The sequence below is a fragment of the Phreatobacter aquaticus genome (assembly GCF_005160265.1).
GTDB lineage: Bacteria > Pseudomonadota > Alphaproteobacteria > Rhizobiales > Phreatobacteraceae > Phreatobacter > Phreatobacter aquaticus.
Map to the genome: position 1 here is coordinate 3775565 of NZ_CP039865.1, position 54744 is coordinate 3830308.

Genomic DNA, 54744 nt, shown 5'->3' on the forward strand with positions numbered 1-54744 from the left:
GCGGATCATGGCCCCGAAGCGCCCGATCCCCACGCGCACATGCGGGAAGCCTTCCAGTTCCGGGCCCGCAATGCCCTTCAAGAGAATCGCGAAAACAGGCCGGCCCTGTGCCTTCGCCGTCTCCGCGATCGCAAGCGGGAACCGTCCGGCGCCTGCGATGATGCCGAGCGGCGACCGGTCAGTCATCGGCTCCAGCCACGCGGGTCTTCTTCGGCGCAGCCATCATGACGGGCCGCTTCTCACCGGCATCGATGAAGCTGATCAAACGGCCGGCAGCCGGATGGTCACGATAAGCAGTGCCCGCCTGTTCCAGCCTGTCGGCAAAGATGCCGGGCCCATAGAACAACATGTCGTAACAGGCGCGAACCGTGCGCAGATCGTCGCGGGTGAAGCCTCTGCGCTTCATGCCGATGACATTGAGGCCGATCAGCTCGCCGGAGACCCCGTTGGCGCCAAAGGCCATGCCGAACGGGATGACATCGTCTTTCACGCCGGTCAGTCCACCGACCATGGCGAACTCGCCGATCCGGGTGAACTGGTGGACGGCGCATAGCCCGCCGAGAAACACGAAGTCCCCGACCTTCACATGCCCACCAAGCGTAGCGGCATTGGCGAAGATCACATTGTTGCCGACCCGGCAATCATGGGCGACATGGGAATAGGCCATCATGAAGCAACGGTCACCGATGCTGGTCAGGCCAGTCTTCGGCGTGCCGCGATTGACCGTCACGCCCTCCCGGATCACGCAGTGCTCACCGATCCGCGTCTCGGTGTCCTCGCCCTTGTAGGACAGATCCTGCGGCGGCGAGCCAAGCGAGGCGAAGGCATGAACCTCCGTGCCGGCGCCAATGCTGGTCTTACCCGACACATTGACGTTGGAATGGAGCGTCGCCCCGTCGCCAAGCGTCACGTCAGCACCCACCATGCAGAATGGCCCGACTGACACGCCCTGTCCGAGTTGGGCGCCGGACACGACATGGGCCAGCGGGTGAATGAAGGTCGGGCGCTCTGTCATCATGCTCGCTTCAGGCATCGGCCAGGACGGCGGACAACTCGGCTTCGACCACCAGCTTGCCATCGACGAAGGCCTCGCCGCGGTAGAACCACATGTTCCGCTTCTTGGCGATCTTGGTCATATGATACTCGATCCGGTCGCCGGGGATGACGGGCTTGCGGAACTTCGCCTTGTCGATCGTCATGAAGTACACGACCTTGCCGGCGCTGCCGCCCGCGTTGAGGATGGCCATCACACCACCGGTCTGCGCCATGCCCTCGATCATCAGCACGCCGGGCATGATCGGATTTCCCGGGAAATGACCCATGAACTGCGGCTCGTTGGCCGTCACGTTCTTGATGCCGATGCCGAACTCGTCGGCCCGGATATCGACAACCTTGTCGATCAGCAGGAACGGATAACGGTGCGGCAGAGTGCTCAGGAGCTTCTGTATCCCGACAATGCCGATACTGGTGACCGGCGCCTCGGCGCCTTCAATGTCCGTCATGATGTCTACCCGCGCTTCCGAGGGACTGTTTCAAACTGACTTCTGCCGCGCCAGGCGCTCGAGCGCGGCAATCTCGCGGAACCAGTCACGGACCGGCTTGGCAGGCCTGCCGCCCCAGCGCGCGCCGGCTGGCACATCGTCCTTGACCACCGACGTCGCGGCAATCTGCGCGCCAGAACCAAGGGTGACGTGGTTGTTTACCCCCACCTGCCCGCCCAGCATGACGAAATCGCCGAGCGTTGCCGAACCCGAAATGCCGCACTGGCTGACAATGATGCAATGCCGCCCGATGACCACGTTGTGCGCGATCTGAACGAGATTGTCGATCTTGGTGCCCTCGCCAATGACAGTATCGCGCACGTGACCGCGATCAATCGTCGAATTGGCGCCGATTTCGACATCGTCCTGGATAATGACGCGGCCGATCTGGGGAACCTTGGAATGGCCGCGCGGGCTTGGCTCGAAGCCGAAACCGTCCTGGCCGATCCGAACACCGGGATGCACGATCGCCCGGTTGCCGACGAGGGCATGGGTCACCGACGCGCCTGCGCCAATCGCCGCATCGCGGCCGATCCTCACCTGCGGACCGATGACAGCCCCAGCGGCAATGACTGTGCCCGCACCGATCTCTGCAGCTGGGCCGATGATCGCACCGGGATCGACCACCACCCCGGGCTCGAGTCGAGCGCTCGGGTGAACCATGGCGCCAGGCGATATGCCGGTAGCACCGAACAGCGATTGCGGCCGGAGCGCCTGCGGAAACAGGCGCCGCGACATGGACACGAAGGCTGCGTGCGGGTGGGCGACGACGAGAGCAACCGTGCCTGCGGGAACGCTGTCACGCAGCCGCTCCTGCACGAGGCAGGCCCCCGCCCGCGTGGACGCGAGCTGATCCAGGTATTTGGGACTGTCGCAGAACGACAGGTCGGTCGGCCCGGCATCGATCAGGGCCGCGACGCCCAGAACGGCACGATCGCCGAAGGCCTCGCCCCCGACGGCCCCCAGAAAGGAAGCGACCGAGGCGACATGCATCGCCTCGGCCGGTGTGAAGAAGACGGGATCTGACATGGTCATCCGGCCGGAAAGGCGCGCCCCGCTGAAAGCGAGGCGCCGCCGATCAGAAGCGCGTGCCGCCCGAGAAGCGGAAGAACTGCGTACGATCCCAGGGCGCCTTCGACAGGACGAAGGAATAGTCGAAGCGGATAGGACCGAAGGGCGAGTTCCAGAGCAGGCCGACACCCACGGACGAGCGGATGTAATGGCCCGTCGTGTCCTTGCCGGACGAAGGGTCAACCGTGCTGACGGGCAGAATGCCGCCGGCCGTGGTCAACTGACGCACGCTGTCATAACCCCAGACCGCGCCGGCATCCGCATAGAGCGCACCGCGCATGCCGAAGTCCTTCGGCAGGAAGGTCATCGGGAAGGTGACCTCGGCTGACGCACCCCAGTAGTTCGTGCCGCCAAGAGCATCCGCCAGGCGCCCCGACCCGGGAAGAACCGTCGCATAGTCGCGAGGACCGATACCAGCTGTCTGGAAGCCGCGCACCAGCTCCGGACCCATGAAGAACTGATCGATCGCGTCAAGCTTGCCGCCATCGGTCTTGGTTGCACCCCAGCCGGTGATGTTACCGGCCTGGACACGCAGCATGCCGATCCATTCGTTGCTCAGGTCGTGATAGTAGCGGGCCTCACCGGTGGTGCGGATGAAACGAGCATTGCCACCCACGCCGGCGAAGTCCTGGCGGAGCTCGGCATAGAGGCCCTGGCTCGGGTTCAGCGCGCGGTCAAGGTTCGAGTAGATCAGCGAATAGCCGAGCATCGAGATGAAGCGGGTCCGGCCATCCACTGCACGGAGAGCGGCGGAAGCTTCGCCATCGTCCAAGCAGGTGAAGTTGCCGGTCGAACCAGCAGCAGTGGTCGTCGCCAGACCGTTCGCACCGATATACAGCAGGCCATTGTTGGTGCCGCCACCGGCGAGGACATCATTCGCCGCAGCCGAGCCGGCCACCAGATTGACAACCGATCCGTCCGCCTTCGTGAACTGGCTCAGCTGGTTGGTATAGCCCGTATTACAATTCGTCAGATCCGACCGGATCGAGATCCGCTGCGAGATCGCGCTGTAGCGCGTCTGCAAGGCAAACTGCTCGGTGATCGGAATGCCCAGGCGCAGCGTCGCGCCATAGGCCGTCGACGAATAGGCCTGGTAGGTCGAGGCATTCGTCTGGCGCCAGTAGAGATCGAAACCACCCGACAGGCGATAATCGAGCAGGAAGGGCTCGGTGAAGGAGAAGTTGATGCCCTTCGAGCGCTGGCCAAGCGTGCCGCCGAGGCGGACGAACTGGCCACGGCCGAGGAAGTTGCGCTCTTCGACGGATGCTTCGGCGATGAAGCCGTCAGCAGTCGAATAGCCACCCGAGATCGAGAACTGGCCGGTCGGCTGGTCTTCGACATCGACATTGACGATCACGCGGTCAGCGGCCGAGCCGGGCTCGGTGGTGATCTTGACGTTCTTGAAGAAGCCGAGGTTCTTCAGGCGGCGCTCGGCACGATCGACGAGCACGCGGTTGTAGGCGTCGCCCTCGGCCACGTCGAACTCACGACGGACCACGCGATCCTGGGTGCGGGTGTTGCCGCGAATGTTGATGCGCTCGATATAGGCGCGCGGACCCTCCTCGACGACATAGACGAGGTTGACGCGCAGCGTCGAGGGATCGCGCTCGCCGCGCGGACGAACCGACGCGAAGGCATAGCCGCGGCGCGCGACCTCAAGGGTCACGTCCTCAAGCGACTTGTCGACCAGTTCGACATTGTAGACGTTGCCTTCGCGCGTCTTGACCGCGCCACGCAGCGTCGCGCCATCGACATCGCGGATGTTCGACTGAACATCGACCGAACCGATCCGGTACTGCGGACCCTCTTCGATCTCGATCGTCACCGTGAAGGCATTGGCGGCCTGGTCGAAATCGGCACGCGCCGACAGAACGCGCATGTCGACATAGCCATTGCGCAGGTAGAGGCGGCGGATGGCTTCCTGGTCGGCATTCAGCCGGTCGGCGTCATAGACGTCGTTCGACTTGAGCCAAGAAAAAATTCCGGTTTCACCGGTCGACATCACATCCAGCAGGCGCTGGCGGCCGAAAGCGCTATTCCCGACGAAGGTGATGGCGCGCACGCCCGACTTGCGGCCCTCGGTGACCTCGAAGATCAGGTCGAGGCGGCCGTTCGGCTGGGTGATGGTCTTCGGAACGATCTGGACCTCGTAGCGGCCCGACCGGCGATAGACGTCGTAGAGGCGCTGCACGTCGGACTGAACGGTGGCGCGCGAGAACGTGCCGCGCGGACGCGATTCGATTTCGTTGAGCAGCTGGTCGCTCTTCAGGCGGCGATTGCCTTCGAACACGACCCGGTTGATCACGTCGTTCTCGGAGACATTGACCACCAGACGCCCACCCTGGCGGCTGACGCGCACGTCACGGAACAGGCCCGTGGCATACATGGCCTTGATGCCCTCATCGACCTTGGCGGCCGAGAGCGGCTCGCCCGGGGCGGTCGAGAAATAGGACCGAACCGTATCGCTCTCGATACGACGGTTGCCCTGGACAATGATCGAGCTCGCAGCCTGCGCTGATGCCTCCGTCGCAAGGAAGAGGCTGCCGGGCATCACCGCGAATGCGGAAGCCGCTGCCATCGTTCCCGCGATCACGACCGTTCGGACCGTCCGAGCGAAAAGAGTCATGAATCAAGCGCCTGTCTGTTCAATTTGTCGTTTCCGCGCGAACGCGGATCACCCATGGAATCCTCCAGGGCGAGTTGCTTGTATCCGGTTTCCCGAACCGTGCAAACCGCACCCGGCGAACCCCGCCCATTTTTTGCCAGCCGTTGCCGCAGGGCCACGCCCCGCAACTCAGCCGACCAATCCCCGCAAGTCGTTCCAGGTCGCGAAGATCATCATCATCAACACCAGCGCAAGACCGACGCGAAACGCCATTTCCTGTGCCTGTTCGCTCATCGGACGGCCACGAATGGCCTCGATCGCGTAGAAAACCAGATGCCCGCCGTCGAGCATGGGAATCGGAAAAAGGTTGAGTAGGCCGATCGAAACCGAGATCAGCGCCACCAGACTCAGCAACGCACCGAAACCAATTGATGCCGCCTCACCCGACACCTGGGCGATCCGGATCGGACCGCCGAGCTGGTCGGCGCTCTGGGTTCCCATGATCACACCGCCGAGATAGCCGAAGGTGCGCTCGACGACGAACCACGTCTCCTTGACGCCAAGCCAGGTGGCGGTCGCCGGATCATAGCGGCGGATCACCATGGCGGCCTGATCGCGCGAGGGCGAGATGCCAAGGCGGCCGACCCGGTGCGTCCCACCGAAACGGTCCTTGAACTGCGTGATCGACGGCGTCGCTGTGATCTCGACATTGCGGCCGTCGCGGTTGACCACGACCTGAAGCGGCTCGCCAGCGCGCACTTCGACGAAGCGCTGCATGTCGGTGAAGCTCTCGATCGCCCGGCCATTGATCGACAGCACGAGGTCGCCCGGGCGGAATCCCGCCTGTTCGGCAACCGAGCCCTGGAACCAGGCGGCCTGCGGCACGGCCGAGACAGTCACCTGCTGGCTGCCGCGGCTGACCACGACATCAAGCTGTTGGCCGGCCTTGGCTGCAAGCGTGGCCTTGATCGCGTCCAAGCTGATCGCACGCTCGCCGCCAACGGAATAGATCACGTCACCCGGACGGAAGCCGCCCTGGTCGGTGATGCTGACCGGCACCAACCCGCCGACCCGCGGTTCGATGAACGGCTTGCCATAGAGCGAGAAGATGCCGGCGAACACGACGATCGCGAGGATGAAATTGGCGATCGGCCCGGCGGCGACGATCGCGGCGCGCTGGGCCAGCGATTTGTAGAGGAAGCTGACCGAGCGCTCCTCCGCCGACATCGCTTCGGCACCAGCGAAATCGGGCTTGCTGGCGGCGTCCGCGTCGCCAAAGAATTTCACATAGCCGCCCAGCGGGATGGCCGAAAGCTTCCAGCGCGTGCCGTGACGGTCGTTGAAACCGAACAACTCGCGGCCGAATCCGATCGAGAACACCTCGACACGCACGCCACAGCGCCGCGCGACCCAGAAATGGCCGAGCTCGTGGAAAAACACCACGATCGTCAGGACGAACAGGAACGGGATCACGACCGAGACCACAGTCCAGCCGGTCCCGCCCATTGCGGAGATGAAATTCATGTCAACGTCCCATGGACATGCGCCAACCTAGCAAGGCCAACCCACATCCTCCCATGGTTAAGATGCCGCAGAGACGGCCCTGTGCATAGTGCTGGTGGCTCGCTCTCTGGCGACATGGTCAATGAAGTTTAAGTCTTCCAGTGTGGCCGCAGAAGGGCCGGTGCCGAGCGCGTCAAGCGTCTCGGCGACGGTGCGGGCGATGTCGCCGAAGCCGATGCGCCGTGCCAGAAAGGCCTCCACCGCCACTTCATTGGCGGCATTCAGCACGCAGGGCGCCCTGCCCCCGGCGCGCATGGCGTCGATGGCCAGGCGCAGCGCTGGAAAGCGCACCAGATCCGGCTCCTCGAAGGTCAGACTGCCCAGGGCTGCGAGATCGAGCCGCCGCGACGGCCCGTCGATCCGTTCGGGAAATCCGAGGCAATGGGCGATCGGCACGCGCATGTCGGCAGCGCCGAGCTGGGCGACCACCGAGCCGTCGCGGTAGCCGACCATGCCGTGGACGGCCTGCTGCGGATGGACAAGCACCTTGAGCCGGTCGGCCGGCATGGCGAACAGATGGTGGGCCTCGATCAGTTCAAGGCCCTTGTTCATCAGGCTGGCGGAATCGATCGTCACCTTGGCACCCATGGCGTAATTGGGGTGCTTCAGCGCGTCCTGCGGCGTCGCCGCGGCAATGGCTTCGGCGTTCCAGGTGCGGAACGGCCCGCCCGAGGCCGTCAGCCAGACGGTCTCGACATCCTCGATGCGCGATCCCGCCAGCGCCTGGAAGACAGCGTTGTGCTCGGAATCGACCGGCAGGATGCGCACACCGTGGCGAGCCGCCTCCGACATCACCAGATCGCCCGCCGCGACCAGGCTTTCCTTGTTGGCAAGCGCGACCGTGATGCCGCGGCGGATCGCCGCGAGCACCGGGGCAACCCCGGCCGAGCCGGAAATCGCCGCCAGGACCATATCGGCGGATCGTTCCGCGGCAGCAACGACGGCATCCGGGCCAGCCGCGGCCTCGATCCCGCTACCGGCCAGTGCCGCCTTGAGCGCGTGATAGGCTTGCGGATTGGCGATGGCGGCGAACCGCGCGCCGTGCTCCCGGGCGACGCGGGCGAGGCCGGCCGCGTCGGAATGGGCGGTGACAGCCTCCACGGTGAAGCGGTCGCGATGCCGGCTGACAAGATCCAGCGTGCTGGTGCCAACCGATCCGGTGGCGCCGAGAATCGTCAGGGATCGCATGATTGTCACCAGACCAGGATGCCGGTGGCAGCAGAGCCCGTTCCGCCCCGGACGATGCCGATGATGGCGGCGGCGACGGCGGCAACAAGAAAGCCGTCGAGCCGGTCCATCACGCCGCCATGACCGGGAATGAGTTTGCCGGCATCCTTGGCGGCGAATTGCCGCTTGACGAAGGATTCAAACAGATCGCCGCCCTGGCTGAGCGCCGCGATGACGAAGGTGACGAACCCGAGGGTCACGCCAACGTGGACATCGGCCAGATGGACGACCAGAAGCCCCAGAACCGTGCCGACAAGCGTGCCGCCGATGAAACCGGCCCACGTCTTCTTGGGCGAGAGTCTTGGCCAGAGCTTCGGACCGCCGATCGCCCGCCCGGCAAAATAGGCGGCGACATCGGTGCCCCAGACGACGGCGAACAGCCAGAGAATGGCGGTTGCTCCATGAACGGGATCCAGGCGCAGCAGGATGGGCCCCAGCACGACCGCGGCCGCATACCCGAATCCAGCCATCGCCCAGTTGCGCCGATCCTGCGTCGCCATCCCGGCCACCAGGGCGGCCCCTATCGCCAGGAGTGCCGCCTCGACCAGCAGGTCGCCGAACTGGATGAGGGCCCAGACGGCAAGGACGATCACAAGGCCTTCGACCACCAGCATGGCGCGGTGGCCCGGCCCCAGCACCAGGCCATTCCACTCCCACAGGACAACGAGGGCGGCGGCAAGCCACAACAGGGCGAAAAGCCAGCCGCCCATCCAGTCCGCCACCAGGGCGACGGGGACCATCACCAGTGCGGATGCAATGCGCCGCAAGAGATCGGGATCGGAGAAGGCACCGGCCGGCCGGCTGTCCGTCGTCGTCGATTGGTCGCCCATCATGTCAACCGCCCGATGCCGCGGCGACGCCGCCGAAACGGCGATCGCGGCGCTGATATTCGGCCAATGCCTCCATCAGCGGCTCCTTGCCATAGTCGGGCCAGAGGATCGGCTGGAACACCAGTTCGGAATAGGCCGCCTGCCAGAGCATGAAATTGGACAGCCGGACTTCGCCGGATGTCCGGATGATCAGGTCGGGATCGGGAATGCCGGCAGTGCCGAGCTTTGCTTCCAGCACGTCCGGCGTGATCGAGGCCGCATCGCGCAAGCCCGCCGCCACTTCCTCGGCCAGAAGCCGCGCCGCCTGGGCGATTTCCTGACGCGCGCCATAATTGAAGGCGACAACCAGCGTCTGCCGGCTGTTGGCGGCGGTCAGGGCTTCCGCCTCTTCGAGAAGCCGCCGGATATCCGGCTCAAGCCCCGCGCGCTCGCCCGAAACCCGCACGCGAACGCCCGCCTCGTGCAGCTCGGCAAGATCGTTGCGGATGAAACGCTTCAAAAGCCCCATCAGGGCCGAGACCTCGGCGAACGGCCTCGACCAGTTCTCCGAGGAAAACGAATAGACCGTGACGACCTCGATGCCGATCTCGCGGGCGGCCCTGAGCGTCCTGCGAAGCGCATCGACGCCGCGCCGGTGCCCCTCGACACGCGGCAGACCGCGGGCCTGCGCCCAGCGGCCATTGCCATCCATGATGATCGCGACATGGCGCGGCAAACCGGGGGCACGCCCAGCCTCATCGGCCGGCGGTCCATCCTGGGTCTGGTCAAACTCGCGGCCAGGTCGGCTCGTCAGGGTCATCGCTCCGGTCGCCTCCTCAGACGGTCATGATCTCTTTTTCTTTGTGCATCACCAGCTGGTCGATCTCGGCGATGTGCTTGTCGGTTTCCTTCTGCACCAGATCGGCGGCGCGGACATGCTCATCCTCGCTCATCGAATGGTCCTTTTCCTTGACCTTCAGCACGTCGAGCCCGTCGCGGCGCACATGGCGTACGGCCACCTTGGCACCCTCGGCATATTTGTGCGCGACCTTCACCATGTCTTTGCGGCGATCCTGCGTCAGTTCCGGGATGCGCAGCCGGATCACCTGACCCTCGGTCTGCGGATTGAGCCCGAGGCTGGATTCGCGGATCGCCTTCTCAACCGGCTGCACCATGGCGCGGTCCCAGACCTGAACCGACAGCAGCCGCGGCTCCGGCACGCTGACGGTTGCCACCTGGTTGACCGACATGGTCTGCCCATAGGCTTCCACCACGATCGGGTCGAGCAGGTTCGGCGAGGCGCGGCCCGTCCGCAATGTGCCGAGCTCGTGCTTGAAACTGGCAATCGCGCCGGCCATGCGGCGCTTGACGTCCTGAATGTCGAAAACGGGTGACGCGGCCATGGGGTTACGCCTCTGATCGTTGCGCTGTCATCACGCGGAATGTTGCCACGGGTCAGACCGTGACAAGGGTGGAGCGCCCCTGCCCGGCCAGCACGCTGGATACGGCCATGGGAGCATCAAGGGAGAAGACGATTATCGGAAGTCGGTTCTCTCGGGCAAGCGCGAAGGCGGCGGTATCCATCACCTTGAGGTCCTTGGCGATCGCATCGGCCGCGGTGATCTCGTCGAAACGCTGCGCCTTGGGGTCCCGCTTGGGGTCGGCGGAATAGACTCCGTCGACATTGGTACCCTTGAGAACGACGGCGCATTCCAACTCCACCGCCCGCATGGTCGCTGTCGTGTCGGTGGTCAGAAGCGGCACACCGATGCCACCGCCCAGCACCACGATGCGGCCTGCCGCGATATGGGCGAGCGCTGCGCGGACGGTATAGACGTCAAGCGCCTCGGGCACCGGCTCTGCCGAAAGCGCGACGGCCGGGTGACCGAGCGCGGTGATCTGGCCTGCGAGCGCAATGGCATTCATGACGGTTGCGAGCCGGCCGATGGCATCGGCATCGACCCGGGTCAGCCCAATGCCGGCGATCTGCTTGCCACGGAAGATGTTGCCGCCGCCGACTACGACCGCGAGCTCTGTGCCGGCCTTGGCGGCGGCAATCAGATCCTCGGCGATGGCGCGCACGGTCTTCGGGTCGAACCCGAAGTCCTGATCGCCGGCCAGCGCCTCGCCGGACACTTTCACCAGCGCGCGCTTGTAGCGTGGCTGCGCCATCCCGATCTCTCCGACTCGAACTGCCCGGTTCCGTGACGGACGGGTTTAGCGCAACCCGCCAAGCACGCAAGCCGAACGGGGACAAGTGGTCATCGTACCCACGAAAAAGGGGCGGTCGCCCGCCCCTTTTTGCCGGAGGTTTCGTGGAACAGGCCGGAGCCTCAGCTCTGGATACCAGCCTGTGCCGCGACCTCTGCGGCGAAGTCGTTTTCCGCCTTCTCGATGCCCTCGCCGAGGCCGAAGCGCACGAAGGCCGTCAGCTTGATCGGCGCGCCGACCTTGGCTTCAGCTTCCTTCAGCGCCTGCGCCACCGACTTGCCGGTGTCGTGGATGTAGACCTGATCGAGGAGGCAGACCTCCTTGGCATAGGTCTTCATGCCGCTCTCGACGATCTTGGCGATGACGTTCTCGGGCTTGCCGGCATTCTTCTCGGCAAGGATCGCCTTCTCGCGGGCGACGACGACGGGGTCGAGACCCGACGCATCGAGCGCCTGCGGATTGGCAGCGGCCACATGCATGGCGACCAGGCGGCCAAGGGCAGCCAGCTCATCCTTCGAGCCCGTCGATTCCAGGCCGACCAGCACGCCGATCTTGCCGAGGCCCGGCTCGATCTGGTTGTGCATGTAGGAGCCGACGACGCCATCGGAGACCGCAATCACCGCCGCGCGGCGCAGCGACATGTGCTCGCCAATGGTGGCAACAGCCGAGGCGATCGCATCGGCAACCGAGCTCTGCGGGCTGGCGGGTCCGGCCAGGATCGCGGCGACATCGTCGCCGGTCTTGAATGCGACATGGGCGACGAGCTTCACCAGGCCCTGGAACTGGTCGTTGCGGGCGACGAAGTCGGTCTCGGAATTGACCTCGACGACTGCGGCCTTCGGGCCGTCGCTCCACACGCCGATCAGGCCCTCGGCGGCCACGCGGCCGGCCTTCTTGGCGGCCTTCGACAGGCCCTTCTTGCGCAGGAGGTCGACGGCGGCCTCCATGTCGCCGTTGGTTTCGGTCAGGGCGGACTTGCAGTCCATCATGCCTGCGCCGGTCATCTCGCGCAGTTCCTTGACCATCTGGGCGGTGATGTTCGCCATGGGTCTTTATCCTTGACTATTGAGTGAATTCGACGGGAAACGGCCGGCCCGAGGGGTCGGACCGGCCGGAATGGAACCAAACCGTGTCACCGCCACATCATGCGAACATGGCAGGCGGATGACTGTCGGCGAGAGGGCCTCAGGCCGCTTCGGCGTCGACCAGCGCCTTTGACTGCGCGATCCAGCCTTCGACACGGCCAGGCAGACCGACGCTGTCGCCGATCTCGGACACATCAGCCGGGGTGAAGGCGGCAACCTGCCAGAAGTGGAAGATGCCGAGATCGTTCAGCTGCTTCTCGATGGCGGCCGAGACGCCGGTGAGCTTGGTGAGCTCGTCGGCCGGGCCACGCGGGCCAGCCAGACGCTCGGTGCCGGCGGGAGCTGCCGGGGTGAGGTCCTCGACGACCGGCTTTTCCATGGCGCCGAGATCGACACCCGACGAACCCTGCGAACGGGCGAGACCGTCGATGGCGGCGCGGGCGATCAGATCGCAATAGAGCGTCAGAGCGCGGCCGGCGTCGTCATTGCCCGGGATCGGATAGGTGATGCCGTCCGGATCGCAATTGGTGTCGACGATGGCGGCCACCGGGATGCCGAGGCGACGGGCCTCGAGGATGGCGATCGCCTCCTTGTTGGTGTCGATCACGAAGATCAGGTCCGGGACGCCGCCCATGTCCTTGATGCCGCCGAGGTTCTTCTCGAGCTTGTCGCGCTCGCGCGTCAGCTGGAGGGTTTCCTTCTTGGTGTAGCCGGCGCCGCCGTTCGACAGCGCGTCATCGAGCTTGCGCAGGCGCGAGATCGAGCCCGACACCGTCTTCCAGTTGGTCAGCGTGCCGCCGAGCCAACGCGAGTTGACGTAATACTGGGCGGCCTTCTTGGCGCCCTCGGCAATCGATTCCTGAGCCTGACGCTTGGTGCCGACGAACAGCACGCGGCCACCCTTGGCCACCGTGTCGGACACGGCGACGAGCGCGCGATGGAGCATCGGCACGGTCTGGGCGAGGTCGAGGATGTGGATGTTGTTGCGGACGCCGAAGATGTACTGGTTCATCTTCGGGTTCCAGCGATGGGCCTGATGGCCAAAGTGGCAGCCAGCTTCCAAAAGCTGACGCATGCTGAAATCGGGCAGCGACATAGGTCTTCTCCGGTTAAGCCTCCGCAGACATGGGCCGGAACCGGGATGGAACCTGCAACCCACCGGAGCGGCTCAGGACATCGCCCTGCACCGCAAGCCTGCGTGTGGAATGGCGCGGCGATACACGAAGCGCCTGGAACATGCAAGCGTGGGCGAGCTTTTCCGCCGGATCAGCCCATCAGGCCCGCCACCAGGGCAGGCAGATCGCCGGTCTTCTCGCACAGCCTGTCGGCCCCGGCTGCTGTCAGTTCCTCCGCGCCGCCATAGCCCCAGACGACGCCGATCGACGCGATACCGTGCCGTTTGGCGGCATGGATATCGTGCAGCCGGTCGCCGATCATCACGGTGCGCTTAGGGTCGATGCCCTGCTCGGCGATGATCTTGGCGATGATGTCGGCCTTGTCGTCGAGGCTGCCGTCCAGCGCCGCGCCATAGACCCGCTCGAAATGCGGCGCGTAGCCGAAGCGCTCGACGATGGGGATCGCATAGGGCTCGGGCTTGGCCGTGCAGACGAACATGCGGGACGCCTGCCCGCGCACGGTCGCGACCGCCTCGGGCATGCCGTCATAGAGCGAGAGATCATACATGCCGCCGCCGCGATAATGGTGCCGGTAGCGCTCGACCGCTGCTTCCGCGTCGGCGCCCTCGCCCATCACCTTGGGAAACGACAGTCTGAGCGCCGGACCGATAATCCAGCCAAGGCTCTCGAAGGGCGGCGGCGCGTGGCCGAGATCGACCAGCGCCTTCTGGAAGGAGCCGATGATGCCGGAGGCCGGATCGGTGAGGGTTCCGTCGAGATCGAAGAGGACCGTATAGCTCATCCGGCCCGTTTATCGCCTGAAGCCGCAGAGGTCCACGGCCGAGGCGGAACGTCACCCCTGCATGCCGGTGGCGATGACAAGACGGGCCGGATGGACCAGAACGCCGGAACCCGTTGTGAGGAGCTCGTTTGCCATGGCCCTGGTCGCATCCGTCAGCCTCAGTGCCCAGCACGGTTTTTCAAAGCCGCTGGCTGATCGCCTGACACTGCTCGAGGGGCTGGGTATCGAGGGCGACGCCCATTGCGGGCAGACCGTGAAGCACCGCTCGCGGGTGGCCGTCGACCCGACGCAGCCCAACCTCCGCCAGATCCATCTGATCCACGAAGAACTGTTCGTGGAACTCGCGGCCAAGGGCTATGCGATCCGCGCAGGCGACCTTGGCGAGAACATCACGACATCAGGCATCGACCTGCTGGCGCTTCCGACCGGCGCAATGCTGACGATCGGATCCGCCGTGATCGAGATCACCGGACTGCGCAATCCATGCCGGCAACTCGACGACTTCCGGCCAGGACTGATGAAGGCAGTCCTCGACCGGGCTGCCGACGGCAGCCTGATCCGCAAGGCCGGGATCATGGGTGTGGTTCGCTCAGGAGGCCTGGTGGCGCCGGGCGACCGGATCGTCATCACCTTGCCGCCCGAGCCTCACAGGCCGCTGGAACGGGTCTGATCCCAGATCTTGTAGGGCAGCGGCAGGCCCAGGACCTGGTGCATCACCCGGTCGACATCCTCCGGACCGAACGGCCGCGCGAGCGGCTTGATCTCGCCCTGATAGGTCAGGGGGCGAAGGTTGGCCGCCTCATCCGCCATCAGCACCACACGGACACCGGGATTGTGCGCCCGGATGATCCTGAGAATCTGGAAGCCATCCGCCTCCGCAAGCCCCCGGTCCACCACCACCACATCGGCGGGCGAGCGCATATAGGCCTCGATGCCCGAGACAGCATCTTCGGCTTCTTCGACGGCGACTTCGAAAAGCGATTGCGCGAAGCAATCCGACACGGCCGCGCGGGTCTCGTCGGAAGGATCGACGAGCAGAATGCGCGTCTGCAACGTCATACACGCATAGGTTTCAAGGATGCGGGTGATAGCGTCCTGATCCAGGGGTTTGACGAGATGATCATAGACGCCGCTCTTGCGCATTGTCGCGACATCGGCCGCCTCAGATCCCTCGCCAAGCGTCACGACGAACGGTTTTCCTGTCAGGTCTTTTCTGTTGGAGAAGAACTGACAACACGTCATGTCAATAAAGGCAATATTGATGCGGTTTGCTGTAAGAATATCAACAGCTTCCGCGCAACTGCAGGCTTCCAGAACCGTGAGCCACGGCGAGAACGCAGTGATGCCCATGCGAATGAAGTCGCGCCAGTCCGCCGACGGATCGGCCACAAGAATAGCCCATGGCGCCGCCTCCACGAGCGAAATATCGCTCGTGCCGTCTGATAGATTGCTCATGTAACGTCCAGAATCGCGGGCAGCCGACCTCGGCCCGACACACGATCCCGCGCCGCATCTTGGGATCGTGCGCAGAGTGTTAAGAGACTTGGTTGCTCAAATCAAGACAGTATTATGTAAAAATGGCGTCAGTTGCCGGCAAACCTATTCGGCTATACGCCGCAGGACACTAATCCGGCTGGGATTACCTTCCGCTAGGTAAATATCACCAGTCGAAGTCCCGAACAAACCGTGGGCGCCATTGAGCATCGGCCTGCACCGCCCAAGACGGGCCCCATCCGGGCCGATCAGGGTCAAACTTGGCACCATATCCGTGACATAGGCCCTGCCCTCCGCATCGCCCCAGATGCCGACCGGCTGGTAGAAGTCGCCCCAGGTCTGCAGATGCTTGCCTTCGCCGTCGAAAACCTGGACGCGATTCCATGTGCGATCTACAACCGCAACGCGTCCATCCGCGAAAGTCCAGATCGCATGTGGCCAGACGAATTGACCGTCCTCGGCCCCATGGCTGCCCCAGGTCTGCAGATGCGCGCCATCGGCCGAGAACCGGTGGACATGCGGCGCGCCATAGCCATCCGACACATAGATGTCGCCCCAGGCGGAGACCGAGACATCGGTCGGATGGTTGAACGGCGTGCGCGGCTGGCCGCGGGTGCCGAGCTGCCCCAGCCGATCGCCATTGGGCGAGAACCAGATCACCTCATGCATGTCACGGTCGACGACGATGATGTTGCCCTGGGGATCGACAGTCATCATGTGGGAATCGGCGATATCCGCCCCACCCCAGCCGTTGAGATAGCTGCCATCGGGCGCAAGCTCGATCACCCGGGGATCGTCGGGTTGGGTCTGGCTGTCGTGGCGCAGCATGACGAAGACGTGGTCGCGCGCGTCGACGGTCACATCGGTCACGAAGCCCGCATTCTTCGGCCAGGTGCCGAACGGGCGTTCGATGCGATAGCGGGTGTCGCCGAGTGCGACGATCAGATCATGCGAAGCCACGATGCTCTTCCCTTCAGGCGGCGAAGGGATGAGTCTTGACCCAATGCTGGGCAATGTCGAGACGGCGCGTCACCCAGACACCCTCTTGGCTCTTCACATAATCCAGGAACCGGGCAAGGCCGGCGGCCCGCGCGGGATGGCCGATGAGCCGCATGTGCAGGCCGACCGACATCATCTTCGGTTGGGTCTTGCCCTCGGCATAGAGCATGTCGAAGGCATCCTTGTGCCATTCGAAATAGTCGGCCGAGGTGCCGAAGAAGCCCGAGCCGAACTTGCCGTCATTGTTGACCAGCGAATAGGGCACGACGAGGTGCGGCTTGCCGTCGACCGTCTTCCAATAGGGCAGTTCGTCGTCATAGGCGTCGGAATCGTAGAGGAAGCCCCCCTCCTCCACCACCAGCTGGCGGGTGTTGACGCTCGGGCCATAGCGGCAGTACCAGCCGAGCGGCCGCTCGCCGACGGTCTCCTTCAGCGAGACGATCGCCTTGCGGATGTGCTCACGCTCCTCTTCCTCGCTCAGGAGGTAATGCTTGATCCAGCGCCAGCCGTGGCAGCAGACATCGAAGCCGGAGGCCTTGATGGCGGCAGCAGCCTCGGGGTTGCGCTCGATGGCAAGCGCGCAGCCGAACACGGTCATCGGCAGATCGCGCTCCTGGAAGAGCCGCATCAGCCGCCAGAAGCCGACGCGGCTGCCATAGGCGAACATGCCCTCGCCCGCGAGGTCGCGTCCCTCGACGCCGGTCGGCAGTCCGGTCGCCTCGGTGAGGCCGATCTCGGTAAAGCCCTCGCCGTCCTGCACCGAGGGCTCGGAGCCCTCCTCGTAGTTCATGACGAAATTGATCGCGATGCGCGCGCCACCCGGCCATTTCGGATCCGGGGGATTGGCGCCGTAGCCGATCAGGTCGCGGTCATAGATCGAGGCCATGGCCGATTGCTCCTCAAGAATTGCGTCAAGCGCTCATGCGCTTGGTCAGTCCGGTCAGCCGGTCCATGACCACCATCAGGATCAGCGTCGCCAGGATCAGCACGCCGGCAATGGCCGCGATCCGGACGTCGAGCGTCGATTCCATCATGCCCCACATCCGGATCGGCAGCATGGAGGTCCGCGCGTTCGACAGGAACAGCGACACCGGCACATTGTCCATCGACGAGATGAAGGCGAGGAAGGCGCCCGCCGCGATGCCAGGCGCGATCAGCGGCAGCGTGATCCGCCGGAACGCATAGAACCGGCTGGCACCGAGATTGGCGGAAGCCTCCAGGAGCGCCGGGTCGAGCTGCGTCAGGCTTGCGAGCGTCGTACGGAAGATGAACGGCGCGATCACCACCAGATGGCCGGCGATGAGCAGATTGAGCGAGGGCCTGACGCCCAGCACGGAAAAGAACATCAGCGCTGCCAGTCCGTAGGACAGTGTCGGCAGAACCAGCGGCGACAGGAAGCTTGCCTCCAGCGCCTTGGCCGAGGGCCGGCTCACGCGCGTGATGGCAAGAGCCGCCAGAACCGAAAGGACCGAGCCGATCGCGGTCGCAATGCCAGCCACCCACACCGAATTCAGCGCTGCCGTGTGGATCGGGCCGGAACGGGCGGGATCGAACAGCTCCCGGTACCAGCGGATCGACACGTCCGGCGGCGGGAAGCGGAGCGTCTGCGATGTCGTGAACGAAGTCGCAATCACGATCAGCACAGGTCCGATCAGGATGGCGATCGCCAGCGTCGCGATCAGGCCGATCACCCAGGTGTAGGAGATGTCGGCGGGCGTCGAGCGTTGCATCGCGATGTCCTCAGGTCGTCTTCGCGAAGCGGCCGAGCCAGCCGAGCGCCATGATGCCGGAGAGCACCGTGAACAGGAGCGTCAGCGAGGCGACCGCCGCGAACGGCCAGTTATAGACCACCATGGACTGCTGCCAGATCAGCGCCGGCAGATAGACGAGCCTGGCGCCGCCGATCACCGATTGCGAGATGAAGGCGGTGGTGGCCGAGGCAAAGACCAGCGTCGCGCCGGCGATCCAGCCTGGGAGCGTCAGCGGCAGGATCACCCGGAAGAAGGTCCGCCATTTCGAGCTGCCGAGCGCACGTGACGCGTCCACCAAGTTCTGGTCCATTTGGTTCATGATGGTGAGCAGCGGCAAGAGCATCAGCGGCATCTCGATCTGCGTCAGCGCGATGACGAGGCCGAGTTCGGTCTGCAGGAGATTGAGCGGGGTCGCCGTGATGCCGAGCGTCATCAGCGTCTGGTTGATCACCCCCTCGCGGGCGAGGATCACGATCCAGGCGAAGGTGCGGATCACCACCGATGTCAGAAGCGGCATCAGGATGACGAAGATCAGCACGCGCTGGATGCGCGGGCTGGAGGCGCGGAACACCAGGGCCAGCGGATAGGCGAGGAAGGTTGTCGCCACCACCGCGAAGACGCCAAGCTTCAGCGTGTCGTAGATCACCTTGAGATAGAAGGCGTCGGTGTAGAATTTGGTCCAGCTGCCGAAGCCGAGGACCGTCTGCTCGGAATCCGAATAGAGGCTGACCCCGAGCAGGATCGCGAAGGGCGCGGCGAAGAAGATGAGATAGGTCAGGCCGAGCGGCGCCGCGAGACGCCAGTCGACCTTCTCCATGAGGGCGCCGGCACCGCCGCCGCCCGTCGCCACTGCCCCTGCCATGCGACTTAGCCTTACTTCGTGATCTCTTTGTTGAACCGCTCGATCCAGGCCGCACGCAGCGGATTGATCTTCGACCAGTCGTGCGTGGCCATTTTCGCCAGCTCGTCCAGCGACTTGATGTCCAGCGTGTCGACCAGGGTCACGTCCTTGTTGATCGGGATCATGTTGTAGGGCTGGCGCTGCAACAGGGTCTGAACCTCGGCCGAGATCGCCGTGTCCATATACTTGTAGGCATTGGCGACATTGTCGGCGCCCTTGACGATGTGCAGCGTCGTCTGGAACGTGATCGCGCCCGTCTCCGGCTTGACGAACTCGATGTCGACACCCCGGCCCTTCAGGATCGCGACCGTGTTGGTGTTGGTGTACATGATGTCGATCTGGCCCTGCTGGAACAGGCCCGGCATGGCGGCGGGAGCCGCGACCGCGGCAGCCTTGGCGACAGCCTTCTTCAGTTCGGCGAAGACCGGCTCGACATTGGTCTCCGAACCGCCGAACACCTTGGCCATCTCGATGATCGACACGGTGCCGAAGGTCGTCTGGAAGCCGGTGAGGCCGAGACGCTCGACATAGGGCGACTTGAAGAGATCGGCCCAGCCCTTCGGCGCGGCGGCGAACTTCTTCGGATTGTAGGCGATGCCGACGACCTGCGCATTGCAGGTCACGCCGTGCGAGGTGATCAGTCCAGTGGGAACCTTCGGGGCATTGCTCAGCTTGGAAGCATCGATCGGCTCGAACAGTCCGGCGGCCTGGGCAGCGGCGGCCGGACCCGGATCCAGCACGAAGCAATCGAACGGCGGCACGCCGCGGGCGGCACGCACCTTGGCGACCTGATCGACCGCGAACAGCGAGTCGAAGGCGACATCGATATCGGCGGCCTTCTTCAGCGCCGGCGCGACGACCCCGCGATAGGCCTCTTCCCAGGTGCCGGGATAGATCGCGGCGGTCAGGGTGCCTGCGGCATGGCCAGTTCGCGGCAGGATGGCGGCTGCGCCAAGCGCACCGGCGCCAATCATCAGGTCTCGGCGGTTGAGGATGGTCATTCGTGTCTCCTGGGCTTTGGGCTTATGCGGGATGAAACAGGGCCGGGCGGGCGTGGGGGCCCAACCCGCAGAAATGGGAGCCGGCGACGCCGAAGCCCTCGCCGGGGCGGCGGGGCGCGGCGACCTTGATCGCTTCGCCGCGCGGTCCGGTTGCGTCGTGGATCAGGTCGCCACCGATCGGCAGGCTGAGCTTGAGGTCGACCGGGAACCGGTCGGCGCCCGGTTGGTCCACCAGCAGCAATTGTTCGGGCCGGACCGAGACGACGACGGCATCGCCCACCGTGAAGGCATGGCGCGAGGCAATCGACCAGACGGCCCCGTTGTCGAGCGTCACCACATAGGTCCCGCTCTCGACGCCGGTCACGCGGCCCGGCAGCAGATTGCTCGATCCGATGAAATTGTTGACGAACAGCGTCTCCGGCTCGTCATAGATCTCGACTGGTGTGCCCAGCTGCTCGATCCGTCCCTGGCTCATCACCGCGATCCGGTCGGCGATCGACATCGCCTCGTCCTGATCGTGGGTGACCATGATGGCGGTCAGCGCGAACTGACGCTGCAGCCGCTTGATCTCGATCTGCATGTCGAGGCGCAGGTTCTTGTCGAGGGCGGCGAAGGGCTCGTCGAGCAGCAGGATGCGCGGCCGGATGGCGAGCGCACGGGCAAGCGCCACGCGCTGCTGCTGACCGCCCGACAATTGCTTCGGCTTGCGGTCGCCGAACGTCTGCATCTGGACGATGCCGAGCATTTCCTTGACCCGCTCGGCCTGCTCATCGCGGCTCATGCCGCGTGCCGCGAGCCCATAGGCGATGTTGTCCGCCACCGTCATGTGCGGGAACAGCGCGTAGTTTTGGAAGACGATGCCGATCTCGCGGCGGTTCGGCGGCAGCTCGTCGATCGGCCGGTCGCCGATGATCACCCGGCCATTGGTCTGTTGGATGAAGCCCGCAACGATCCGGAGCAGCGTGGTCTTGCCGCAGCCGGACGGCCCGAGCAGCGCGACCAGTTCGCCCCCCTTGACCTTGAGCGTCACATTATCGACCGCGAAGCCCGAGCCATAGCTGTGGGTGACGCCATCCAGCGTCAGCGGCTGGGCGGATCGGGTCTCGGGCGGAGCCGTCTGGATCATCGGGGGCGGTTCACATCGCAGCCGCCGGAATGGCGTCTGGTCCCGACAGGTAGCAACCGCCGTGCCACTTGCCGCAGGGGCAGGTGCCGGACGGGCCGGGTGCCAAGCGGCCTCCGCCTTGCTAAGCACGGGGTCCAAGCGAACCCGCGGAATGGAGACTGCAATGACTGAAACCGACAGCTCCTGGCCGTCGATCGACGCCATCGCCGCCGCGGTGAACGCCGGCCAGTCCTCCGCTCGTCAGCAGGTCGAAAAGGCACTCAGCCTGATCGATCGCCTCAATCCGGCGCTCAATGCCTTCATTCTGGTCGATCGGCAGGAGGCGCTGAAACAGGCGGACGCGGTCGATCGGCGCATCGCGGCGGGCGAGCGCCCTGCCCTTGCCGGCGTGCCGGTGACGATCAAGGACAATATCTGGGTCGGCGGCTGGCGGGTCACGCAAGGATCCAATCTTTTCAAGGGCTTCGTAGCGCCTGAGGATGCCGTGGCGGTCGAGCGCCTGCGCCTGGCCGGCGCCATCATTGTCGGCATCACCAACACGTCGGAATTCGCCGCCAAGGGTCAGACGCGCAATCTGCTTCACGGCGCAACGCGCCATCCCCTGAACCCGGACCTCACGCCCGGCGGCTCGTCGGGCGGGCCGGTTGCGGCGGTCGCCAGCGGCATGGTGCCCTTCGCGCTCGGCACCGATGCCGGCGGCTCCAGCAGGCGGCCTCCCGCCCATACCGGTCTTGTCGGATTCAAGCCGTCCTTCGGGGCAATCCCCTATGGTCCGGGCTTCGAGGAGCCGTTCTTCGGCATTTCCTGCAACTGCCCGATCACTCGCACGGTGGGCGAGGCAGCCCTTGCCTTTGAGGCGATGGCCGGCCCCGACGGGCGCGATCCGCACTCGGCTCTTGTGGAGCCTGCGGTCGATCGCGACCCCGGCACGCTGCGGATTGCATACAGTCCGAAATGGGGTCTCGACGTGCCTGTCGACCCCATCGTTGCCCGGCGCGTCTCCGATGCCGTCGACAAGCTGCGCTTCGCCGGGCTCGACATCATCGACATCGATCCCGTCTGGCCGGCAGGCGCCGCCGAAACCGGTCTCAATGCCATCCAGCATGCGGGCCTGGCCGCGCTCTATCGCGACGCCTGGCGGGCCGATCCGTCGCGCATCGATCCCGACCTCGGGGCCCAGATCGACACCGGCGCGACCTATTCGGGCGTGGATGTCGCAAACGCACTGCTTCTCTCGGAAAGTGTTGCAATATCAGCAGCTAAATGGTTCCGCGACAATGCGCTGGACCTGGCCATCGGGCCGACCACGCCGTGTACATCCTGGTCGATCGACAAGCTGGGACCGGACACGATCGACGGGGTGAATGTCGGCCCGCGCGGTCACGCGGTCTTCACGCCGCTGTTCAACCATGCCCGCCAGCCGGCGATCTCCATCCCCTGCGGAACCGATGAGGCCGGTCTGCCCATCGGCCTGCAGATCGTCGCGCCGCGCCTGAAGGACCGCCGACTGCTGGAAGCGGCCAGCCTCCTGGAGGCGGTTTTCACCCGCTGACCCCGCCCCCCAAGGCACGCCTGCCTAATTGATGTGCTGCCGGATGCACCAGTCGGATGCACATTTTTTGTGCAGAATCCTGATGCCTTCTGACGAACCCCTTCTGCGCTCTGGCGGCACGCCTCTTGCTGAATGGGATGCCATCTCAGGCCGGCGACCTTTCCCGGCCAAGGCAGAGGTGGAGGACCATAGGCATGACGAGCAACACCCGTTCGGACGGTATCAATCGCCGCACCATTCTCGCAGGGTTCGGCGCGGGCACTGTTGCCTCGCTGGGCGCCCCTCAGATCCTGCGGGCCCAGACGCGTGAACTGGTCGTCGGTGGCGCCGCCAGCCACAAGGCCTGGGTCGAGACCCATGTCCAGCCGCTGTTCGAGAAGAAGTACAACGCCAAGCTGACCTTCGAGGGCACCCGCTCGCTGGTGAACCTCGAGAAGATGCAGAAGAACAAGGACCGGCCCTATCTCTCGGTCGTCCAGATGGACGATCCGGTGATGATCCTGGCGGTCAAGGAAGGCCTGCTCGATCCGCTGACCGCGGCCAAGGCGCCGAACCTCGCCAAGCTGAAGCCGGGCACGGTCCACATGGACGGCCAGTGGGCCAACTATCTCCAGCCCTGGCAGGGCATCGCCTACAATACCAATGTCATCAAGGAGCCGCCGACCTCCTGGGCCGATGCCTGGGACCCGAAGTACAAGGGTCGCATCATCATCCCGTCGCTGCAGAACACCGAAGGCCTGGCCAATCTGTTCGTGGCCTCGAGCATCGCGACCGGCAAGCCGATGGCGGAAGCCATGCGCGACACCGAATCCGGCTTCAAGAAGCTGGTCTCGCTCAAGCCCAACCTGCTCACCGTCTATAACCAGATGCCCCAGGCCTTCAGCCTGCTGGAGCAGGGCGAGGCGCACATGATCGTTGGCGCCCTCTCCTCCTTCGCGCTTCAGCGCCGGCTCGACGGCGCGCCGCTCGGCCTTGCCGCGCCGAAGGAAGGCATCTTCCCGGTCCCTTCGGGCATCGCCGTGGTCAAGGGCGGCCCGAACGCCGATCTCGCCTTCGCCTATGTCAACGAGCTGCTCGGCGCCGAGGTCCAGAACAAGATCGCTCCGCCGACCTTCGCACTGCCGACGAATGTCGACGTGCCGATCCCGGCCGGCATGCCGACCAATGCCACCATGCACACGATCGACTGGGCCTTCGTCGCCGAGAATCGCAATTCATGGGTCCAGCGCTGGGACCGCGAGATGTCGATGTGATCATCGCCACTGGCGATTGACGTGCAGGACGGGTCCGGCTTGGTGCCGGACCCGCGAAAGGCGGCGGGTGGCATGACCGACAGCATGACGTTTCTCGACATCCAGGGCGCCGCCAAGACCTTTGGCGGAACCACGGTTCTGGACGGTGTCGATCTCACCGTGGCGCGCGGCGAGTTCATCTCCCTGCTCGGCCCATCCGGTTGCGGCAAGACCACGCTCTTGCGCATTGTCGCGGGATTGCTGACCGGCGACCGCGGCACGGTGACCCTCGACGGCGAGGAAATCTCCCGCAAGCCGCCCCATCACCGCGATGTCGGCGTGGTGTTCCAGAGCTACGCGCTGTTCCCCCATCTCACCGTGGCAGAGAACGTCGCTTTCGGCCTCGAGGCCCGCGGCGCGCCCAAGGCCGAGATCGAGGCGACCGTGCGCCGCTTCCTCGACCTTGCCCATATGGCGAGCTTCGCCGATCGCTCGGTGAAGATGCTGTCGGGTGGCCAGCAGCAGCGTGTGGCCGTCGCCCGCGCGCTCGCCGTCCAGCCGAAACTGCTGCTGCTCGACGAGCCGTTCTCGGCGCTCGACCGGAAGCTGCGCGAAACCATGCAGATCGAGCTGAAGCGCCTGCTGCGCGAGCTCAACATCACCGCCATCTTCGTCACCCATGACCAGGACGAGGCCCTCGTCATGTCCGACCGGATCGCGGTGATGAACCGCGGCCAGATCGAGCAACTGGCCGATCCTGAGACCATCTATCGGCGGCCGGCCACACCGTTCGCGCTGGAATTCGTCGGTCTGTCGACGCGCATCGCCGGCAAGGTCGCCGAGGCGACGCCGGATGGCGTGGTGGCGATCGACACGGCCTATGGGCGCATCCGGGCCAACGGGCGCTACACGCCCGGCAGCCCGGTCCTCATCGGCATTCGCCCCGAGCGCATGGCCTTCGGTCCGAACGCGGCCGAGAACACCATCAAGGTGACGCTCACCGACATCGTCTTCCAGGGCTCGCGCATCCAGGCCCATTTCGCCTCCAGCGAGGACAGGCCGATCCAGATCGAGAGTTCGGAGACCGTTCCGGCAGGGCTAAGCCCCGGCGGCGAGACGGAGGTGTCCTGGAACATCGCGGACACCCTGCTCTATCCGGATGTCGCGGCATGAGCGCTGCAGCCGCACGAGACCGCACCGGCTGGCTCGCGGTCCCCGCCGTCGCCTATCTCGGCCTGGCCTATGCGATCCCGCTTGCCTTTCTGCTGGCCCGCAGCGTCACCGGGCCGGATGGCTTCACGCTGGCGCTGTTCGCCAAGTTCTTCGCCGACCCCTTCTCCTGGCGGGTGATCGGCAACACGCTGCGCATCGGCCTGCTGACCACCCTGCTCTGCCTTGCCATCGGCTATCCGGTGGCATTGGCCATGGCCAGGTCGAAGGGCATCGTGCAGGTGATCCTGCTCACCGCGATCATCCTGCCCTTGTCGATCGGCGTCGTGGTCAAGGCCTTCGCCTGGCAGATCGTGCTCCGCCGTGACGGCGTGGTCTCGCAGGCGCTGGTTGCCTCCGGCATCTGGAGCGAGCCGCAACGGCTCCTGTTCACCGAAGGCGGCCTGGTGGTCGGCGCGGCAAACGTCTTCCTGCCTTTCATGATCCTGCCGATCTACTCGGTGGTGAAACTGATCGACCCGCGCCTGACGGAAGCCGGCGCGACGCTTGGCGCAAGCCCGTTCTACCGCTTCCGCAAGATCCTGCTCCCGCTGACTCTTCCCGGCATCATTTCGGGCGTCGCCTTCGTCTTCTCCATGTCGGTCTCGATGTTCGTCATCCCGAGCCTGTTGATCGGCGACCGGTTCCAGATGCTGGCGACGCTGACCGGCCGTGCCTTCCTCCTGATGCGGGATGAGGCGCTCGGCTCCACCACAGCCGTCGTGCTGCTGATCCTGGCGCTCTCCATCGTCGTCGGCTCGACCTGGATCGCCAAACGGCTGGGGAAATCGGCATGACCGCGCTCGAACGCATCACATCCGCCCTTGTCTGGATCGTCGCGGGATGCGCGGTGATCTTCCTGCTGACGCCGCTGGTCGTCACGATCGCCGTCTCCTTCGGCTCCTCGGCGGTGTTCTCGCTGCCGCCGCCGCAATGGTCGATGCGCTGGTACAACCAGCTGCCCGCGACCCGCGGCCTCTGGCCCTCGCTCGTCACATCGCTGCAGGTGGCGACCTTCTCGACGCTGGTGTCTCTCGTGCTCGGCACGCTCTGCGCCATCGCCCTGGTGCGCGGGCGTTTCGGCGGGCGCGACGCCATTGCGACCTTCCTGGTCTCACCGCTCATGCTGCCGGGCCTGGTGGTCGGCATCGCCATGCTGCAGGGCTTCAAGGCCGTAGGGCTCCGCGACGCCTATCCGAGCCTGCTGGTGGCGCATGTCGTGATCACCATGCCCTATGTCGTGCGCACCGTACTCGCCGCCCTCAGCCTGTTCGATTTCACGCTCATCGACGCGGCCCGGACCCTCGGCTGCTCCTATGTCAGGGCACTCTGGAAGGTTCTGGTGCCAGCGCTCGCGCCTGCCTTCCTCACATCGGCCATGTTCGCTTTCCTGGCGTCCATGGATAATTATCCGATCTCGATCTTCTTCACCGATGCCTGGACCAAGACCTTGCCCATCCAGATGCTGCAATTCGTCGAGGAACGGCCCGACCCGACCATTGCCGCAATTTCGGCGGGTCTGATCCTGCTGGCGGTTCTGGCGATGATCATTGGCGACAGACTGGTGGGGCTCCGGCGCCTGGCCGATTTCTGACATGACCTTGTCCTTGCCCTTTGCCCTGCCCCCGACCGACCGTGACTTTCGCGGCTACGGCGCCAATGAGCCGGCTATTCGCTGGCCGAACGGCGCGCGGCTCGCGGTGTCCGTCGTCGTCAATGTCGAGGAAGGCGCGGAACTGTCGGTCGCCGCCGGCGACGAGGCCAACGAGTTCATCTATGAGGCCGTCGAGCGCGTCGAGGGCAGCCGCGACCTCTGCATGGAGAGCCATTACGAATATGGCACCAGGCGCGGCTGGCCGCGCATCCGCAAGGCGCTCGCCGATCATGGCGTGAAGGCGACCCTCAATTCCTGCGGACGGGCGCTCGCCTATTCGCCCTGGCTGGCCCGCGAGGCGGTTGCCGACGGCCACGAGGTCTCGGCCCATGGCTGGCGCTGGGAGCGGCAGGTCGGCATGGAGGAGGCCCGCGAGCGCCAGGTGATCGGCCGCGCGGTCGCGGCGATCGCGGCGAGTGCCGGCACGCCGCCGGTCGGCTGGCACACGCGCTCGGCCACCTCGGTCAACACCCGCCGCCTGCTCGTCGAACAGGGCGGGTTTCTCTACGATTCCAATGCCTACAACGACGACGTTCCCTATCTGCATCACGAGGCCGGACGGGATCTCGTGATCCTTCCCTATGCTTTCGACACCAATGACATGCGCTTCCAGCCGGGCGGCGGCTTCATCCAGGCCGAGGATTTCGCGCGCTATTGCATCGCGACCTTCGACCGCCTCTATGCCGAGGGCGGTGACGCGCCGCGCATGATGTCGATCGGCCTGCACCTGCGCATCATCGGGCGCCCTGCCCGTATCGGCGGACTGGAGGCTTTTCTCGCCCATGCGGCATCGAAGGCGGGCGTCTGGTTCGCCAGGCGCGACGAGATCGCCAAGGCCTGGCGCGCAGGCCTCGGTCTTGAAGCATGGTCGCCCCGGCCCGCTCTCTCCGCCTTCGAGGTGGGCTGATGCGCATTCTGGTCGCCAATCCGAACACCACCGAGGCCGTGACGGCCAAGCTGATGGCGGCGGGCGCGGCGGTTGCCGATCCGCGCACCGTTCTGGTGCCGATGACCGCACACCGCGGCGTGCCCTATATCGCGACGAGGGCCGACGCGGTGATCGGCGGCGCCGTCGCGCTGGAAATGCTGGCCGAAGCCCATACGACCGTCGATGCCGCCATCATCGCGGCCTTCGGCGATCCCGGCCTCGGCGGCGCCCGCGAACTGTTCGACATCCCTGTTGTCGGCATGGCGGAAGCCGCCATGCTCTCGGCCTGCATGCTCGGCCGCTCCTTCGCCATCGTGACCTTCTCCGGCGGTCTCGTCCCCTGGTACAACGAGTGCCTCGACTGGAACGGGTTGCGCGGCCGCTGCGCCGGGATTTTCGCGCTGCAGGGAGCCTTCCGCGACATCGCCGATGTCCAGTCGGAGAAGGAAGGCGCTCTCGTCGAACTCGCCGCCAAGGTCGTGATCGATCACGCCGCAGACGTCGTGATCCTGGCCGGCGCACCGCTCTCGGGGCTTGCCCAGACCATCCGCGACCGCGTGCCGGTGCCGCTGGTCGATGGCATACAGGCCGCCGTCAAACAGGCGGAAGCGCTGGTCGCCCTCAAACCCGCCAAGGCGACGACCGGCACCTTCCGGCGGCCAGCCGCCAAGATCTGCACCGGCATTCCCGATGCGCTCAAGGCCCGTTTCGAGCGCACCGATGGCTGATCTCCCAGGGCACCGCGACCTCGTCGGCTATCAGGGGCAATGGCCCCGCTTCACCTGGCCCAATGGTGCCCGGCTCGCCGTCTCGATCGCCGTCAATTTCGAGGAAGGCGCGGAATGGCAGGTCGGCGACGGTGATCCCGTCTCCGAGCGCATGGGTGAGGTCCTGAGCGTCGTCGAGCCGGGACGACGCGACATGGGCCAGGAGCAGATCTTCGCCTATGGAATGCGCGCCGGGCTCTGGCGCATGCTGGGCGCGCTGGAACGCCAGAAACTGCCCGCAACCTTCCTGTTCTGCGGCCAGGCTGTCGAACGCGCGCCGGCTCTCGCGAGGGCTGCGACCGATGGCGGCCACGAGGCCGCCGTCCATGGCTGGCGCTGGCGTCCCCATGCCGATTACGAGACCGAGGCCGCAGAGGCCGCCGATCTAGACCGGTCCATTGCGGTGATCGAGGAGGCCTGCGGCACCCGTCCGATCGGCTTCTTCTGCCGTGGCTCGGAAAGTCCGACAACCCGCAAGCTGCTGATCGAACGTGATTTTCTCTATACGTCGAATGCCTTCGACGACGACCTGCCCTATTGGGACCGGTCAGGAAAGCGCCCCCTGATCGTCGTGCCCTATGCGCTCGACAGCAACGACATGAAGTTCTTCCACCCCAATGGCTTCGTGCGCGCTGGTGACATGGTCGACTATGTCGACGACGCGCTTGAGACTCTGCTGGCCGAAGCCAGAGCCGGTCACACGCGACTGCTCAATATCGGCTTCCATCTGCGCATCGTCGGACGGCCCGGACGCTTTGCGGCCTTCGCGCGCATTCTGGAGCGGCTGTCGGACCTCGGCGACCAGATCTATGTCGGCAGGCGCGACGACATCGCCCGCGCCTTCCAGGCGGCGGTGCCGTCATGAGGCTCTTGCTGGTCAATCCCAACACCAACGCAACCACGACCGACGCCATGGTGGCGATCGCGCAGGACTCGAGCCCCGACAACCAGTTCGTCGGCCTGACGGCCCCGTTCGGCGTGCCGCTGATCACCGGACCGGACGAATTGGCCATCGCCGCCGACGCAGTCGCAACCGCGCTCGCCATGCGCATGCCGTCCGGCATCAGCGCGGTGATCATCGCCGCCTTTGGCGATCCAGGCCTCGAAGCGGCGGCCGCCAGCATCCGCGTGCCTGTGGTCGGCATTGCCGAAGCAGCGATGGCCGAGGCCGGTCACGGCGACCGGCGCTTCGCGGTGGTCACGACGACGCCTGATCTGGTCGCCTCGATTGCCGGTCTTGCCGGCCGCTATGGCCATGCCGAGACCTTTCTCGGCACCATGCTGACCAAGGGCGATGTCCATCACGTCATGGCGGACAAGGAGCGGCTGGTCCAGGCGCTGGAAGCCGCCTGCCACGAGGCGATCGCGACACTGGGGGCCGAAGCGATCGTCATCGGCGGCGGACCGCTTGCAGCAGCGGCGCGCGTGCTTGCAAGCCGCCTGCCAGTCCCACTGGTCGAGCCGATCCCCGCCGCCGTCCGGCTGGCCGAACGGCGGGTCATGTTCCAGCAGCACAAGGGCGGACGCCGCGCCGAGTGACGGCGCGGGCCACGCTTACTTCAGAAGCCCCATATAGCGGGGCAGCCAGAGCGTCAGCTCCGGGATGAAGGTGATCGCCGCCAGCGACAGCATGAGCGGCACCAGCCAGGGCAGGATCGCCATGGTCGCCCGCTCCACCGTCAGCCCGGATATTCGAGCGAGCACGAACAGCACCATCCCCAAGGGCGGATGCAGCAGGCCGATCATCAGGTTGAGCGTCATCATCACCCCGAAATGGATGGGGTCGATGCCCACTTTCTGGAGGATCGGCATCAGCACCGGAACCAGGATGGAGATGGTGGCGATCGGTTCGAGGAAGCACCCGACGACCAGCAGCAGCATGTTGATCAGGATGAGGATCAGGTACTTGTTGGTGGTGAAGGACAGGAGCCCTTCGGCGGCATATTCGGTCAGGCGCGTCGTCGTCAGAACCCAGCCGAACAGCGACGCGGCCGCCACGATCAGCAGCACGCCGGCCGTCGTCTCGATCGTGTCGAGCGAGACCTTGTAGAGCTGCTTCCACGACAGCGACCGGTAGAGCAGCAGGCCGAGGATCATCGCCCAGGCGCAGGCGGCGATCGCGGCTTCCGTCGGCGTGAACCAGCCCATGGTCATGCCGCCGATGATGATGACAGGCGTCATCAGGGCCGGCGCCGCCGCGATGAAGGTGATTGCGAGCACCCGCCAGCGGAACACCTGGTCGGCCCCGATATTGTGGCGGCGGGCATACCACCAGACATAGGTCATCATCATCACGGTCATGAACAGGCCGGGGATGATGCCGCCGAGGAACAGGGCGCCGATCGAGACATTGGCCATCATGCCGTAGATGACGAAAGGCAGGGACGGCGGGATGATCGGGCCAAGCGTTGCGGAGGCAGCCGTCACGCCGACCGCGAATTCCGTCGAATAGCCGTGGTCCTTCATGGCCTTGATCTCGATCGTGCCGAGACCGGCCGCATCCGCGATCGCGGTGCCCGACATGCCCGAGAAGATCACCGAGCCGATGATGTTGACCTGGGCGAGACCGCCGCGCATCCAGCCGGCGATGGCCACCGCGAAATCGTAGATGCGGTTGGTGATACCGGCCGAGTTCATGAGGTTGCCGGCAAAGATGAAGAACGGCACGGCCAGTAGCGGGAAGGAATCGAGGCCGCCCGCCATGCGGTGCAGCACCACGAAGTCCGGGATATTGGCCATGAAGTGCGTGTAGACCAGCGACGAGCCGGCAAGAGCGATGAAGACCGGAAGTCCGGCGAGCAGTGCCGCCAGAAACAGGAACAGGATGATGGTCATGATGGGTCCGGTCTCATTCGATCGGTGAAATGGGGGTCTGCGGTGCAGGCGCGAAGCCGCGTCGCGCAGCCTTCCTGACGTTTTGCGCCTGGCGGCCGACCATCATGAAGCAGCCAAGGGCGACACCGCCGTAGACCAGCGACATCGGTAGATCGATGACCGTCATGTAGAGGTTGTGCATCCGCTCGGTGATCAGGATCGAGAACCAGGCGAGCAGGCCGAGGAAGAACAGCTTGGTCAGTTCGACCAGCGCGGTCAGCGCGCGCTTGATCGGGCCGTCCTTCATGAGGTTCGGCACCAGTTCCACAGCAATATTGGTGTTGCGGCGGACCACCATGGCGCCGCCAACGAACACCACCACCATCAGGAGATAGCGCGCGATCTCTTCCGTCCAGGCGAGGCTGTCGTTCAGCACATAGCGGGTGAAGAACTGCAGGAAGATGATGAAGGCGAGTGCCCAGAACACCGCCATGGCGAGCCAGTCCTCGGGGAAATACTCGATTGTCACCTCTTCATCGTGGGCAACGATCAGATGCACGTCCTCGGACGGCGTGTTCGGTGGCGGCGACGGTTCCGTCATGGCCATTCCTTCGGTCAGTGCACCACCGGCGACCGGCGCGATGCGCGGTCAGCGGGCGGACTTGTCAGTGGAGAGGATGGGGCGGCACGAGGCCGCCCCGTCTTGAGGTCAGGACGCCGAGCCGAGTGCCTGCAGCGCGTCATATTCCGCCTTCGACCAGCCGGCGCCGGCCGAGGCATCGTTGTGCAGCGGGATGGCGGCGGCACGGAAGGCGGCACGATCCGGTTCGATCACGGTCTTGCCGAGCTTGCGGAATTCCTCCGCCAGCGTCTGCTCGGATTCGCGGATCTTGTCGGTGGCGCGGGACGCCGCCGCCATCAGCACCTCGTTGAAGATCGCCTTGTCGGCATCGCTCAGCTTGCTCCACACGTGGCTGCCGACGATGGAGACCAGCGATTCCGTGATGTGGCCGGTCAACACGATGTGGCTCTGCACCTCGTAGAACTTCTTGGCCATGATGGTCGGCAGCGGGTTCTCCTGCCCGTCGACCGTGCCCTGCTGGAGCGCCAGATAGACCTCGGCGAAGGCGATCGGGGTCGCATTGGCACCGACCGACTTGGTGAACATCAGGAACAGCGGCGCCGGCGGCACGCGCAGCTTCATGCCGCGCATGTCCTCGGGCTTGTTGATGGCCTTGTTCGCGGTGACGTGGCGGGCGCCATAATAGGTCAGCGACACCACCTTGTGGCGGGTGCGGCCCTCGTAGCCGGAGGCGATCTGCCGGAACAGCGGCGAGTCGCGATAGGCCTTCCAATGGTTGAAATCGCGCAGCACATAGGGCGCGTTGGTGATGGCGATCGGCTTGTGGATCGAGCCGGCAAAGGCAACGCCGGTATAGATCATGTCCACGGTGCCGAGGGTGAGCCCCTCGTTGATCTGGTTCTCGTTGCCGAGCTGGGAGGCCGGGAACACGTCGATCTGGTAGCGGCCGTTGGTGCGCTTGGCGATTTCGCCGGCGGCCCACACGGCTTCGGTGTGATAGGGCTCCGGCGTCTCGTAGACGTGAGCCCATTTCAGCTTCACGGGCGACTGGGCCTGGGCGGAGGTGGAGGCGAATGCGGCAAGGCCGGCACCCGCGATGAGAGCTTCGCGGCGATTGATGGTCATGGGGCGTTCCTTTGTTCCCTGGTCGAATGTCGTGTTGGAGGCGGTTGCTCCGCCCTCTTGCCGCGCCCGGTTGGGGTCACGGATGTGGATTGGTTCACGCGCTCAAGAGATCAGCGCGGGTCACGTCCTCCTGAAAGTAATCGGGGTTGATCCGGCGGATATCGTCGAGATTGAGTTTCAATCCGTCAATGTGCCGGGCGAGACAATCGGCTGCGCCATCGGCGTCACGCGCAGCAATGCAGTCCAGCACAGCGCGATGCTCGCTCACCACCAACGGCATGCGCCCGGCCAGCGGCAGGGTCAGGCGGCGGTAGCGTTCGACCTGCAGCTTCACCTGCTTCACCAGTCCCCAGACGCTGGGGTGGCGACCGGCAATGGCGATCGTTTCGTGAAAGGCCTCGTCGGCGCGGTGGAATGCGTCCGTGTCGCCGGCCTGGCCTGCCTCGTGCTGCAGGGCCACGATCGCCCGAAGCTCGAGAATCTGGCTTTCGGTCGCATTGAGCACGGCCTGGCGGACCGCGAAGACCTCAAGCACCTTGCGAATGACCAGCGCTTCGGGAAGCGCCTTCAGCGAGATGCGCGACACATAGGTACCCGACTTCGACACGATGTCGATCAGGCCCTCTTCGGCCAGCCGCAGAACGGCTTCGCGCACCGGTGTCCGGCTGACGCCGTGGTGAAGCGCGATGTCGCGTTCGTTGAGCTGAGAGCCTGGCGCGCGCCGGAGTGACAGGATTTCCTCACGCAACTGGCCGTGAATCAGCGCCGAGGCGGTGCCCGCCCGCGCCCCATTCCGATCCGACATCGCGTGAACGATGGACAGCATTGTTCCCCCAACGCCTGCCGATGTACACCTAATATATCAGATCGACAACATGGCCTGTCTCATCCTGGGCGCCAAAAAGAAAGGCCCCGCACGCTGGGTACGAGGCCTTTCTGTCCGCCGTCAGCGCTTCCCCCGAAACGCGACTGGCTTCAAATAATCTACATGCCGTGTCTGACATTTCGCTGACAGGACCGCTCGTTCAACGGAGTTCCCCGACCGCGCGCGATGAAATCCATTGCCAAGGCCGAGTCTGCCGGGAACACTCCGGCAGGCCGAGACGGGAACCGCCGGCACATTCGATCCCAAGGAGCCTCCATGACGTGGCAACCCAGCCCGTTCTATCCCGATCCGGCGGTCGAAATCCTCGACCCGAGCTTTGCCCGCTACCGGATCTTCAGCGCCGCCGTCGAGCGCATCGCCACCGGCCTGCGCTGGGCCGAGGGGCCGGTCTGGTTCGGCGACGGGCGCTATCTGCTGGTCAGCGATATCCCGAACAACCGGATCATCCGCTGGGACGAAGAGACGGGCACCGTCAGCGATTTCCGGAAGCCCTCGAACTTCGGCAATGGCAACACGCGAGACCGCCAGGGCCGCCTCGTCACCTGCGAGCATGGGCGGCGGATCACCCGCACCGAATATGACGGCACGATCACGACGCTGGTCGACCAGGTCGGCGGCAAGCGGCTGAATTCGCCCAACGACGTGGTGGTGAAGTCCGATGGCTCGATCTGGTTCACCGATCCGCCCTTCGGCATTGCCGGCAATTACGAGGGCCTGCGCGCCGAGCCCGAACTCGGACAGGCGGTCTATCGCCACGATCCCGCGACCGGGGTGACCACCGCGGTTGCAACTGACATTCCCGGCCCCAACGGCCTCTGTTTCTCGCCCGACGAGACGAAGCTCTACATCGTGGAGTCGCGAGCAACCCCTCACCGGCTGATCAGTGTTCACGACGTGGTCGACGGCGTCCGGCTCGCCAATCGTCGCGTGCTCATCGATGCCGGCCCCGGTGGCACGCCGGATGGCATGCGCTGCGACGTCGACGGCAATCTCTGGTGCGGCTGGGGCATGGGCACGCCGGAGCTCGACGGCGTGATGATCTTCAACCCCGATGGCAAACCGATCGGCCGCATCCGCCTGCCCGAACGCTGCGCCAATGTCTGCTTCGGCGGGCGCGAGCGCTCGCGCCTGTTCATGGCGGCGAGCCAGTCGGTCTATGCGCTCTATGTGGGAACGCAGGGTGCGCCTGGAGGCTGAGGGCCGACACCGAAATGGCCTGACAGTCGCGACCACTCAATCGTCATGGCCGGCCTTGTGCTGGCCATCCACGTCTTGAGGTCAGATTTCGCGACCTTGAAGTCGTGGATGCCCGCCACAAGGGCGGGCATGACGTGATTGGGGACAATCCGACGGCTGATGCCGTCACGCCGCCTTCACGCCGCCATCGGTCAGGCGGTACCAGGCGACGATGGCCGAGACATAGAGCTTGTGTAGCGCATGGAACGGCAGGGGCTCGATTGGAACGATCGGGAACGGCAACGCCTTCGCATCACCGGTCGCGACATAATCAGCCATGGCCTGTCCCATCGCGGTCTGCAGGCCGACGCCACGGCCCATGCAGCCGATGTCGATCAGAAGACCCGGCTCGGGCTCATGCAAATGCGGCAGGAAATCGCGCGTCAGGGAGACACGCCCGCACCAGCGATATTCGAAGGGCACATCGGCGAGTTGCGGGTAGAACTTGGTCACCACCCGTTCCAGGTGCGACCAGTCGGCCTCCGATGTCGGCTCGCGGAACGGCCCGCGGCCGCCCATCAGGAAGCGGTTGGTGTGGTCGCGGCGGAAATAGAGCAGAAGCTGGCGGGTATCCGACACCACCTGGCCTCCGGGCAGGATCGTGCTGGCGATATTGTCGCCGAGCGGCTGGGTCGCGACGATGAAAGAGTTCGGCGCGATGATGGTCTGGCGCAGCTTCGGGATGAGATCGCCGGGATAGCCGCCGGTCGCCACCACCACGCGGCGCGCGGTCACCACCGGGCCGGCCGCGGTCTTCACCTCGAAAACCTCGCCGCGCTTCGTGATGGAGGACGCTCGCGTGCCGCCATAGATCTCGGCGCCTGCCTTGAGGGCCGCCCGCGCGAGGCCCCGCGCATAGGCCAGCGGCTGCACGGTTCCGGCGCGGCCATCTTCCCAGCCGGCGAGATATTGCCGGGCGCCGAGCGCCTCGCTCATCGCGTCCTTGTCGAGGAAACGCGCCTTGACGCCACGCTTCAGCCATTCGTCCGAGCGCCGCTTGACCGTCTCGACCATGGCGGGCGTGTGCGCGCCCTGGATCCAGCCGTCGCGGCGGTGCGGCACGTCCATGCCGTGCTTGGCGATCAGATCGAACACCCGGTCAGCCGTCGAGCCGACGAAGGCGCTCAGCGCCTCACCGGCCTCAGGCCCGTATTTCGCGATCAGTTCGCTCGGATCATACTTGATCCCCGGAATGACCTGCCCACCATTGCGGCCGGATCCGCCCCAGCCCGGCTCATGCGCCTCGAGAACAACCGCGCGGGTGCCGCGCTCGGCGAGATGCAAGGCAGTCGACAGGCCGGCATAGCCGCCGCCGATGATGCAGACCTCGGTCGCGATCGACTGGTCGAGCGGCGGGGTCGGTGCCCCCTCCGGGGCGGTCGCAGCCCAAAGCGAAGGCGCAAGCGGAAAGGGATCGGCCATGCAGGCGTCCTCGTCAGATCGGTTTCAGCACGCGCTTCAGGAAATCCTGCGTGCGTGGCTCGCGGGGATTGCTGAGCAGCTCTTCTGCCGGGCCCTGCTCGACGATCACGCCGCCGTCGATGAAGATGACGCGGTCGGCAACCTCGCGGGCAAAGCCCATTTCGTGGGTGACGACCACCATGGTCAGCCCCTCGTCGGCGAGTGAGCGCATGACACCGAGCACCTCGCCGACCAGTTCCGGATCGAGCGCCGATGTCGGCTCGTCGAAGAGAATAGCCTTCGGTTGCATGGCAAGGGCCCGGGCAATTGCCACCCGCTGCTGCTGGCCGCCAGACAATTGGCCGGGATAGGCTTCCTCCTTGTCGGACAGGCCGACGCGGGCGAGCAGCGCCCTGCCTCGCTCGATCGCCGCCTCTCGCGCCTCGCCGAGCACGAAGATCGGCCCCTCGATGACGTTTTCCAGCGCGGTGCGGTGGGGAAACAGGTTGAACCGCTGGAACACCATGGAGACCTGGCGGCGGACCGACTGGATCGAGCGGGCGCGGCGATCGACCCTGATGCCTTCGACGGTGATGTCGCCGGCATCATAGCCCTCGAGCCCGTTCATGCAGCGCAGGATCGTCGACTTGCCCGAGCCCGACGGGCCAATGATGCAGACAACTTCGCCCTTCTCGACCTTGGCCGAGAAGCCGCGCACCACATGGTTGGTGCCGAAGCTCTTGTGGACGTCGGTGAGTTCGATCATCGCCATTATTGCTTGCGCCCGAACGCCTTTTCGAGCTTCGACACCAGCCAGATCAGTGGCAGGCTCATGCTGAGATAGAGCATGGCGACGAGGGTGAAGACCGTCGTGTTCTGGAAGGTGGAGGCGGCGATCAGCCGGCCCTGCTGGGCCAATTCCGCCACCGTGATCGTGGAGGCCTGGGAGGAATCCTTCAGCATCATGATCATGATGTTGCCGTAGGGCGGCAGGATGATCTTGAACGCCTGCGGCAGCACCACGCGGCGCATGGTGAGCCACCAGCCCATGCCGATGGTCTGCGCCGCCTCGATCTGACCGTGGTCGATCGCCTCGATACCGGCGCGGAAATTCTCCGCGTGATAGGCAGAATAGGCAAAGCCCAGCCCGAAGATCGCCGCCTGCAGCGCGGTCAGCGTGATGCCGAAGTCCGGCAGCACGAAATAGATCCAGAACAGCTGGACGATGATCGGGATGCCGCGGATGACGTTGACGATGATTTCGGCGGTTCGCGAAATCGCCTTGATGCCGGAGACCCGCATCAGGGCCCAGACAAGACCAAGCAGCGTCGACAGCACGAGCGATCCCAGCGTCACCAGGATCGTCAGGCGGACGCCGGTCAGGAGGATCGGCAGGAACTCTTTCGCCTGCGTCAGGAAGGTCTGCATCATATTCTCAGGTCAGCGCGGAATTCGACCGGGCGGACTGCTGGCGCAGCCCGCCCGGCCATGACGTCTCGCGCTGGTTATTCCTGGCCCCACTTGCCGAGCACGCGCTTGACCGTGCCATTCGCCTGCAGCTTGGCGAGGGAGGTGTTGATCTTGGCCAGCAGTTCCTTGTCGGACTTGCGCACGCCGATCGCCACCGATCCCGGAATGATGGCTTTGTAGCTGCGTACCAGCCGGACATCGGGGAAACGACCGAGCTGGAGATTGTAGGCAACGATCGGGAAATCGGCGAAGCCGGCGGCCACGCGGCCGGCATTCACGTCGCGCATGATGTCGGGGATCGTGTCGTAGATCTTCACTTCCGAGAACACGCCGGCATCCTGCAGCGGCTTGACGAAGGCGGTACCGACCTGGACGCCGGCAACCTTGCCCTTGAGCTCGGCGATCGCGGTGTAGTTGGTCGTGTCGGCCTTCGGCACGAACAGGCCTTCGCCATAGGTATAGACCGGCTCGGAGAAGTCGATGACCTCCTTGCGCGCGGCAGTGGCAAACATCGCCGCCGAGATCAGGTCGATGCGGCTGGAGGTCAGCGCGCCGATCAGCGCGGAAAACTGCATCGGCTCGACCGCCACGTTGAAGCCGGCGTCCTTGCCGATCTCGGTGATCAGATCGACCATGATCCCCTGGATCGTGTTGGTCGCCGTGTCGAGGAAGGTGAACGGCACGCCGGTCGGCGTCGAACCGACTTTGAGGGTCGGAACCTGCGCGTAGGACGGACCGATCGCGGCGACCGCAAGGCCCGCACCGGCTGTGGTCAGGAATGTACGACGTTTCATGGCAGAATGCTCCCCTGGATGCGCCCGCCGGAGAACCGGCTCCTTCATATCCGCGAAAATGAGTGCACGCCGTGGGCTTGCTGGCAAGCACATTTCACGAATATGAAAGTGCATGGCTCGCCCGCAAAGGGCATGCCTGGAACGTCGAGTGCCGCATGCCATTGAGCCTGGCCGCCCGCCCATCCGAGCCTGTCGACCTTGCTGTCGGCCAGCGCCTGCGCAATCTCCGGCAGGACCGCGGGTTGTCGCTGGTCGAACTGTCGAAAGCGGCCGGCCTGTCCATCGGGTTTCTCAGCCAGATCGAACGCGGCATTTCATCGGCGTCGCTCAAGGCGCTGGCCTCGATCGCCGATGCGCTCGGCCTGCCCATCGCCGCCCTGTTCGGCGCCGTACCAGCCACCGCCGATCCCGGAACTGTGGTCATTCACGCCGCCGATCGCGCCACCATGCAGCTGTGGCGATCCGGCATCGTCAAGGAACTGCTGACACCCGGCGGCCAGACCTCCGCGCTCAATGTCTACATGATCGTGCTCGAGCCCGGCGCTGATACCGGCATCGAACCCTATGCCCATCAGGGCGAGGAAGCCGGCCTCGTTCTCGACGGCACGCTGCGGCTGTCCGTTGATGCCGAGACCTGGACACTCGGCCCCGGCGACAGCTTTCGCTTCGAGAGCTCGCGCCCCCACCGCTTCGCCAATGCCGGTACCGTCGAGGCCCGGGTGGTCTGGGTCAATGCGCTGCCGCGAGGCTGAGCATCAGCGATTGAGCCGCACGCGCCCCGCCTGCGTGACGTCATAGCCGCCGAACGCCGCCGCCCGGCGGGCAAATTCCGCCTTCGCGACCAGTTGAAACAGGGCCTGCGCCGCCGGCTCGAAATAGACCCGGCGGTTGAGCACGAGGTCGAAGCGCTCCCAGACCAGCGGCACGAAATCGAGCCCATGGGTCGCCGCGACCGAGCGCGCACCGATGCCGCAATCGATCTCGCCGCTGCCGATCGCCAGCGCAAGATCGGGGCCGGTGGCATGGACGCCCTCGCCGGCTGTCAGCGCCGAGGCGGCAAGTCCCGCATCTGCCAGGAGCTTGTCCAGCAGCAATTGCGCGCCGGCCCCGCGCTGACGCAGTCCGAAACGCGCCTGCCGGGCGACCGCATCCGCCAGATCCGCAATGCCCAGGGGATTGCCTGGCCCAAGCAGCAATCCCTGCTCCCTGCGGGCAAAACCGATGATAACGGTATCCGCGAGACCCGCTGACGATCGCACGGCAGCGAGATTGGCATCCTCGTCGTCCCCCGCCCCGTGCAGATGGATCGCCGCGATCGCCACCTCGTTGCGGACGAGGCGGTCGAGCCCTGCCTGCGAGCCTTCCGACAGGAGCGCCAGGCCCGAGCCCGAACGGCGCACCGCCCATTCCAGCAGGGGGTCGTGACTTCCCCCGATGATCGCCGGCGGCAGGGCCGCCTGCACGCCTCCTGGCTGCGACAGGCCGGTGGCGAGCCAGCGGTCGAGGGCCGCGCGCGGAAACAGCCAGCGTCCCGTCACCTTGGTGCAGGGAATGGAGCCAGTCGACACGAGCTCATAGAGCTTGCGCTCCTTGAGCTTCAGATAGGCGGTGGCCTCCTCGGTGGAGAGGTAGACATAATCCTGCATGAAACGGCATCCAGCTGCATAAATTCCAACTTTGACAACGATACCGCACCATTCATAACCAGTGCAACCGGCACTCCGCAGAAACACGGATATCAATGGATATCGGCGCAGCTTTCCTTTCGGCCTTCCGCCTGATCGTCGGCCTCGATCCGACCTTCCTGGGCGTGGTCGGCCTGTCGCTGCGCGTCACGCTCACAGCCGTCATCCTGGCGGCGCTGATCGGCCTTCCGCTTGGCGCCCTGCTGGCGCTGTCGCGCTTTCCGGGTCGGTCCATTGTCATCGTCCTGACCAATGGCATGATGGGCCTGCCGCCGGTGGTCGCAGGTCTGCTGATCTTTCTCCTGCTGTCACGCTCCGGCCCGCTTGGATCGCTCGCCCTGCTCTTCACCCCCGGCGCCATGATCATCGCGCAAGCCGTGCTGGTCCTGCCGATCGTCATCGCCCTCACCCGCCAGGTTGTCGAGGACCTCTGGGGCGAATATCGCGAACATCTGACGTCGCTGGGCCTGACAGGTGTCAAAGCGATCCCGACGCTCCTCTGGGACGGTCGTTTCGCGCTCGCAACCGTCCTGCTCGCCGGATTTGGCCGGGCGAGCGCCGAAGTTGGAGCCGTCTTGATCGTCGGCGGCAACATTGCCGGTTACACGCGCACCATGACGACCGCGGTGGCGCTGGAGACCTCCAAGGGCGATCTGCCTCTGGCGCTCGGCCTCGGCATCGTGCTGATCGGCCTGACTCTGGCGATCAACGCAGTGACCTTCGGCGCCAGCCGCATCGGCTCGCGGTTTGCGGGGTGATGGCCATGCGCGACACCCGCTCCATCTTGCCGCTTCATGTCTCGGCGCTTGGCTTTCACGCCGGAGGCAAGGACCTGCTCTCCGCTATATCGTTCGATCTTCCGAGCGGCGGCATCACCGCCGTCATCGGACCCAATGGCGCAGGAAAATCGCTTCTGCTGAGGCTCTGCCACGGGCTGCTGACGCCATCATCCGGCAGCGTGACCTGGGGCAGTCCTGGCGGCATCAGCGCAGGCGTCAAGCGCCACGGCATGGTGTTTCAAAAGCCGGTCATGCTGCGGCGCTCGGCAGAGGCCAATATCCGCCATGCACTCGCCGCGTCCGGCTTGCCCCGGCACGAGCGCCCGGCGCGCACCGAGGCCGCTCTTGCGCGCTTCGGCCTGACGGATCTCGCCGCTCGGCCGGCGCGCCTGATGTCGGGCGGCGAGCAGCAGCGCCTGGCCATTGCGCGGGCCTGGGCTTTGTCCCCCGAAGTGCTGTTTCTCGACGAGCCGACCTCACAGCTCGATCCAGGTGCCACTCGCCAGATCGAGAGCCTGCTCGGAGGCCTGCGTGCCGAAGGCGTCACGCTGGTCATGACGACCCATGATTTCGGCCAGGCGCGCCGCCTCGCCGACCGGGTGCTGTTTCTCCATCGCGGCCGCCTGATCGAAGACGCACCGGCCACCGCCTTCTTTGCCCAACCGGCGAGCGCGGAAGCGCGAACCTTCTTGTCCGGTGACCTCCTCTGGTGAGGCCGCTCATTCCGGGAGCTGAACGATGACGACAACACGGCGAATGATCCTCGGGCTCGGCGCACTGGCGGCGCTGGGAGGTCTTGTCCAGGCCCAGACGGCGGCCCCCCGCTTCATCACGGTGGCCTCGACCACATCGACGGTCGATTCCGGCCTCTTCAACCACATCCTGCCGCTGTTCAAGGCCCAGACCGGCATCGAGGTCCGCGTGATCTCTCAAGGGACGGGACAGGCGCTGGACACCGGCCGGCGCGGCGATGCCGATGTGGTCTTCGTCCATGCCAAGGCCGCCGAGGAACGCTTCGTCGCGGAAGGATTCAGCACGCTCCGCCGTCCGGTCATGTACAACGACTTCGTACTCATCGGCCCGAAGGCGGACCCGGCTGGCATCCGCGGCAGCCGCGACATCGCGGCAGCCCTCAAGGCGATCCAGACCCGGTTATCGCCTTTCGTATCGCGCGGCGACCGGTCCGGCACCCATCAGGCTGAACTCGCGCTCTGGCAGGCTGCCGGCATCGATCTCGCGGCCACCCGCGGCACCTGGTATCGCGAAATCGGTCAGGGCATGGGCGCGGCCCTCAACACCGCCTCCGCCATGAATGGCTATGTGCTGGCTGATCGGGCCACCTGGCTGTCGTTCCGCAACCGCGGCGAACTCGAGATCATCGTCGAGGGCGACCGCCGCCTGTTCAACCAGTACGGCATCATGCTGGTGAACCCGGCGCGCCATGCCCATGTGAAGCAGGCCGACGGCCAGGCCTTCATCGACTGGATCGTCAGCCCCGAAGGCCAGAGCGCGATCACCGGCTACAAGATCGACGGACAGCAGCTCTTCTTCGTCAACGCCAACGAGCCGGGCGCCTGAGCCCGGCCAGCTCCCCGTTTTGGCTGTTGCTGGCAACGCCGGTTCACGCCACCTTGGGCGGTAACAGGTGGGAGATCATCGAATCTCCCACCGACGCCGACAAGAAAAGTTCCGGGAGCCGAAACAGATGACCTTCCCCCTCTATCGCGGGGTCTTCCCCGTCGCGCCGACGCCGTTCCTCGACAATGGCGACCTCGATCTCGACAGCATGAAGCGCGTGCTGGACTGCATGATCGACCAGGGGGTCGATGGCATCTGCATCCTGGCCAATTATTCCGAACAGTTCGTGCTGACCGATGCCGAGCGTGAGACGCTGACGACGCTCTGCCTCGATCATGTCGCCGGTCGCGTGCCGGTCATCGTCACCATCAGCCATTTCTCCACCCGCATCGCGTCAGAGCGCGCCGCCAAGGCCCACAAGGCCGGCGCGAAGATGCTGATGCTCATGCCGCCCTATCATGGCGCGACGCTCAGGGCGGACGAGACGCGGATGATCGAACATTTCGCCAGGATCGCGGAGGCCTCGCCGCTGCCGATCATGCTGCAGGACGCGCCACTGTCGGGCGTTGCGCTGTCGGTGCCGACGCTGGTGCGGCTCGCGAAGGAAGTGCCCGCGGTCTGCTACTTCAAGATCGAGACACCCGGCACCGCCGCAAAGCTCCGTGGCCTGGTCGAACAGGGCGGCAAGGCGATCGTCGGCCCGTGGGACGGTGAGGAATCGATCACGCTAATGGCCGATCTCGATGCCGGCGCCACCGCCACCATGTCGAGTGCGCTGCTGCCCGACCTGATCAAGCCGGTGGTGACGCTTCATGCTTCGGGCAACCGGAAGGAAGCCGCCGCCCAATACGCGCGGATCCTGCCGCTGATCAATTACGAGAACCGCCAGTGCGGCCTGCGGGCCACCAAGACGGTGATGATGGAGGGCAAAGTGATCCGCTCCGATCACGTCCGCCACCCGATCGACCCGATCCATCCGGCGACCAAGGCGGGACTGCTGGAACTCGCCCGCGAGGTGAACCCGATCGCCCTGACCTGGGGCCATTGAGTGCCAAAGGGGAGCGAGACCATGAAGACGGCACTGGTGACCGGCGGCACACGCGGCATCGGCGAGGGCATCGCGCGGGCGCTGGCACTCGCCGGCTATCGCGTGACGGCCTGCGGCCTGACAGATGAGGAGATCGGCGGCTTCCGGCCGCAGGACGGGATCACGACCCGCAAGCTCGATGTCACGAACGATGCCTCGGTCGCGGCGGCGCTTGCCGGCATCGACCGGCTGGACCTGCTGGTCAATTGCGCCGGCATCATCCAGCGCGCCGGCAAGGAATTCGAGATCGACGCCTTCCGCCTGACCCTGGAGGTCAATCTGGTCGGCACCATGCGGATGTGCGTGGCGGCCAAGTCCGCACTCGCCGCGGCTGAGGGTTCCATCGTCAACACGGCCTCCATGCTGACCTTCCAGGGTTCGCCCTTCGTGCCCGGCTATGCCGCCTCCAAGGGCGGCATCGGCCAGTTGACCAAGAGCCTCGCCGCCGCCTGGGCGGCCGAGAACATCCGCGTCAATGCCATTGCGCCGGGCTGGATCGCCACCGAACTGACGCGACCGCTGGTCGAGGATGCCGAGCGTGCTGCGCCGATCCTGGCGCGGACGCCGATGAACCGCTGGGGCGTGCCCGACGATCTCGGCGGCGTCGTGGTCTTTCTCGCCTCCGACGCCGCCCGTTTCATGACCGGCGCCATCCTGCCGGTCGATGGCGGCTTCCTGGCCGTCTGACATCCTTCGAGGAGAACCCGATGTCCGATCCCGTCAAGGTTGCCGCCCCCGTCAACGACAAGTGGGTGCCCTATCGCCACCCGATGCCGAAGGAATCGCCGCCGGAACTGATCGTTCCCGACGTCGTGCCGAAGGACGAGCGCATCTGGGTGCCGGTCGACGACAATGTGTGGTTCCGCCCGCTCTGCATGTCGGCCTCGCGCGGCTACTGGATGAACCTGCTGCGCGTGCGCCGCTCCGGCGTTCTGTCGCGCCACCGCCATCCACAGCCGGTGCATGGCTATGTCATCAAGGGTGAGTGGCGCTATCTCGAACATGACTGGGTCGCAACCGAAGGCGGCTATGTCTACGAGGCGCCCGGCGAAACCCACACCCTGGTGGTCGATCCCCATGTGGAGGAAATGATCACCATGTTCCAGGTGAACGGCGCGATGATCTATGTCGATCCGGAGGGCGCCTGCCTCGGCTATGACGACGTCTTCACCCGCATCGATCGCTGCCGGAAGCACTATATCGATGTGGGGCTGGGTGAATCCTATATCGACCAGTTCATCCGATAGGCCGGGCGCAGGCTAAGCCTGCGGCACGGTGCATTGACAGCGCGCGGGGCTGCCGAGCAGCATCGGGGGATCGGGGCTTCTACAGGCACCTGCCCTCCTGATACGGCAATGTCCCCATGGCTGACTGGCTGCAACCTGCGCTCACCTATGCGCGCTCCTGGCTCCAATTCCAGCACCGGGTGCACGATTTACCCGGCCTCCAGTGCGCGATCCGCGGCGACGGCAAGGTCCTGCTCGATCTCGCCATCGGCAAGGCGTCGCTGGCTTCGGGAGCACCGCTGACGTCGGACACGCGGCTGCGGGTTGCCTCCCATTCCAAGACCTTCACCGCCTTCGGCGTGATGAAACTGGTCGATCAGGGGCGGCTGCGGCTCGACGATAAGGCCGGCCAGCATGTGACGGGCCTGCATCCCGACACGGCGGATGCGACGATCGCGCAGCTTCTGTCGCATTCCGCCGGCATCATCCGCGACGGCACCGATGCCGGCCAGTGGCAGGGGCGCCGGGATTTCCTGAACGAAGCCGAACTGCGCGCGGCGCTTGCCGACGCGCCGCTGATCCCGGCCAATACGCGCTTCAAATATTCCAATCACGGCTTCGGCCTGCTCGGCCTGATCATCGAGGCGGTCACCGGCGAGCCCTATGCGACCTGGATGGCGCGCGAGGTGGTGTCACCGGCCGGCCTTGCTGCGACGATGCCGGATGCGCCAGTTCCCGAAGGGACGCCGCTCGCCGATGGCCACGGCAACAAGCTGCTACTCGGCAAGCGCTTCGTCGTGCCGATGGCCCAGGGCACCGGCGCCCTTGCGGCCGCCACCGGCTTCGTCTCCACCGCGAAGGACCTCACCGCCCTGATCGCGCAGCTCGACCCCGCGGCGCCGGCCAGCATCCTCAGCGTCGGCAGCCGCCGCGAAATGGTACGCCGCCACTGGAAGGTGCTGGATAGCGTGATCGACCGGCACTATGGCCTCGGCACCATCCACGGTGGCAACGGCGACTGGGCCTGGTACGGCCATTCCGGCGTGTTCCCCGGCTGCTTCTCCCACACCTGCATAGTGCCCGCCGCCGGGTTGACCCTCAGCGTGATCATCAATGCGCCGGATGTGGTGCCGGCGACCCTCGTTGAAGGGCTCATCGAAATTCTGAAGGTGTTCAAGGCGAATGGCGCCCCGGCCGCGACCCTTGCCCCGTGGACCGGCCGCTGGTGGTCCATGTGGGGGCCGGTCGATCTGCTGGCTGTCGGGAATAAGGTGATCGTCGCCGTGCCGGGACAGGCCAATCCCTTCACCGATGCCAGTGAGATCGTGGAGGTGAAGGGCAACGTGGGAATCGTCGGCAAGGCAACCGGCTTCACCAACTATCGCGAGACCGCGCGCCTTGAGACTGATGGGTCCGGCAAACCGGTCGCGCTCTGGCTCGGCGGCATCAAGCTGCTGCCGGAGGCAGAGGCCGCCGCCGAGACAGGGGCGAAGTTTCAGGTCGCCGCAACGACCTGAAACGGTCCTAGAAGCGGATATTCGCTTCCCGGACAATCGGCCCCAACTTGGCAAGTTCCGACTGGATGAAGGTTCTCAGCGCGTCCGGCGTGCCGCCGGCGCCTTCCATGCCAAGCTTGCCGAACATCTCCTTGGCCGCCGGGCTGTCCAGATAGGCATTGGCGACCGCATTGAGCCTGGCGACAATCTGCGGCGACGTGCCCGTTGGTGCCAGCAGCGCATACCAGACCGAAGCCTCGAAGCCCGGCAGGCCGGCTTCCGCTGTGGTCGGCACGTCCGGCAGTCCCGGCCAGCGCCGCGCACTGGCAATGGCCAGCGCCTTCAGCTGGCCGCTCTGGACATTGGTGACATAGGGCGCCATCGAGTCGATGCCGACATCAATATGGCCGCCGAGCAGATCGGAGACGATCTGACCGCTGCCGCGATATTGCACGGCGTTGAACTCGATACCGGCGAGCCGCGCGAGAAGCAGCCCGGTAATGTGACCGAGCGTGCCGTTGCCCGGAAAGCCGATCGAGAGTTTGCCTGGATTGGCCTTCGCCTGCCGGACGAATTCGGCGAGATCGGCTACCGAATTCGGCCGCGCGACGATGATCACCGGCAGCTTGGCGACCAGCACGACCGGCGCGAAATCGCGCTCGGGATCGAAGGCCAGGTTTTCATACATCAGCTTGTTGGTGGCGGCAGGCCCGGTCGTCGCGAACAGGATCGTATGGCCATCGGGGGCTGCCTTGGCCACGGCCGCCGCGCCGATATTGCCGCCGGCGCCGCCGCGATTGTCGATGACCACCGGCTGCCCCAGCTCCCGCGTTGCGAACTCGGCGAAGGATCTCGCGAGCACGTCCGATGCGGTGCCCGCCGTGAACGGCACCACCAGCGTGACCGGACGTGTCGGCCAGGTCTGGGCCGTCGCGAGCTGAGGGGCGATCAGCCCGACGAATGAGATGAGAACCAGCGCAACGCGCCGCAGCGACACCATGGAATCCTCCTGAAGCCCGGCTCTGCGGCCGGATACTGGCCATGACGATAGCCAATTTGCCGCTTCTGCGACGGCAGCAGGCCGTCGTTCCGCATCGTGAAACGTGCAGACTTCCCGCAGGCGCTCTCGGTGATTGCGCGCAAAGTGCCGCTCCCGTTGCTGACCCGAGCCTGCCATGACCCTTGCCCGCCCGCACCCGACCGCATTCCGCAGCCGCTTTGCCGCCCGCGAAACCCTGGTCGGCACCTTCATCAAGACACCGACCAGCCACGCGATCGAGATCGTCGGCGGCCTTGGCTTCGACTTCGTGGTGATCGACGAGGAGCACGCGCCCTTCGACCGCATGGCGACGGATATCGCGCTTCTGGCGGCGCGTGCGGCTGGCACGGCCGGCATCGTCCGGGTGCCATCGGCCTCAGCCGAGGGCATCCTCTCCGTGCTCGATTGCGGCGCGGTCGGTGTGCTGGTGCCCCATGTCGCCAGCGCGGCCAAGGCCCGCGATGTCGTGGCGGCATGTCGCTATCGCGGCGGTTCCAGGGGCTTCTCCGCCTCCGCGCGCGCCGGCGGCTATGGCACGCTCAAGATGTGGGACCATGTCGCGGCGTCGGACGACGCCACCACGGTTATCGCGATGATCGAGGACAAGGCGGCGCTCGACGGGATCGACGCCATCATGGCGGTCGAGGGTCTCGACGGCGTGTTCATCGGCCGTGGTGACCTGACTGTTGCCTTCGGTGCGCCGACCCGTGACGCACCCGTCATCCGCGATGCAGTCAACACCATCCTCGCCGCCGCCGAGAAGGCCGGAAAACCCGTCTGCGTCATGACCGATGGCTATGCGGAGGCCTCGGACTTCGCCAGCCGCGGCGCCAGCGCCTTCATCGTCTCGTCCGACCAGGGGCTGATGAAGAAGGCCGCGGCACAGACGCTCACCGACTTCGCGCCGCTGCGCAAGCCAGCCTGACCCGCCAAGCACCAAGCGAAAAACACTGCAGGGAGACCCGTCCATGTATCACGCAACCGACCCGCGCGCCGCGCTCGCCGCCGCAGCTCCAGCCAAGGCGAAGCCCGTCCAGGCCTTTGCCGGGGCCGAATATGCCCGCTTCTATGCCGAGCCGCCGCAGGAGACCGGCAGCTTTGGCAAGACCTGGCTCGCCCGCGGCCAGAACTTCATCGTCGCCTATTCCGACGTAGTCGACGGTGGCAGCCTCGTCCGCAAGAACCAGGTCGACGAATATTGCATCATCCTGCCGGACGCAGCCGTCGGCGCCACCGTGACCTGGGGCGGCGAGACGACCACCATTCCGGGCTACTCCATCGCCTTCGTGCCCCCCGGCGATTCCACCGTGACGCTGCCCAAGGGCGGCCGCATTATCCGGCTGTTCTCGACTGTCGCCCCGGATCTTGCGGCCCAGTGCTCGAATGCCGCGTCCTATGCCAGTCCGCACCCGAACCTGCCGCCGTTCCAGCCGTGGCCCGAGCCGAAGGGTGGCTGGAAAGTTCGCCCCTACAGCCTCGAGATCAAGGGCGAACAGGGCCGCTTCGGCCGCATCTTCCGCTGCACGACGCTGATGGTGAACTTCCTCGATCCGCGCGTCGGCCTTCGCGACATCACCAAGCTGTCACCCCACTTTCACGACGATTTCGAGCAGGGCTCGCTGGTGATCGACGGCGCCTTCGTCCACGACATCCGCTGGCCCTGGACGCCGGACATGACCATCTGGCGCGACGACGAGCATGAATTGCTGGCAGCGCCCTCGCTCACCGTCATCCCGCCGCCGTCCGTGCACACCTCGCGCTCCGTGCTCCCGGGCTTCAACCAGATGATCGACATCTTCTCGCCGCCGCGCGTCGACTTCTCGGAAAAGCCCGGCTGGGTGCTGAACGCCGACGATTATCCGATGCCCGGCGCCTGAGGGAGCGAATGATGACTGCAACAAGCGCAACCGACAGCCGTGCCAACCAGGTCCGCGACCTGCTGGTCGGCGCGGTCGATCTCCACTGCCATTCCGGACCCGCGGCCATGCCGCGGATCCTCGACCATCACGAGGCCATGCTCGACGCGGCGGCCGCGAAATTCCGGGCGCTGGTCTACAAGGACCACTTCTATCTCGGCACGGCCCATGCCGTGATCCTGGAGAAGTTGTTCCCCGAGACTGGCCTGAAGCTTTATTCAGGTCTCGCCCTCAACAATGCCAGCGGTGGCTTCAACCCGCACGCCGTCGATCATGCCATCAAGCTCGGCGCCAAGATCATCTGGCTGCCGACCCTGTCGGCCCAGCACCATATCGACGCGCAGACCTCCGGACAGGCCAAGACCTTTCCGAAGACCTCGCAGAAGATGCTGGATCCGATCGGGCTTTCGGCCCTCGACGCCAATGGCCGCATCACCGACCCGGTGAAGCAGATCCTCGACCTGATCGCCGAAGGCGACATCATCCTGGCCGGCGGCCACCTTTCCGCGGCCGAACTCTGCCTGGTCTTCGACGAGGCGCGGGCGCGCGGCGTCAAGAAGATGATCATCAACCACCCGACCTATATCGTCGGCTGTACCGATGCCGATATCCGGACCCTGGTGGGTCTTGGGGCCTATATGGAACATTCGATCTGCATGTTCGTCGAGGGCCGGTCGAAGAAGTTCACACCGCAGCAGCTCGCCCATCTGATCGAGGTTGCCGGCGTCGACCGCACTGTCCTCTGCTCGGACCTTGGGCTTGTCGGTTCGCCCCGGCCGGTCGACGGATATCGGGAGGTCGTCGGCCATCTCCTCGACCTTCAGGTCGGTGAGGCCGATATCCGCGCCATGATCGGCGGACACGCCGCGAAACTGCTCAATCTGGACTGACGATTGCGGGCTCCGGACGGCGGTCGCGCCGTCCGGTCATTCCAGCGAGATGTTTGCGGCGCGGATGACGCCTTCCCACTTGGCAATCTCGCCCAGTTGGGCGGCCCGCAGAGCTTCCGGCCCCTGGCCGATGGTGCGGACCCCAATCGGTTCGAACCTCGCCTTGGCTTCCGCGCTGGTCATGAAAGCGGTGCTGAGCTGGGCGAGCCGATCGACGATCGGCTTCGGCAAGCCCTTCGGACCGGCAAGACCAAACCAGGACGTCGCGGCGATCCCCGGCAAGCCCGCTTCCGACAGGGTTGGCACCGCCGGGGCCTGGGTTGCGCGGATGTCGGCGGTGACAGCCAGCCCGCGGACCGCCTTGCTCTCGATATGCGGCAGATAGGTCGGCAGGAAATCGATCGAGACATTCACATTGCCGGCGATGAGATCATTGGTCAGCGGCGCCGAGCCGCGATAGGGCACCGTGGTCATCTGGAACCCGGCGGTGCGCTGGATCAATTCGCCGGCAATATGGCCCATCAGGCCGAACCCCGGAATGCCGAAGGTAAGCTTGCCGGGATTGGCCTTGCCATAGGCAATCAGCTCGGCGAGCGACGTCACCGGTAGCGACGGATGGGTCGCGACGACCAGCTGGACATCGCCGAGCAAGGCAATCGGCTCGAAATCGGCCAGGGGGTCAAAGCTCAGCGACTTGTAGAGCAGCTTGTTGGTGACCAAAGGCCCGGACGATGAGACGAACAATGTGTAGCCGTCGGGGGCTGCGCGCACCACGCTGGACGCCGCGAGATTGCCGCCTGCACCCACCTTGTTCTCGACCACGACGCCCTGACCGAGGTCCACGCGCAACTTCTCTGCCAGCAGGCGCGCGACAATGTCGGTGGAGGCGCCGGCCGGAAACGGCACGACCAAGGTGATCGCCCGCGACGGCCAGGCCTGCGCCTGGACGAGTGAAGGCGAGGCCAGCGCACCGGCAAGGCCTGAGAGCGACGCGGCGAAGCTGCGGCGGGAGATGTGGAACATGGGGACGTTTCCTTCCGACAACGCCGCATCTTGTCGTGCGGCTGTTGCCCCAACTGTGACAGCGACCTGCCGGCTCCGGTCAAAAAGCCAACCTATTTCTCATCGCGAAACGCAGCCCCCATGGACTGGGCCAGCGCCTGCACCTGGCGCTCGACATTGGCCGCCGCTTCCTTGAGCGGAAAGACCAGTTTGGCTCGGGCCTCGGGCGTCGGCACTGCCGTCCGGAAATAGGTGACGCCGAAGGTGGCGAGCACCCGGTCGCCCAGCATGATCGGCACCGCCACCGTCGAGGAGGTCTTCGGCTCGACGTCCCCATCGCGCTCGGCAAAGCCCCGGCGGCGCGTCACCTCGATCAGCGCGTTGAGGTTCTCGTCCGTCAGGGCGCGGTTTTCGGCATCCGCCGAGCTCCGCATCAGGCTGAGCAGGATGTCCCGCTCCTCTTGTGGACAGAAGACCAGATAGGCGCGCCCCAAGGCCCGCGAAGCCAGGCTCAGCCGATGGCCGATCGTGGCATGGAACGGAGAGATCGGGCTGTCGGGGATCGTGCTGAAACGGACAATGACGGCGTCGTGGTCGAGAACGCAGACCGCCGTCGGCCATTTGATCTGGCGAGTGAGTGCGGTGGCCCAGGGGCGCGCGGCTTCGATCACCATGGGTGCGCCGTGAAAGCCGGAGCTGAGCCGCCCGACCTCGGAGGTCACCTGATAGCCGCGCATGCGCTCGTCGCGCAGCACATAGCCGGTCGAGACCAGCGTTTCGAGCAGCCGCACGATGGTGGGCTTTGGCAGGCCCGTGCGCCGGTGCAGCTCGCCGACGGTTGCCAGTCCCAGCCGATTGACCTCGGCCAGCAATTGCAGCGCGCGCGACACCGACTGAACCGGGGGAAAGGATGGCACGGCGGCTCCAGGGCGGATCGCGAGATCGGGCCGCGACGCTAGAGTGCCCCGTGGCACCCGCCAAGGGGCCCGAAAGGACCAGTTCGCTTGAGCCGAAGGCCAAGCGCCGAGCACAGGAGCCATGCGGGCGGCTCCGCCTTGCCAACAGACCCGGGCATCGCCACTCTCGGCGCCGCTTTCAACCTTTCAAGGGCCGTTCGACCGGCCCGACGCTCTGCTGCAGGGCGACAGGAACGGCGATGCCAAGGAACATCCGGGAGGGTGCGATGCAGACGAACAGGCGTTGGACTGAGCGGCCGCCGGGCTCCACCTGGGGCGATTACGGCATGGATGACCAGATCGGTCGGCTGAACCTCCTGACGCCCGAGCGCATCCGCGCCGCCGCCCGCGAGGTGCGTGAAGGCCTGCGCTTCTGCCTGTCTCTGCCGCTCGACCTGCCGGGCGGCAATGTCGTCAATCCCCGCAGACTGCCGCCGAAGCTGATGCCGACGGGGCCAGCCAGCAACTATCGCTCGAACTTCCCGCTGACCCAGATCGATCCTCGGCTGACCGATGTGGTGAGCGACGACTACGCCATCATCCATCTCCAGTACTCGACCCAGTGGGACAGTTTCGCCCATGTCGGCTCATGGTTCGACATCATGGGCGATGGCGTGCCACGCATGACCTATTACAACGGCTATCAGGCCAACCGGCACGTCTGCGGTCCCGTGGACTACAGGTCCGGCTCGGCCATGGCCTGCGACGATCCCATGCAGGCGCGCGCGCTCGGCATCGAGAATTTCGCGGCAACGCCGATCCAGGGACGCGGCGTCATGGTCGATCTCCTGAAGGCGTGGGGCCCAGGCCGCACCGCGATTGGCTATGATCACCTGATGAGGGCCATCGACACCCAGTCGGTGGAAGTCGAGACCGGCGATCTCCTCTGCTTCAGGACAGGTTATTCCGATGCCCTGATCCGGATGGCCGGCAATCCCGACGGTGCGGAACTGCAGCGCACCGGCGCTGCCCTCGACGGACGCGACGAGCGCCTGCTGCAATGGATCAGCGACAGCGGCGTGGCCGCCCTGATCGCCGACAATTACGCCGTCGAGCATCTGGACGACCGCCCGGAGCCCTCGGGCGAGGCGCCCTACGCTTCTCTGCCGCTCCACGAGCATTGCCTGTTCAAGCTCGGCGTGCCGCTCGGCGAAATCTGGTATCTGTCCGAACTGGCAGACTGGCTCGGCACCCATGGCCGATCCCGGTTCCTGCTCACCGCGCCGCCGCTCCGCCTGCCGGGCGCGGTTGGATCACCAGTAACGCCGGTCGCGACCGTCTGACAGTCCCATAGGCCTCCCCCATGTCGATCAGTCCGCAGACCGCACAGCCAGTTCAGTCCGGCCCGCTCAAGGCCGAGGCCGTGCTTCTGGGCCAGGTCTCCTTCGTCCACCTGATCAGCCATATTCACTTCATGACGCTGCCGGCGCTGTTGCCCATCCTGCCGGCCAGGCTGGGCGTCTCCTTTATCGACCTCGGCGCGGCCATCACGCTCTACAACTTCGTCTCCTTCCTCGTGCAGACGCCGATGGGGTTTGCGACCGATCGCTTCGGCGCCCGCCGGGTGCTGACCGCGGGCCTCATCATCGGCAGCGTCAGCCTGCTCGTGGTCGCCATCGTACCGACCTATGGATGCCTGCTCGTCGCCATGGCGGCTCTGGGCCTGGCCAATGGCGTCTATCATCCCTGCGACTATGCGCTGCTGTCGAACGGCATCGATGGCTCGCGCATGGGCCGCGCCTTTTCGATCCACACCTTCGCCGGCTATCTCGGCACGGCCATCACGCCGCCGCTCCTGCTCGGCACAGCGGCCTTCGCCGGCCTGTCCAGCGCCTTCGCCGTGGCCGGTCTGATCGGGCTGGCAGGTGCCCTCATGCTGATCCTCGTCAATCCAGATCCCGCCCGACCGGACACCGCAGCGGACGCGGGTGAGCGCGCCTCAGAGCCTGCCCGTCCCGTCTCGCGACTGGCCCTGGTCACGCCCACTGTCCTCTCGCTCATGGCCATGTTCGTGCTGCTCGCCTTGTCGACCAGCGGCATCTCCTCCTTCTCTGTCTCGGCCCTGGTGATGGGCTATGGGACAGATCTCTCGACGGCCAATGCCGCGCTGACGGGCTTCCTGTTCGCCAGTGCCATCG

Annotated in this window: 57 protein-coding genes (2 of these 57 only partly in view); 24 read left to right on the forward strand and 33 right to left on the reverse strand. The window is 65.5% G+C overall.

The window, feature by feature from the left end; translation table 11 throughout:
* The 14 genes from E8L99_RS17915 to E8L99_RS17980 all read right to left on the reverse strand — a co-directional run.
* On the reverse strand, positions 1-186 hold the beginning of the coding sequence (locus tag E8L99_RS17915; protein ID WP_137100831.1) for an LpxI family protein. It extends 675 nt beyond the left edge of the window; the window shows 186 of its 861 coding nt (coding positions 1-186); it begins with the start codon at positions 184-186; its stop codon lies off the left edge, out of view.
* Positions 179-1018: an acyl-ACP--UDP-N-acetylglucosamine O-acyltransferase gene (gene lpxA / locus E8L99_RS17920; protein WP_252511146.1), complete on the reverse strand. Its 840-nt coding sequence runs from the start codon at positions 1016-1018 to the stop codon at positions 179-181. The genes E8L99_RS17915 and lpxA overlap by 8 nt, the downstream gene beginning before the upstream one ends.
* A gap of 7 nt (positions 1019-1025) precedes the next feature.
* Entirely contained in the window at positions 1026-1502 is a 477-nt protein-coding gene (gene fabZ, locus E8L99_RS17925; RefSeq protein WP_137100832.1) for a 3-hydroxyacyl-ACP dehydratase FabZ, read from the reverse strand.
* A gap of 30 nt (positions 1503-1532) precedes the next feature.
* On the reverse strand, positions 1533-2570 hold the full coding sequence (gene lpxD / locus E8L99_RS17930) for a UDP-3-O-(3-hydroxymyristoyl)glucosamine N-acyltransferase (RefSeq protein WP_137100833.1): 1038 nt from the start codon (positions 2568-2570) through the stop codon (positions 1533-1535).
* A 49-nt stretch (positions 2571-2619) separates the two neighbouring features.
* A complete protein-coding gene (gene bamA / locus E8L99_RS17935; protein ID WP_252511147.1) occupies positions 2620-5238 on the reverse strand; it encodes an outer membrane protein assembly factor BamA in 2619 nt (872 codons plus the stop codon).
* A gap of 168 nt (positions 5239-5406) precedes the next feature.
* Positions 5407-6741, reverse strand: a complete 1335-nt coding sequence (gene rseP / locus E8L99_RS17940) for an RIP metalloprotease RseP (RefSeq protein ID WP_137100834.1) — start codon at positions 6739-6741, stop codon at positions 5407-5409.
* Positions 6742-6798: 57 nt separating this feature from the next.
* Positions 6799-7968: a 1-deoxy-D-xylulose-5-phosphate reductoisomerase gene (dxr, locus tag E8L99_RS17945; protein WP_137100835.1), complete on the reverse strand. Its 1170-nt coding sequence runs from the start codon at positions 7966-7968 to the stop codon at positions 6799-6801.
* 5 nt (positions 7969-7973) lie between these two features.
* Entirely contained in the window at positions 7974-8840 is an 867-nt protein-coding gene (locus tag E8L99_RS17950; RefSeq protein ID WP_137100836.1) for a phosphatidate cytidylyltransferase, read from the reverse strand.
* Between the two features lies 1 nt (position 8841).
* Positions 8842-9636, reverse strand: coding sequence for an isoprenyl transferase (locus E8L99_RS17955; RefSeq protein ID WP_137100837.1), 795 nt, complete (start codon positions 9634-9636; stop codon positions 8842-8844).
* A gap of 16 nt (positions 9637-9652) precedes the next feature.
* Positions 9653-10219, reverse strand: a complete 567-nt coding sequence (frr, locus tag E8L99_RS17960; protein WP_137100838.1) for a ribosome recycling factor — start codon at positions 10217-10219, stop codon at positions 9653-9655.
* A gap of 52 nt (positions 10220-10271) precedes the next feature.
* Complete coding sequence (gene pyrH, locus E8L99_RS17965) at positions 10272-10988, reverse strand: UMP kinase (protein WP_137100839.1); 717 nt, start codon at positions 10986-10988, stop codon at positions 10272-10274.
* 161 nt (positions 10989-11149) lie between these two features.
* On the reverse strand, positions 11150-12073 hold the full coding sequence (tsf, locus tag E8L99_RS17970; protein WP_137100840.1) for a translation elongation factor Ts: 924 nt from the start codon (positions 12071-12073) through the stop codon (positions 11150-11152).
* Positions 12074-12212: 139 nt separating this feature from the next.
* Positions 12213-13208: a 30S ribosomal protein S2 gene (locus tag E8L99_RS17975; protein ID WP_137100841.1), complete on the reverse strand. Its 996-nt coding sequence runs from the start codon at positions 13206-13208 to the stop codon at positions 12213-12215.
* 170 nt (positions 13209-13378) lie between these two features.
* Complete coding sequence (locus E8L99_RS17980) at positions 13379-14029, reverse strand: HAD hydrolase-like protein (protein ID WP_137100842.1); 651 nt, start codon at positions 14027-14029, stop codon at positions 13379-13381.
* Between the two features lie 133 nt (positions 14030-14162).
* On the opposite strand from E8L99_RS17980, the gene E8L99_RS17985 reads away from it, so the two are divergent.
* Positions 14163-14699: an MOSC domain-containing protein gene (locus E8L99_RS17985; protein ID WP_137100843.1), complete on the forward strand. Its 537-nt coding sequence runs from the start codon at positions 14163-14165 to the stop codon at positions 14697-14699.
* Here E8L99_RS17985 and E8L99_RS17990 read toward each other — a convergent pair.
* The 7 genes from E8L99_RS17990 to E8L99_RS18020 all read right to left on the reverse strand — a co-directional run bounded on the left by E8L99_RS17990 (position 14675) and on the right by E8L99_RS18020 (position 21301).
* Positions 14675-15484: a response regulator gene (locus tag E8L99_RS17990; RefSeq protein ID WP_137100844.1), complete on the reverse strand. Its 810-nt coding sequence runs from the start codon at positions 15482-15484 to the stop codon at positions 14675-14677. The two genes, E8L99_RS17985 and E8L99_RS17990, sit on opposite strands and share 25 nt — an antisense overlap.
* A gap of 144 nt (positions 15485-15628) precedes the next feature.
* On the reverse strand, positions 15629-16483 hold the full coding sequence (locus tag E8L99_RS17995; protein ID WP_215907013.1) for an NHL repeat-containing protein: 855 nt from the start codon (positions 16481-16483) through the stop codon (positions 15629-15631).
* Positions 16484-16496: 13 nt separating this feature from the next.
* Entirely contained in the window at positions 16497-17408 is a 912-nt protein-coding gene (locus E8L99_RS18000; RefSeq protein ID WP_137100845.1) for a polysaccharide deacetylase family protein, read from the reverse strand.
* A gap of 25 nt (positions 17409-17433) precedes the next feature.
* Positions 17434-18252, reverse strand: a complete 819-nt coding sequence (locus tag E8L99_RS18005) for an ABC transporter permease (protein WP_137100846.1) — start codon at positions 18250-18252, stop codon at positions 17434-17436.
* A gap of 10 nt (positions 18253-18262) precedes the next feature.
* On the reverse strand, positions 18263-19135 hold the full coding sequence (locus tag E8L99_RS18010; protein ID WP_252511148.1) for an ABC transporter permease: 873 nt from the start codon (positions 19133-19135) through the stop codon (positions 18263-18265).
* A gap of 11 nt (positions 19136-19146) precedes the next feature.
* The gene (locus tag E8L99_RS18015) at positions 19147-20175 is read right to left on the reverse strand and encodes an extracellular solute-binding protein (protein WP_137100847.1); all 1029 of its coding nucleotides are present in this window, start codon (positions 20173-20175) and stop codon (positions 19147-19149) included.
* A gap of 22 nt (positions 20176-20197) precedes the next feature.
* A complete protein-coding gene (locus tag E8L99_RS18020; RefSeq protein WP_137100848.1) occupies positions 20198-21301 on the reverse strand; it encodes an ABC transporter ATP-binding protein in 1104 nt (367 codons plus the stop codon).
* A 163-nt stretch (positions 21302-21464) separates the two neighbouring features.
* Here E8L99_RS18020 and E8L99_RS18025 point away from each other — a divergent pair, with 163 nt between their 5' ends.
* From E8L99_RS18025 to E8L99_RS18065, 9 genes are all read left to right on the forward strand, one after another.
* Positions 21465-22853, forward strand: a complete 1389-nt coding sequence (locus tag E8L99_RS18025; protein WP_137100849.1) for an amidase — start codon at positions 21465-21467, stop codon at positions 22851-22853.
* A 194-nt stretch (positions 22854-23047) separates the two neighbouring features.
* Complete coding sequence (locus E8L99_RS18030) at positions 23048-24106, forward strand: ABC transporter substrate-binding protein (RefSeq protein WP_137100850.1); 1059 nt, start codon at positions 23048-23050, stop codon at positions 24104-24106.
* 72 nt (positions 24107-24178) lie between these two features.
* Complete coding sequence (locus E8L99_RS18035; protein ID WP_137100851.1) at positions 24179-25258, forward strand: ABC transporter ATP-binding protein; 1080 nt, start codon at positions 24179-24181, stop codon at positions 25256-25258.
* Complete coding sequence (locus E8L99_RS18040; RefSeq protein WP_137100852.1) at positions 25255-26091, forward strand: ABC transporter permease; 837 nt, start codon at positions 25255-25257, stop codon at positions 26089-26091. The genes E8L99_RS18035 and E8L99_RS18040 overlap by 4 nt, the downstream gene beginning before the upstream one ends.
* Positions 26088-26888, forward strand: coding sequence for an ABC transporter permease (locus tag E8L99_RS18045; protein ID WP_137100853.1), 801 nt, complete (start codon positions 26088-26090; stop codon positions 26886-26888). Before E8L99_RS18040 ends, E8L99_RS18045 begins: the two co-directional genes overlap by 4 nt.
* 1 nt (position 26889) lies before the next feature.
* Entirely contained in the window at positions 26890-27855 is a 966-nt protein-coding gene (locus tag E8L99_RS18050) for a polysaccharide deacetylase family protein (RefSeq protein ID WP_137100854.1), read from the forward strand.
* Positions 27855-28604, forward strand: coding sequence for an aspartate/glutamate racemase family protein (locus E8L99_RS18055; RefSeq protein ID WP_137100855.1), 750 nt, complete (start codon positions 27855-27857; stop codon positions 28602-28604). Before E8L99_RS18050 ends, E8L99_RS18055 begins: the two co-directional genes overlap by 1 nt.
* A complete protein-coding gene (locus E8L99_RS18060; RefSeq protein ID WP_137100856.1) occupies positions 28597-29508 on the forward strand; it encodes a polysaccharide deacetylase family protein in 912 nt (303 codons plus the stop codon). Before E8L99_RS18055 ends, E8L99_RS18060 begins: the two co-directional genes overlap by 8 nt.
* Positions 29505-30182, forward strand: coding sequence for an aspartate/glutamate racemase family protein (locus tag E8L99_RS18065; protein ID WP_137100857.1), 678 nt, complete (start codon positions 29505-29507; stop codon positions 30180-30182). Before E8L99_RS18060 ends, E8L99_RS18065 begins: the two co-directional genes overlap by 4 nt.
* Before the next feature lie 15 nt (positions 30183-30197).
* On the opposite strand, the gene E8L99_RS18070 is transcribed toward E8L99_RS18065, so the two are convergent.
* The 4 genes from E8L99_RS18070 to E8L99_RS18085 form a co-directional block, all read right to left on the reverse strand.
* On the reverse strand, positions 30198-31478 hold the full coding sequence (locus tag E8L99_RS18070) for a TRAP transporter large permease (protein ID WP_137100858.1): 1281 nt from the start codon (positions 31476-31478) through the stop codon (positions 30198-30200).
* Between the two features lie 13 nt (positions 31479-31491).
* Entirely contained in the window at positions 31492-32058 is a 567-nt protein-coding gene (locus E8L99_RS18075) for a TRAP transporter small permease (protein WP_168201719.1), read from the reverse strand.
* Positions 32059-32166: 108 nt separating this feature from the next.
* Positions 32167-33165 carry a sialic acid TRAP transporter substrate-binding protein SiaP gene (locus E8L99_RS18080; RefSeq protein ID WP_137100860.1) on the reverse strand — a complete coding sequence of 333 codons (999 nt, stop codon included), beginning with the start codon at positions 33163-33165 and terminating at the stop codon, positions 32167-32169.
* 94 nt (positions 33166-33259) lie between these two features.
* Positions 33260-33991 carry a GntR family transcriptional regulator gene (locus tag E8L99_RS18085; protein WP_252511149.1) on the reverse strand — a complete coding sequence of 244 codons (732 nt, stop codon included), beginning with the start codon at positions 33989-33991 and terminating at the stop codon, positions 33260-33262.
* A 315-nt stretch (positions 33992-34306) separates the two neighbouring features.
* Between E8L99_RS18085 and E8L99_RS18090 the strand changes: the two genes are divergently transcribed.
* Positions 34307-35248, forward strand: a complete 942-nt coding sequence (locus tag E8L99_RS18090) for an SMP-30/gluconolactonase/LRE family protein (RefSeq protein ID WP_137100861.1) — start codon at positions 34307-34309, stop codon at positions 35246-35248.
* 165 nt (positions 35249-35413) lie between these two features.
* Here E8L99_RS18090 and E8L99_RS18095 read toward each other — a convergent pair whose 3' ends face one another.
* From E8L99_RS18095 to E8L99_RS18110, 4 genes are all read right to left on the reverse strand, one after another.
* On the reverse strand, positions 35414-36709 hold the full coding sequence (locus E8L99_RS18095; RefSeq protein ID WP_137100862.1) for an NAD(P)/FAD-dependent oxidoreductase: 1296 nt from the start codon (positions 36707-36709) through the stop codon (positions 35414-35416).
* Between the two features lie 13 nt (positions 36710-36722).
* Complete coding sequence (locus tag E8L99_RS18100; RefSeq protein ID WP_137102179.1) at positions 36723-37454, reverse strand: amino acid ABC transporter ATP-binding protein; 732 nt, start codon at positions 37452-37454, stop codon at positions 36723-36725.
* 5 nt (positions 37455-37459) lie between these two features.
* Positions 37460-38116 (reverse strand): amino acid ABC transporter permease, encoded by a 657-nt coding sequence (locus tag E8L99_RS18105; protein ID WP_137100863.1) that lies wholly within the window; start codon positions 38114-38116, stop codon positions 37460-37462.
* Between the two features lie 77 nt (positions 38117-38193).
* Positions 38194-38952, reverse strand: coding sequence for an ABC transporter substrate-binding protein (locus E8L99_RS18110; RefSeq protein ID WP_137100864.1), 759 nt, complete (start codon positions 38950-38952; stop codon positions 38194-38196).
* Positions 38953-39107: 155 nt separating this feature from the next.
* Between E8L99_RS18110 and E8L99_RS18115 the strand changes: the two genes are divergently transcribed.
* Entirely contained in the window at positions 39108-39704 is a 597-nt protein-coding gene (locus tag E8L99_RS18115) for a cupin domain-containing protein (RefSeq protein WP_137100865.1), read from the forward strand.
* A gap of 3 nt (positions 39705-39707) precedes the next feature.
* Here E8L99_RS18115 and E8L99_RS18120 read toward each other — a convergent pair whose 3' ends face one another.
* Positions 39708-40598: a helix-turn-helix transcriptional regulator gene (locus E8L99_RS18120; RefSeq protein WP_137100866.1), complete on the reverse strand. Its 891-nt coding sequence runs from the start codon at positions 40596-40598 to the stop codon at positions 39708-39710.
* 95 nt (positions 40599-40693) lie between these two features.
* Between E8L99_RS18120 and E8L99_RS18125 the strand changes: the two genes are divergently transcribed.
* The 7 genes from E8L99_RS18125 to E8L99_RS18155 all read left to right on the forward strand — a co-directional run bounded on the left by E8L99_RS18125 (position 40694) and on the right by E8L99_RS18155 (position 46824).
* Positions 40694-41395, forward strand: coding sequence for an ABC transporter permease (locus E8L99_RS18125; RefSeq protein ID WP_137100867.1), 702 nt, complete (start codon positions 40694-40696; stop codon positions 41393-41395).
* A gap of 5 nt (positions 41396-41400) precedes the next feature.
* Positions 41401-42129: an ATP-binding cassette domain-containing protein gene (locus E8L99_RS18130; RefSeq protein ID WP_137100868.1), complete on the forward strand. Its 729-nt coding sequence runs from the start codon at positions 41401-41403 to the stop codon at positions 42127-42129.
* Between the two features lie 25 nt (positions 42130-42154).
* Positions 42155-42994, forward strand: coding sequence for a substrate-binding domain-containing protein (locus E8L99_RS18135; protein ID WP_252511150.1), 840 nt, complete (start codon positions 42155-42157; stop codon positions 42992-42994).
* 127 nt (positions 42995-43121) lie between these two features.
* Entirely contained in the window at positions 43122-44042 is a 921-nt protein-coding gene (locus tag E8L99_RS18140) for a dihydrodipicolinate synthase family protein (protein ID WP_137100869.1), read from the forward strand.
* A gap of 21 nt (positions 44043-44063) precedes the next feature.
* Positions 44064-44768 carry an SDR family NAD(P)-dependent oxidoreductase gene (locus E8L99_RS18145; protein ID WP_137100870.1) on the forward strand — a complete coding sequence of 235 codons (705 nt, stop codon included), beginning with the start codon at positions 44064-44066 and terminating at the stop codon, positions 44766-44768.
* A gap of 20 nt (positions 44769-44788) precedes the next feature.
* Positions 44789-45328, forward strand: coding sequence for a 2,4'-dihydroxyacetophenone dioxygenase family protein (locus tag E8L99_RS18150; RefSeq protein ID WP_137100871.1), 540 nt, complete (start codon positions 44789-44791; stop codon positions 45326-45328).
* A gap of 116 nt (positions 45329-45444) precedes the next feature.
* On the forward strand, positions 45445-46824 hold the full coding sequence (locus E8L99_RS18155) for a serine hydrolase domain-containing protein (RefSeq protein ID WP_137100872.1): 1380 nt from the start codon (positions 45445-45447) through the stop codon (positions 46822-46824).
* Between the two features lie 7 nt (positions 46825-46831).
* Here E8L99_RS18155 and E8L99_RS18160 read toward each other — a convergent pair whose 3' ends face one another.
* On the reverse strand, positions 46832-47803 hold the full coding sequence (locus tag E8L99_RS18160; RefSeq protein ID WP_168201720.1) for a Bug family tripartite tricarboxylate transporter substrate binding protein: 972 nt from the start codon (positions 47801-47803) through the stop codon (positions 46832-46834).
* A 175-nt stretch (positions 47804-47978) separates the two neighbouring features.
* Here E8L99_RS18160 and E8L99_RS18165 point away from each other — a divergent pair, with 175 nt between their 5' ends.
* From E8L99_RS18165 to E8L99_RS18175, 3 genes are read left to right on the forward strand one after another with little or no spacing between them, the layout of a single operon-like run.
* Positions 47979-48767 carry an HpcH/HpaI aldolase family protein gene (locus tag E8L99_RS18165; protein ID WP_137100874.1) on the forward strand — a complete coding sequence of 263 codons (789 nt, stop codon included), beginning with the start codon at positions 47979-47981 and terminating at the stop codon, positions 48765-48767.
* A gap of 43 nt (positions 48768-48810) precedes the next feature.
* The gene (locus tag E8L99_RS18170) at positions 48811-49719 is read left to right on the forward strand and encodes a cupin domain-containing protein (protein ID WP_137100875.1); all 909 of its coding nucleotides are present in this window, start codon (positions 48811-48813) and stop codon (positions 49717-49719) included.
* Positions 49720-49730: 11 nt separating this feature from the next.
* The gene (locus E8L99_RS18175; RefSeq protein WP_252511151.1) at positions 49731-50648 is read left to right on the forward strand and encodes a DUF6282 family protein; all 918 of its coding nucleotides are present in this window, start codon (positions 49731-49733) and stop codon (positions 50646-50648) included.
* Between the two features lie 36 nt (positions 50649-50684).
* Here E8L99_RS18175 and E8L99_RS18180 read toward each other — a convergent pair whose 3' ends face one another.
* Together E8L99_RS18180 and E8L99_RS18185 are read right to left on the reverse strand one after the other, a co-directional pair.
* Positions 50685-51671, reverse strand: coding sequence for a Bug family tripartite tricarboxylate transporter substrate binding protein (locus E8L99_RS18180; protein WP_137100877.1), 987 nt, complete (start codon positions 51669-51671; stop codon positions 50685-50687).
* A 92-nt stretch (positions 51672-51763) separates the two neighbouring features.
* On the reverse strand, positions 51764-52567 hold the full coding sequence (locus tag E8L99_RS18185; RefSeq protein ID WP_168201721.1) for a DNA-binding transcriptional regulator: 804 nt from the start codon (positions 52565-52567) through the stop codon (positions 51764-51766).
* Between the two features lie 266 nt (positions 52568-52833).
* On the opposite strand from E8L99_RS18185, the gene E8L99_RS18190 reads away from it, so the two are divergent.
* Both E8L99_RS18190 and E8L99_RS18195 read left to right on the forward strand, forming a co-directional pair.
* The gene (locus E8L99_RS18190; RefSeq protein WP_137100879.1) at positions 52834-53889 is read left to right on the forward strand and encodes a cyclase family protein; all 1056 of its coding nucleotides are present in this window, start codon (positions 52834-52836) and stop codon (positions 53887-53889) included.
* A 20-nt stretch (positions 53890-53909) separates the two neighbouring features.
* Positions 53910-54744, forward strand: the 5' portion of a protein-coding gene (locus tag E8L99_RS18195) for an MFS transporter (protein WP_137100880.1). Its footprint extends 398 nt past the window's final position; 835 of the gene's 1233 nt are visible here — the first part of the coding sequence; its start codon is at positions 53910-53912; its stop codon lies off the right edge, out of view.

What these genes read in the sequence shown, in the direction of transcription:
- E8L99_RS18095 (WP_137100862.1), bottom strand. Translation starts at nt 36,709, where the DNA reads ATGGCCGATCCCTTTCCGCTTGCGCCTTCGCTTTGGGCTGCGACCGCC.
- tsf (WP_137100840.1), bottom strand. Translation starts at nt 12,073, where the DNA reads ATGGCGAACATCACCGCCCAGATGGTCAAGGAACTGCGCGAGATGACC.
- E8L99_RS18085 (WP_252511149.1), bottom strand. Translation starts at nt 33,991, where the DNA reads ATGCTGTCCATCGTTCACGCGATGTCGGATCGGAATGGGGCGCGGGCG.
- E8L99_RS18005 (WP_137100846.1), bottom strand. Translation starts at nt 18,252, where the DNA reads ATGCAACGCTCGACGCCCGCCGACATCTCCTACACCTGGGTGATCGGC.
- E8L99_RS18060 (WP_137100856.1), top strand. Translation starts at nt 28,597, where the DNA reads ATGGCTGATCTCCCAGGGCACCGCGACCTCGTCGGCTATCAGGGGCAA.
- E8L99_RS17980 (WP_137100842.1), bottom strand. Translation starts at nt 14,029, where the DNA reads ATGAGCTATACGGTCCTCTTCGATCTCGACGGAACCCTCACCGATCCG.
- dxr (WP_137100835.1), bottom strand. Translation starts at nt 7,968, where the DNA reads ATGCGATCCCTGACGATTCTCGGCGCCACCGGATCGGTTGGCACCAGC.
- E8L99_RS18030 (WP_137100850.1), top strand. Translation starts at nt 23,048, where the DNA reads ATGACGAGCAACACCCGTTCGGACGGTATCAATCGCCGCACCATTCTC.
- E8L99_RS18170 (WP_137100875.1), top strand. Translation starts at nt 48,811, where the DNA reads ATGTATCACGCAACCGACCCGCGCGCCGCGCTCGCCGCCGCAGCTCCA.
- E8L99_RS18055 (WP_137100855.1), top strand. Translation starts at nt 27,855, where the DNA reads ATGCGCATTCTGGTCGCCAATCCGAACACCACCGAGGCCGTGACGGCC.
- E8L99_RS18130 (WP_137100868.1), top strand. Translation starts at nt 41,401, where the DNA reads ATGCGCGACACCCGCTCCATCTTGCCGCTTCATGTCTCGGCGCTTGGC.
- E8L99_RS18025 (WP_137100849.1), top strand. Translation starts at nt 21,465, where the DNA reads ATGACTGAAACCGACAGCTCCTGGCCGTCGATCGACGCCATCGCCGCC.
- E8L99_RS18155 (WP_137100872.1), top strand. Translation starts at nt 45,445, where the DNA reads ATGGCTGACTGGCTGCAACCTGCGCTCACCTATGCGCGCTCCTGGCTC.
- E8L99_RS18135 (WP_252511150.1), top strand. Translation starts at nt 42,155, where the DNA reads ATGACGACAACACGGCGAATGATCCTCGGGCTCGGCGCACTGGCGGCG.
- E8L99_RS17985 (WP_137100843.1), top strand. Translation starts at nt 14,163, where the DNA reads ATGGCCCTGGTCGCATCCGTCAGCCTCAGTGCCCAGCACGGTTTTTCA.
- E8L99_RS18110 (WP_137100864.1), bottom strand. Translation starts at nt 38,952, where the DNA reads ATGAAACGTCGTACATTCCTGACCACAGCCGGTGCGGGCCTTGCGGTC.
- E8L99_RS18045 (WP_137100853.1), top strand. Translation starts at nt 26,088, where the DNA reads ATGACCGCGCTCGAACGCATCACATCCGCCCTTGTCTGGATCGTCGCG.
- E8L99_RS17950 (WP_137100836.1), bottom strand. Translation starts at nt 8,840, where the DNA reads ATGATGGGCGACCAATCGACGACGACGGACAGCCGGCCGGCCGGTGCC.
- E8L99_RS18180 (WP_137100877.1), bottom strand. Translation starts at nt 51,671, where the DNA reads ATGTTCCACATCTCCCGCCGCAGCTTCGCCGCGTCGCTCTCAGGCCTT.
- E8L99_RS18040 (WP_137100852.1), top strand. Translation starts at nt 25,255, where the DNA reads ATGAGCGCTGCAGCCGCACGAGACCGCACCGGCTGGCTCGCGGTCCCC.
- E8L99_RS18115 (WP_137100865.1), top strand. Translation starts at nt 39,108, where the DNA reads ATGCCATTGAGCCTGGCCGCCCGCCCATCCGAGCCTGTCGACCTTGCT.
- E8L99_RS17990 (WP_137100844.1), bottom strand. Translation starts at nt 15,484, where the DNA reads ATGAGCAATCTATCAGACGGCACGAGCGATATTTCGCTCGTGGAGGCG.
- E8L99_RS18105 (WP_137100863.1), bottom strand. Translation starts at nt 38,116, where the DNA reads ATGCAGACCTTCCTGACGCAGGCGAAAGAGTTCCTGCCGATCCTCCTG.
- E8L99_RS18000 (WP_137100845.1), bottom strand. Translation starts at nt 17,408, where the DNA reads ATGGCCTCGATCTATGACCGCGACCTGATCGGCTACGGCGCCAATCCC.
- E8L99_RS18100 (WP_137102179.1), bottom strand. Translation starts at nt 37,454, where the DNA reads ATGATCGAACTCACCGACGTCCACAAGAGCTTCGGCACCAACCATGTG.
- frr (WP_137100838.1), bottom strand. Translation starts at nt 10,219, where the DNA reads ATGGCCGCGTCACCCGTTTTCGACATTCAGGACGTCAAGCGCCGCATG.
- E8L99_RS18125 (WP_137100867.1), top strand. Translation starts at nt 40,694, where the DNA reads ATGGATATCGGCGCAGCTTTCCTTTCGGCCTTCCGCCTGATCGTCGGC.
- fabZ (WP_137100832.1), bottom strand. Translation starts at nt 1,502, where the DNA reads ATGACGGACATTGAAGGCGCCGAGGCGCCGGTCACCAGTATCGGCATT.
- lpxA (WP_252511146.1), bottom strand. Translation starts at nt 1,018, where the DNA reads ATGATGACAGAGCGCCCGACCTTCATTCACCCGCTGGCCCATGTCGTG.
- E8L99_RS18015 (WP_137100847.1), bottom strand. Translation starts at nt 20,175, where the DNA reads ATGACCATCCTCAACCGCCGAGACCTGATGATTGGCGCCGGTGCGCTT.
- E8L99_RS18090 (WP_137100861.1), top strand. Translation starts at nt 34,307, where the DNA reads ATGACGTGGCAACCCAGCCCGTTCTATCCCGATCCGGCGGTCGAAATC.
- E8L99_RS18175 (WP_252511151.1), top strand. Translation starts at nt 49,731, where the DNA reads ATGACTGCAACAAGCGCAACCGACAGCCGTGCCAACCAGGTCCGCGAC.
- E8L99_RS18145 (WP_137100870.1), top strand. Translation starts at nt 44,064, where the DNA reads ATGAAGACGGCACTGGTGACCGGCGGCACACGCGGCATCGGCGAGGGC.
- pyrH (WP_137100839.1), bottom strand. Translation starts at nt 10,988, where the DNA reads ATGGCGCAGCCACGCTACAAGCGCGCGCTGGTGAAAGTGTCCGGCGAG.
- E8L99_RS18080 (WP_137100860.1), bottom strand. Translation starts at nt 33,165, where the DNA reads ATGACCATCAATCGCCGCGAAGCTCTCATCGCGGGTGCCGGCCTTGCC.
- rseP (WP_137100834.1), bottom strand. Translation starts at nt 6,741, where the DNA reads ATGAATTTCATCTCCGCAATGGGCGGGACCGGCTGGACTGTGGTCTCG.
- E8L99_RS18120 (WP_137100866.1), bottom strand. Translation starts at nt 40,598, where the DNA reads ATGCAGGATTATGTCTACCTCTCCACCGAGGAGGCCACCGCCTATCTG.
- E8L99_RS18140 (WP_137100869.1), top strand. Translation starts at nt 43,122, where the DNA reads ATGACCTTCCCCCTCTATCGCGGGGTCTTCCCCGTCGCGCCGACGCCG.
- E8L99_RS18070 (WP_137100858.1), bottom strand. Translation starts at nt 31,478, where the DNA reads ATGACCATCATCCTGTTCCTGTTTCTGGCGGCACTGCTCGCCGGACTT.
- E8L99_RS18020 (WP_137100848.1), bottom strand. Translation starts at nt 21,301, where the DNA reads ATGATCCAGACGGCTCCGCCCGAGACCCGATCCGCCCAGCCGCTGACG.
- E8L99_RS18065 (WP_137100857.1), top strand. Translation starts at nt 29,505, where the DNA reads ATGAGGCTCTTGCTGGTCAATCCCAACACCAACGCAACCACGACCGAC.
- E8L99_RS17955 (WP_137100837.1), bottom strand. Translation starts at nt 9,636, where the DNA reads ATGACCCTGACGAGCCGACCTGGCCGCGAGTTTGACCAGACCCAGGAT.
- E8L99_RS18150 (WP_137100871.1), top strand. Translation starts at nt 44,789, where the DNA reads ATGTCCGATCCCGTCAAGGTTGCCGCCCCCGTCAACGACAAGTGGGTG.
- lpxD (WP_137100833.1), bottom strand. Translation starts at nt 2,570, where the DNA reads ATGTCAGATCCCGTCTTCTTCACACCGGCCGAGGCGATGCATGTCGCC.
- E8L99_RS18190 (WP_137100879.1), top strand. Translation starts at nt 52,834, where the DNA reads ATGCAGACGAACAGGCGTTGGACTGAGCGGCCGCCGGGCTCCACCTGG.
- E8L99_RS18010 (WP_252511148.1), bottom strand. Translation starts at nt 19,135, where the DNA reads ATGGCAGGGGCAGTGGCGACGGGCGGCGGCGGTGCCGGCGCCCTCATG.
- E8L99_RS18075 (WP_168201719.1), bottom strand. Translation starts at nt 32,058, where the DNA reads ATGACGGAACCGTCGCCGCCACCGAACACGCCGTCCGAGGACGTGCAT.
- E8L99_RS17975 (WP_137100841.1), bottom strand. Translation starts at nt 13,208, where the DNA reads ATGTCGCTGCCCGATTTCAGCATGCGTCAGCTTTTGGAAGCTGGCTGC.
- E8L99_RS18165 (WP_137100874.1), top strand. Translation starts at nt 47,979, where the DNA reads ATGACCCTTGCCCGCCCGCACCCGACCGCATTCCGCAGCCGCTTTGCC.
- E8L99_RS18035 (WP_137100851.1), top strand. Translation starts at nt 24,179, where the DNA reads ATGACCGACAGCATGACGTTTCTCGACATCCAGGGCGCCGCCAAGACC.
- bamA (WP_252511147.1), bottom strand. Translation starts at nt 5,238, where the DNA reads ATGACTCTTTTCGCTCGGACGGTCCGAACGGTCGTGATCGCGGGAACG.
- E8L99_RS18050 (WP_137100854.1), top strand. Translation starts at nt 26,890, where the DNA reads ATGACCTTGTCCTTGCCCTTTGCCCTGCCCCCGACCGACCGTGACTTT.
- E8L99_RS18160 (WP_168201720.1), bottom strand. Translation starts at nt 47,803, where the DNA reads ATGGTGTCGCTGCGGCGCGTTGCGCTGGTTCTCATCTCATTCGTCGGG.